This is a genomic window from uncultured Altererythrobacter sp. (assembly GCF_913057185.1).
Classification (GTDB): Bacteria; Pseudomonadota; Alphaproteobacteria; order Sphingomonadales; family Sphingomonadaceae; genus Erythrobacter; species Erythrobacter rubellus.
Genome location: NZ_CAJXNK010000002.1, coordinates 1 through 57,671, shown reverse-complemented (window position 1 = coordinate 57,671; position 57,671 = coordinate 1). Strand labels below are relative to the sequence as shown.

Here is a 57,671-nt window from a genome sequence, read left to right as displayed (position 1 = left end):
GTATCCGCTAAGCTGATCGAAGCCGACGAGGTTCGCCGTGCCTCCGCGACGCGCCTGCAAGAAGCGCAGAACCGCCGAAACGAAGCATCAAAGCTGATCGGTCAGGCCATGGGCAAAGGCGACAAAGAAACCGCCGACGCGCTTAAAGCCGAAGTATCCGAGCTGAAGGAGACGCTGCCCGCCCTTGAAGAAACTTCACGCGCCGCAGAAAAGCAGTTGGAGGATATGCTTGCAGTCATTCCAAACCTGCCGGCTGACGATGTGCCCGATGGCGCTGACGAGAGCGACAACGTCGAAGTATCGACCTGGGGCGAAAAGCGCAGCTTTGACTTCGAGTCGAAGGAGCATGCGGATATCGGCCCCAATCTCGGCATGGAGTTCGACACCGGCGCAAAGATTTCCGGCGCGCGGTTCACATTCCTGCGTGGCGACATGGCACGGCTGCACCGCGCACTGGGCCAGTTCATGCTCGACCGGCAAACCCGTGAATATGGCTATACCGAATGCAATCCTCCCGTACTCGTCAAAGACGATGCCATGTACGGCACCGACAAACTGCCAAAGTTTGCAGAAGATAGCTTTCGCACAACGGATGATCGCTGGCTGATCCCCACGTCCGAAGTCAGCCTGACAGCTTCGGTAATGGGCGAGATTCTCGACGATAGCGCCCTGCCCATGCGACTAACTGGCCTGACGCTTTGCTTCCGCAGCGAAGCCGGTGCGGCTGGCAAGGATACGCGCGGCTTCATCCGTCAGCATCAGTTCGAAAAATGCGAACTGGTCAGCATCGTTCGTCCGGAAGATAGCGAAGCCGAACATGAACGCATGACCGAAGCTGCCGAGGCCATCCTGCAAGCGCTTGACCTGCCATATCGCAAAGTTTTGCTGTGCACCGGCGACATGGGCTTTGGCGCGCGCAAGACTTACGATCTGGAGGTCTGGCTGCCCGGACAGGGCGCCTATCGCGAAATCAGCTCGTGCTCGAACACTGGCGATTTCCAGGCGCGGCGGATGAAAACCCGCTATCGCCCCGAAGGCGAAAAGAAGACCGAATTCGTACACACATTGAATGGATCGGGCTTGGCAGTCGGGCGGACGCTGGTCGCCGTGCTGGAGAATTACCAGAACGCCGATGGTAGCATAACAGTGCCCGACGCATTGCACCCCTACATGGGCGGCTTGACCAAGCTGGAGCCAGCGGCCTGATGCGCATATTAGTCACCAATGATGACGGGATCCATGCCCCCGGCCTCGTGGTGCTGGAAGAGATCGCGCGTCAATTCAGCGACGATGTATGGGTCTGCGCGCCTTCGGACAATCAGACGGGTGCGGGGCACTCTCTGACGCTGTCCATGCCGGTCCGCTTGCGCAAGCACAGCGCGCGACGCTGGTCAGTCACCGGCACGCCGACCGATGCGATCTCGATCGGCCTCAAGCAAGTACTCGACAGCCCACCCGATCTGATCCTGTCAGGCGTCAATGCGGGCGCCAATCTGGGCGATGACCTTACCTATTCAGGCACAGTGTCCGCTGCGATGGAAGGCGCGCTTGCTGGCATCAAGTCGATCGCGATGAGCCAGGTGATGAAGCAGGAACGTCCCGCTTGGGATGACCGCTTTGCCGCCGCGCGCCACTGGGGCCCGAGAGCGATTCAGCCGCTGCTTGATGCGCCGTTCGAACTGCGCACTCTGGTCAGCATCAACTTTCCCTGCCGCGCGCCGGAAGATGTCCAGGGAATGCGCGTGGTTCGCCAAGGCTTTCATGACTATGATCGCAGCAGTGTGATCGAAGCGCGTGATCCGCGCGGCCAGCGCTATTACTGGTTTGGGCTGGATGCGATTGAACATACTCCCGATCATGGCACAGATCTGGAAGCGATCGCCGATGATTGTATCTCCATCACTCCGCTACAGCTTGACCTGACCCATCATGCTTCGCTGGCAGGGCTGGCGCAGCGCTTCGAAGGGCATTAGATCTACGACAGGAATGAAAAAGCCGCTCGACAGAATTGTGCCATCTCACCCGCAACGGCGCGTTCGCGGCAAGGGATTTAAGCCCCTAAGGCGTGCGGTCAATGTGCCGGTGTGGGGCGACCTTAGCATCCGTCTGGGCCTTGCCCTTCTGCTGCTTTCGATTGTTGTCCTGATCCATTGGTGGGATCGCGGCGGACTTCAGGATGCAGTCGATGGCGATGTCAGCTTCCTCGATGTCGTCTATTTCACGATGATCTCTGTCACAACGACCGGTTTTGGCGATATCACACCGGTTACAGATCGTGCGCGCATGGTTGAAGCGATCATCGTGACACCGATCCGCTTTGCAGTGTTCTTCATTTTCGTTGGCACAGCCTATAATTTCATCATCAAGCGCAGCTGGGAGAAGTGGCGCATGGCCCGTATTCAGGAAAACCTCGAAGGTCACATCATCGTTCTGGGGTTCGGTATCTCCGGCTCTGAGAGCGTGAATGAACTGATTGAACGCGGCACGGACGCGCGCAATATCGTGGTTGTGGACCCAAGCGAAGAACGGCTGAAAGAGGCGGAAAAGCTCGGCTGCAACGTCATTGCGGCAGACGCAACCCGCGATTCCACTTTGGAAGCTGTACGTATCCACCAGGCGCAGAACGTCCTGGTTTCGGCAGGCCGCGATGACACTTCGATCCTGATCGTGCTGACGGTGCGCCATCTTGCGCCGGACGTGCCGATCAGCGTTGTCGTACGTGCGGACGATAACGAGATACTCGCGCGGCAAGCCGGCGCGAACAATGTGATCAATCCGGTGCGCTTTACCGGGTTGCTGCTGGCCGGAAGCGCCAAGGGCGCGCATATCGCGGATTATCTGGCAGACCTCGCCTCAGTCACCGGCCGCGTCCAATTGGTCGAACGCAAGGTCACATCCGAAGAAGCCGGCAAATCCATCAGCGAACTCAGCTCGGGCGGGCGCGGTTTGCGGGTCTATCGCGGCGGCAAAGTTCTCGGCTTCTGGGAAGACGAGTGCCAGCAACTTGAGGCAGGCGATGTCGTGGTCGAGATTGTCCCGACCACGAATGGCGAAACAAACGGTGATGGCGCCTGAAGCCCTAGGGCAGATAAGCGTGCACCGTTCCCATCGCGATATAGAACAATAGCCAATAGCTCGCGTCGATAAAGAACAGCCCTTTGCTTTTCTGGCTGAAGAGATAATTCGTGCCGATAGCCGGGACAATGAACCCCAGCGCCGCACCGAATGCTGTCATGATCTTTGCGACAACTGACAAATCAGCGCCGACATCAGCATAGCTATGAAAAGTGTGTGCCAACGTCCAGCTGGCGAGCAGCGAGAACAGTAACGCACCGCCATAGATCAGCGGCATATTGCCTTCCTTGATCTTTTCTTCGGTCAGGCCAACCGCGCCCATCCACTTTTTGCCCATGACCGGGCCATACCATATCCCGCCAACAACAAACCCTGCGAAGGCAGCGAGAAAAACACCAATCCAATTGACGGCAAACAGATCCATAACATCCTCCCCGAAATCCGGTCCGATAGAGACTGGCTAGCGCGTTTGCGCGCGCTCGTGTAGTGGGCGCGCCAACTATGAACAAAACTGCCACGCAATTACCCGAAGCCAAGAAAGTTGGCATGGTTTCACTCGGCTGCCCAAAGGCGCTGGTCGATTCCGAACGTATTCTCACGCGCCTGCGCGCCGATGGTTATGCGATGAGCCCGGATTATACCGGGGCTGACGTGGTGCTGGTCAACACTTGCGGCTTTCTCGATTCCGCCAAGGAAGAAAGCCTGGCCGCGATTGGCGAAGCGATCGCTGAAAATGGCCGTGTGATTGTGACAGGATGTATGGGCGAAAAAGCTGACGCGATCCGCGCTGCTCACCCGCAAGTTCTGGCCGTAACTGGCGCGCATCAATACGAACAGGTCGTGGAAGCAGTGCATAAGCATGCGCCACCAAGCCAAGGCCCATTTGTAGACCTCATCCCGCAGCCGGATGTAAAACTCACTCCGCGTCACTATAGCTATCTGAAGATCAGCGAAGGCTGCAATCACTCCTGTGCATTCTGCATTATCCCGGACCTGCGCGGAAAACTCGCTAGTCGGCGGGTCGATGCTGTCCTGCGCGAAGCAGAAAAACTGGTGGCGGCGGGCACGAAAGAACTGCTGGTGATCAGCCAGGATACGTCTGCCTACGGTGTCGATACACGACATGAGGCCCGGACGTGGAAGGGCCGCGAAGTGCGCGCGCATATGACCGATCTGGCGCGTGAACTGGGGCAACTCAAAGCACCGGATGGCGAACAGCCGTGGGTGCGCCTCCACTATGTCTATCCATACCCGCATGTCGATGCGGTGATCCCGCTGATGGCGGAAGGCTTGCTTACGCCATACCTCGACATCCCTTTCCAGCACGCTTCGCCCAAAGTGCTCAAGGCAATGAAGCGCCCCGCGAACGAAGCAAAGGTGCTTGAGCGGCTGAAGGGTTGGCGCCAAATCTGCCCCGATATCGCCGTGCGTTCGAGCTTCGTCGTCGGCTTTCCGGGCGAGACCGAAGAAGATTTCCAGTATCTGCTCGATTGGCTGGAGGAGGCTCAGCTCGACCGCGTTGGCGCGTTCCGTTTCGAGCCGGTCGAAGGTGCGCAGGCCAATGCGCTGCCCGATCACGTGCCTGAGGAGGTCAAAGAAGAGCGCTATGCCCGCGTGATGGAAGTGACCGAGCAGATCAGCGCGGCTAAACTTGAGGCAAAGATCGGCAAGACCTTGCTCGTGATCATCGATGAGGTGGGCGAGCCAGACGAAGATGGCGACATCGGCGCAACCGGCAGATCACAGGCCGATGCGCCAGAAATCGATGGTGCGGTTTATCTCCGCAATGTCGCGGCGACGCTCAAGTCAGGTGACATTGTACAGGTCGAAATCGAAGATGCCGACGCGCACGATCTGTTCGGGGTGATTGCCTAGCCTAAAAGGGCCGCCCTAACTACTTGCCCGCTCCAGCAAGCGCACCCGTACACGCCGTATGCTGGGATGTTCTACCTCTTCACCAGCTGTCACCGCTTCAACCAGCAAGCGACCCGCCTGATCAAGATCGGGCTCAATGGTCGAAAGAGGCGGATTTGAGAGCTCGCCAGCAGGGATCCCGTCGAAACCGACGACTTTGACCTTGCCCGGCATTTCGATTCCTGCGGCCTGAAATGCTTCCAGAACTCCAAACGCAATGGCGTCACACACGGCGAACACGCCGTTAAACGCCTTGCCACTGTCGATCAGCGCTTTGGCCGCAAGGCGCCCCTGTTCGCGGCGTTCCCGACCGTGTTCGATTTCAATCAGTTCCGCAGATTTGCCGAGCTTCCTGGCTTGATCGAGAAAACTGTCCGTGCGTTCGGCAAACTGGCGCTGAACCGAATCGTGCGACCCGATGCACACGAGATTCTTGCACCCGCGCTGCACAAGGTGGTCAGCTGCCAGCCGCGCACCAGCATCATTGTCCGAACTGACCCAGTCGAGATCACCCAAGGGCGAGCCCCAATAGGCGATCGGCTGGCTCGTCTCGCCCACTTTGCGGAAATAGTCCCAAGCTGCGCGATTTGCGGTGGTGCCGATCACGATCAGCCCTTCTGCCTGCCCGCGTTCGACATAGTGGCCGAACAGCTTGTCTTCGTCGGCTTGCAGAGAGACCAGGACTTCCAGCCCGCGATCCGCGGCAGCTGCGCAGATGCCCCCCAGCAAGGCGTAGGAGAACGGATTGACATCGCGCGCACCGCCGCCCGGCTTTGATATCACAACTGTCGCCAACGTGCCTGTATGCCCGCGCCGCAGTCGCGCTGCGCGTTCGTCAACGAAATAGCCCAGTTCGCTTGCGGCTTCGAGAACGCGGGTTCGCGTTGCCTCTGTAATAACAGCGGAACCAGACAATGCGCGCGAAACTGTCGACTGGCTGACGCCAGCCTTTTCAGCCACGTCAAAACTTGTGACGCGCATAGGCTTGCGGGTCGCGTCCATTTCTCTCCCTTTCATGGCCGAAATTCTTGTTACGGTCCGTGCATAGCTATGCGATGCTATGGCCGAGAATTGTGCGGTGCGCTAGATGGTGGTGAGACCATCCTTGGGAGAAGCGTTTAGATGGAAGTGTCTTCGACAGGCAGCGAACAGTTTACCGCTGACCGAATCTTGCTGTTCGGGGCCACAGGTGACCTCGCGCAGCGTATGCTTTTGCCTTCGCTCAGCGCGCTGCATGCTGACGGCCTGATCGCTCCTGATTTGAAGATCATTGGCACAGCTCGGTCTGAAATGTCCGATGCGGAATTCCGCAACTTCGCCCGCGAAGCTTTGGAAAAGTATATGCCCGCCGAGCGACGCGGCGGAATGGCAGAATTCCTGAACCGACTCAGCTATCAACCGCTTGATGCAACTTCGCTGGATGGGTTCAAGGAACTGGCGGAAAAGGTCGGTGAGCCCAAGCAAGGCCTGGCAATCTTCCTGTCGACAGCACCCAGTCTGTTTGAACCGACCATAAAAGGCTTGCAGCATGCCGGGCTCGACGGCGCAAACGTGCGCATGTGCCTGGAAAAACCGCTTGGCACCGACCTTAGTTCAAGCTGCGAGATCAATGATGCAGTCGCGACCGCATTTCCGGAGGACCGGATTTTCCGGATCGACCACTATTTAGGCAAGGAGACGGTCCAGAACCTGCTCGCGCTGAGGTTTGCGAACCTCATGTTCGAACCGATCTGGAATGCAGCGCATATTGACCACGTCCAGATCACTGTCGCTGAGACTATCGGTCTGGAATCGCGCGTCAGCTATTATGACGACAGTGGCGCACTGCGCGACATGGTACAGAACCACATGCTGCAATTGCTTGCATTGGTAGCCATGGAGCCGCCCAGCGACTTTGACGCAACTGCCGTGCGCGACGAGAAGGTCAAAGTCCTGCGTGCCCTTCGAAAAGTTGCAGTCGGAGATACTGTAATCGGACAATATCGCGCTGGCGCAATCAGTGGCGAAGCCGTGCCAGGCTATGATGACGAACTCGGCAAGGATTCCGGCACCGAGACGTTCGTTGCGATAAAGGGCCATGTCGACAATTGGCGCTGGAAAGGCGTGCCGTTTTACCTGCGTACCGGCAAACGCCTGCCTGAGCGTGTGACCGAAATCGTAGTTCAATTTCGCTGCGTGCCGCATTCGATCTTTGCTGGCAAAGGCGCGACGATGCAGCCCAACCGGCTGGTGATCGGAATCCAGCCGGAAGAGAATGTCACTTTGTCACTTATGACCAAAGTGCCCGGGCTTGACCGCGAAGGCATTCGACTTCGCCAGGTTCCTTTGGATATTGCCATGCCTGATGCCTTTGTAGGGCAACACCGCCGGATCGCCTACGAACGGCTGCTGCTGGATCTGATCGAAGGTGATCAGACGCTATTCGTTCGTCGTGACGAGGTAGAGGCGCAGTGGCAGTGGATCGATGCCATTCGCGAGGTTTGGCAATCGAGCGGGCAAACACCGAAAACCTATACAGCGGGCAGTTGGGGCCCAAGCGCCGCCATAGCGCTGACAGAACGTGACGGAGTAAGCTGGCATGAGTGAATTGAACTCAACTATTGCCAAAGTGACCGCGCGCGTGATCGAAAAGTCGCGCGATAGCCGTCAGTCCTACCTGGATCTGATGGATCGCGAAGCGGACCGCATGCCCGATATGAATGCGGTATCCTGTTCGAATCTCGCGCACGCTTTTGCCGGTGCGGTCGAAGATCAGGAGACGCTCCGCCAAGGTACGAGCCCCAATATCGGCATCGTGAGCGCTTACAACGATATGCTGTCCGCGCATCAGCCCTATGGCCGCTACCCTGAACGACTGAAGGTCTACGCCCGTGAAGTTGGCGCTACCGCGCAAGTGGCTGGCGGCACGCCTGCCATGTGTGACGGTGTGACACAGGGCGAGGACGGGATGGAACTCTCGCTCTTCAGCCGAGATGTGATCGCGCTGTCGACCGGTGTCGCGTTGAGCCATCAAATGTATTCGGGCGTGGCGCTGCTGGGCATTTGCGACAAGATCGTGCCCGGCCTGATGATAGGTGCGCTGCGTTTCGGCCATTTGCCCGCCGTTTTCGTGCCATCTGGCCCGATGCCCAGCGGGATTGCCAACAAGGAAAAACAGCGAGTCCGCCAGCTTTATGCAGAAGGCAAGGCGACCCGCGCCGAACTGCTCGAAAGCGAAAGCGCCAGCTATCATTCGCCCGGTACTTGTACCTTCTTCGGCACCGCTAATTCGAACCAGATGATGATGGAGATGATGGGGATGCACATCCCCGGCAGCGCCTTCATCCAGCCCGGCACAAAATTGCGCCAAGCGCTGGATCGCGCCGCGGTGCATCGCTTGGTCGAGCTAGCCGGGACGCGTGAACGCAAGATGGCAAAGATGGTTGACGAAAAAGCGATCATCAACGCTGCCGTCGGCCTGCTCGCCACCGGCGGATCAACCAACCACGCGATCCATATCCCCGCAATGGCTCGTGCAGCGGGCGTTCAATTCGATTGGAATGATCTCAGCGAGCTTTCCAGCGTCGTGCCGCTGATCGCGCGCGTCTATCCCAATGGCGAAGGCGATGTGAATCATTTCCATGCCGCAGGCGGGATGGGATATGTGATCCGCGAATTGCTCGACGCAGGTCTGGCGCACCGCGACATCCTGACCGTGTGGGATGGCGATCTTTCGGCATACGGTAAAGAACCAGGCCTCGACGAGAATGACGAGCTCGTCTGGCGCGAGGTCGGGTCAAGCGGCGATGAAACCATGCTCAAACCCGCCAGCGATCCGTTTCAGGCCGATGGCGGCATGCGGCTGGTACAAGGCAATCTGGGCCGCGGCTGTTTCAAGTCCTCCGCAGTTGCCAAAGAACGCTACACTGTCGAGGCACCATGCCGCGTATTCGAAGATCAGCCTTCTGTCGCAGCGGCGTTCAAAGCGGGCGAGCTGGACAAGGATGTTGTGGTCGTGGTCCGTTTCCAGGGACCGCGCGCCAATGGCATGCCCGAATTGCACAGCCTGACGCCGCCGCTCGGCGTCTTGCAGGATCGCGGGTACCGCGTTGCGCTGGTGACTGATGGCCGCATGTCGGGCGCATCGGGCAAGGTCCCCGCCGCGATTCATGTCACACCCGAAGCGCTCGGCGGCGGACCGCTGGCCAAACTGCGCGATGGAGACATTGTGCGTGTATGCGCAACGACCGGCGAGCTTTCGACCACCGCCGATCTCGACAGCCGGGCACCCGTGCCCGATCCAGCGGCGGATGTGGGCGTAGGGCGTGAGCTTTTCGCCATGTTCCGCAATCTGGCAGACGGCGCGGAGCAAGGCGGCAGCGCGATGCTGAAAACAGCGGGGCTTTGATGAGCGGCGGCGTAACCGAGATCGTTACCGTCGATATCGGCGGCACACACGCGCGCTTTGCCTTGGCTCAGATCGCCGCCGATGGCGCGATTACGCTGGACGAGCCCGAAACACTAAACACCAGTGATCATGCGAGCTTTCAGACTGCATGGGAGGATTTCCGCAAACGCAAGGGCGGCTCGCTTCCGTCTGCTGTCACTATGGCTGTCGCCGGGCCGGTAAAGCACGATCTGATCCGCTTCACCAACAACCCGTGGATCATCCGCCCGCCATTGATCGAGGAAAAGCTGGGCTGCACGCATTTCACGATCGTGAATGATTTTGCTGCTGTTGCGCACGCTGCAGCACGCGCACCGAACGAACAATTCCTGCATCTGGCGGGACCCGAAGAGGATCTGCCTGCTTCCGGAACCATTAGCGTTGTCGGCCCTGGCACCGGGCTTGGCGTGGCGCACTTCTACCGCGATGAAGACGGAAGCTACCGCGTCCAAGCCACCGAAGGTGGGCACGGCGACTATGCCCCGCTCGACAGCATTGAAGACGCCATCCTCGCGCGGCTGCGCAAGCGGCACAATCGCGTGTCTGACGAACGCGTCGTATCGGGCCCTGCAATTGTCGACATTTATCAGACGCTTGCCGCCTTGGAGCACCGCTCGATCGATCCCGACCTTGATGACCGCGCGATCTGGACACGTGGCACGACAAACAAAGACAGCTTAGCATCGGCGGCTGTGGATCGCTTCTGCCTGGCTTTGGGCTCGGTCGCAGGTGACATCGCATTGGCCCAAGGCGCCAGTGGCGTCGTGATCGCGGGCGGCCTCGGCTATCGCATCCGCGACACACTGCTCGCGTCGGGCTTTGCTGACCGTTTTGCCGCCAAAGGGCGCTTTGCCGGAATGATGGCGAACATGCCTGTTAAACTGATTGTGCACCCGCAACCCGGCCTGTTCGGCGCGGCAGCGGCATTTGCAAGGGAACATTCGAAATGATGGACGTGGAAAGCGTCATGCGCTTGGCACCTGTTGTGCCCGTGATCGTGATCGACGAGCTAGAACATGCTGTGCCGTTGGCCGAAGCACTGGTCGCAGGCGGACTGCGCGCGCTTGAAGTCACATTGCGTACCCCTGTGGCACTCGATGCGATCAAGGCAATGAAGCAAGTGCCGGGTGCGGTAGTGGGCGCGGGTACTGTGACGAATGCAGACGAATTGGAAGACGCGCTGGAAGCAGGCGCGGAATTCATCGTCTCGCCCGGACTCACAGAACCACTTGCACGCGCAGCAATCGCTTCGCAAGTCGCCTTCCTGCCCGGAACAGCGGACGCCAGCGATATCATGCGCGGGCTGGATTTGGGCCTGAGGCATTTTAAATTCTTTCCCGCTATGGCGGCGGGTGGCTTGCCCGCGTTAAAGGCGCTGTCCGCGCCATTCGGCCATGTAAAATTCTGCCCAACAGGCGGGATCGGGCCAGACAATGCGGCAGAATGGCTTGCCCATGACGCTGTGCTGTGTGTGGGCGGCAGCTGGGTTTCGCCGCGGGGCGTGCCGGACAAGGCCATGATTGAAACGCTCGCCCTCGATGCGGCGCAGCTTGGTTCATGAAGAACGTCAGCGATCTTCTTGAACATCTGAGCGGCCTCCATGCGCGTACGCGAGAGACGCCACTGTTCAATCCTGTCTTTCAGCTGGGCCTTGATCTCTCTCGCAAACTTGAATCGAGCGAGATCAATCTTGACGCGATCGAGGCGCTGGTCGCGGAACTGGAATGCCAGAGCATGCAAAGCCGCGCCAAGCGCTTGCGGCGATTGGTCGCACCGGTTTCGCCAGCAAAGAACCATGCCGCGCTGGCGGCCGCGCTGACGGAAGAAGATTTCGACGCCTTCCGTGCGCGCTGGGAACGCCCGCAACTGCACGCGGTGTTCACCGCCCATCCAACCTTTCTTCTAACGCCGGCGCAATCGGCAGCGGTTGCCGATGCTGCGAGCAGCGAAGAAGATATCGGCGCGAACGCCTGTGTCGCCAATGCCGACCGCCCAGCAGTGACACTGGAATACGAACATGGTCGCGCCATGCGCGCGATTGCCAATGCGCAGGATGCGCGCGATGCCATTGTTGGTGAAGTGCTAGAGCAAGCCGCAGACAGGTTTCCCGACCAGTGGCACGACTTTGCGCCGCTGCCTTTCCGTTTTGCAAGCTGGGTCGGTTACGACATGGACGGACGAACCGACATCAAATGGTTCGATTCGATCGGCTTCCGCTTTTCTGAAAAAGTTGCCCGATTACAGCGCTATACAGCATCTCTTGAAGCTATCGACGAGCAACACGCGCTACTTGAGACACTGCGCCCTGCCCGCGCCTATGCTGAAGCGAGAGCTGCCGATTTCGCGGAAGACTTGAGCGAGCCCGAGGCATTGTCGAAAGCGGCAAACACGCTGACAGCGGATCATCCGCACAAACTGCTCAGCCTAGCGCCGATCATCACATCGCTGGAAGAAGAAGCGGCCGGTGCTGACGTGGCGCGCGCAGTGCAGCTCAAAACGCTTGCTGCAGGGATGCGTGCCGACGGACTTGGCATGGGCTGGATCCATTTCCGGGTAAATTCAAGCCAGCTCCACAATGCGATCCGTCGCCGGATTGACCCGAACAACACGCTCGACCTGGCCAGCAAAGGCGCCATGGTGGCGCTGCGCGACATTCTTGCCCGGGTTAAGCCGCTGCGGACCAACTTTGCCGCACTGGCGATCGAGAGCTCGACCGCGATCCGCCAATTCATCGCGATGGCGCAGATCATCGAGCATATCGATGGGGACGCACCGATCCGCATGCTGATTGCGGAATGCGAGCAGCCCTCCACGATTCTGGCGGCGCTCTATTTCGCCAAGCTGTTCGGGATCGAGGACAAGGTTGATGTCTCCCCCTTGTTCGAGACAGAGGGCGCGCTTGAGCACGGTGGGCGTTTCCTGGATGCCCTGTGCCGCGAAGAAATCTATCAAGACTACGTGCGCAAACGTGGCCGGCTGGCAATCCAAACGGGCTTCTCCGATGCGGGACGGTTTGTCGGGCAATTGCCCGCCAGTCTGGCGATCGAGCGGCTGCAGGGTCGCCTGAGCGAAGCGATGGACAAGAATGGTCTGAACGATGTTGCAGCGCTGATCTTCAACACTCACGGCGAGAGCATGGGCCGCGGAGCGCATCCGGACAGTTTCGAAGACCGTCTGACCTGGCCGCTAAGCCCGTGGGCCAAGCGACGTTTCGCGCGCGCAGGAATCAAGCTTGAGCCTGAAGTCAGCTTCCAGGGCGGCGACGGCTATATGTTCTTCGCAACGCCAGAGCTGGCGCGCGCCACACTGACCCGGATTGCCGAGTTGCAACCTGCCCATACTGATCCAGATGCGCCGGCTGATCCGTTTTATCGGCGCACTGATCTCAGCTTGGACTTTTATCGCGCAATTCGCCGCCATCAGCACGAGCATCTGGAAAGCCAGACCTATTCGCGCGCGCTGACGGCCTTTGGCCTTGGGCTACTGAATTCCACCGGCAGCCGCGTTTCCCGCCGCCAAAGCGATATTCGCGCTGACCGCGAGATGAGCCTGCGCCAGATCCGCGCCATTCCGCACAACGCGATCCTGCAGCAGCTGGGCTATCCGGTGAATATCATTTCCGGCATCGGCAGCGCGGCAGATGGCAATTATGAAGAGCTTGCAGCGCTGATCATGGAAAGCGAGCGCGGGCGCCAGCTGATCCGGCTGGCGCGAAGCTCCAACGCGCTGGCAAGCATCAAGACGGTTGCTGCGCATGGCGAGCTGTTCAACAGCGCTTATTGGGCCAGCCGCCCTTATCGCGGCATAGAAGGCCACCTGTCCGATGCCTGTGAGGCGCTGGCAGAGTATCTGACCAAGGATGACCGTGCGGGCGTGTATCGCCGGCTGGCATCGCGGCTGAGGGTTGATGCGCTGAAGCTGCATCGCCTGCTCGATCTGATCCCGGACGAGAATCCGTTAGAGGATCGTGAGAATATCCGCCGCACGATCGGCGCTGCACAAGCGCTGCGTTTGGCGTTGCTGCAGCATATGTTCCTGCGCGCTGTATCGGTGCCGGTTTTCAGCCGGGCAAACGATATCAGCCGCGATGATGTGTTGGAGATGGTATTCTCGCTGCGCGTCGACGATGCTTTGGTGCAAATGCGCCGGGCCTTCCCAACGCACTTCCCGCAGATGACCGATTTCGCGGTCGATGCCCCCAGCGACTATCCCGACAGCACCGGCGAAAGCTACGCCAATATCGCGCGCGACTATATCGATCCGATCGAGCGCGCATACGGGCTCTGTTTGAGGCTATCTACCGCTATTGCAAACGTGTTCGGCGCGCACGGCTGAGTCTAGGATCGACGCGGCGGCTCGGGTGAAAAGTTGAGGAACTGTCCGTCATCCTCAGACCGCAACTCGACCATCACGCCCGCCACATTGCCCTTGCGTTGATTGGAGAATTTGTCGTCGAGACTGGCAATGTCGCTACCCCGTGGGTCACCGCCCAGCTCCTTGATGGCGCGGGTCATCAGACGCAGTCTCGTCTCACGCATCGGGTGTAATGGTAGCCGGATAGCATTGCGTGTGCGCTGTGCATTCTGTTCCCAGAACCGCTGAACCTCATAATCCAGAGCTTCATCCGCATCGGCCAGATGTTGCGCGGATTGCGCAATCGCCAACGGGTCAAGCCAGTCGGCGTCAGCCAGCGCCTGCCGGATCCGCACTCTGTCGAAACGATCATTCTGGTTTGATGGATCTTCTACCGCGTCCAGCCCGGCTGCCGAGACCACGCTTTCCAGCTCTGCTCGACGAAAGCCAAGCAAGGGCCGGACAATGCGCAGCCCTCCTGCTTCGGTCTCATTAACCCGGCGCACGCCTGCCAAACCGGCAACGCCGCTTCCACGGTTCAACCGCATCAGCAGGGTTTCGGCCTGATCGTCCGCATGATGTGCCGTCATGATAGCCGCCAGACCGCGATCACTCACCCAGTGCTCAAGCGCTGCGTATCGTGCTTCACGCGCTTGAGCCTGCAAGTTGCCCTCGGGCACCTGAACGGTCAGCACAGTGCACGCAATATCCCGCTCAGAGCACACCTGCTCGACGAAGGCGCATTCGCTTTTCGCTTCTGCCCGCAGGCCATGATCGACGGTAGCCACCTCGAATTGCTCCGCATACACAGCATGGGCCATAAGCAGCATCGCCAAGCTGTCTGGACCGCCAGACACAGCCAAGCCGAAGCGTTGATCACCCAGACCCGCGCGTTCGACCTCGGCGCGAAACCGCCGGGTCAATTCCGGATCGAACGCCGTATCAATTACAGGTCACTTTCTGGCGGCTTGCTTCATATTGATCTTGAAGCCGCCCGCTCGCCAGCGCCGGATAGGTGTCGCCGAATTCGGCGAGCGCGATGCACGCGCGATTGGTATCTTCCAGAGCAATCATCGCGTCTGCGAGAAACAGCAAGCTGTCACCGGCCCGTGCTGCCTGCTTGTCCACCTGGTAATTGCGCAAGAACCAAGGCGCGGCCTCGCGTGCCTTGCCATCATCCAGATAGACGCGACCAAGCAGGTTGCGGCCATATGTAGCGCGCCAGTGATCGGGATGCTGATCTACGAACAAGCGCAATTGCTGCTGCGCTTCCGGATAGAAGCCCGCGTTCCATAAACGGAATCCATAGGTATATTCATCATCTCCCGCATCGTCGGTTTGCGGCTTCATGATTTCTTGAACACCGGCGAGCCGTTCCTCGCTTGGTCCCGCGGTCTGCGCCGGCGCAGGCTCTGCTGTTTGTGCTGGCCGCGCTGGTTCGACGGTCGATGCGCCGCCGGTCATGGCTGACAGATTGCTCTGCGTCGCCGGAGCTTCCTCGGCTGCCGGTTCCACAACTGGTGCCGGATTGTTGGCAGCTTCCAGCGCTTCCAAACGTTCCTCAAGCAGCATCACGGCATTTCGGTTCTCTTCACCGGCTGCTGTCAATCGCTGCATTTGCGCTTCGATTGCATCAAGCCGCGCGAGAATGTCTGTCACAGCGGTGGTCGAAGTCGCGCTGGATGGATTCGATGGAGTGCCTTGCTGCGTGTTGATCTCTGGTTCGAAAAACCGTGCATCCCCGCCCGGAAACACCTGGCGTTGCAAAGCCCGGATCTCTGCTTCGATCTTGCGCACACGCGCTTCTGATACATCGTCCTGCGCCAGCGCAGGTACCGGCGTGGTCGCAATAACAGCACCGGCCAGAGCCAAACCAGCTAAATTCTTCAATTGGGGCAATTTCACTTCGAGAGCTCCTCGATCTTCAATGTTCTGCAAATAATGGTTTGCAGATGAACCTCAGGCGAAACTTGCATCACCCGGACGACAATTGTCGACCCGACAGCATGCCAAAATGGTGGGAATCCTTGCGTAAGCTCTTATTCGGGAGCCTCTGATGCGGCCCCGCTATCTATCGCATCCGGTTCCGGCGCTTCCGTCATTCGATCACGAAGGGCGTTCGCTGTAATCGGTATGTCGCGAATGGTGACCTGTTCTTCCGCCAGTGGTTCAACATCTTGCCCGCCGATTGTGACGGCAAAAGCATCAGGCCGGCCAGTCCATATTCGCGGGTCTCGCGCGTCAGCGGGAACAGCAAAGCTCTCGCCCATTGCCATCAGCTTTTGCTGAAGCCTGCGTCCGCCCGCCTCGTAAAAGCTAACCCATATGCCGTCTTCCAAGGCTGTAAACACCACCTGATCGGGCGCCGTACCATCAACCGAAGCGCCAGATGTCGTTTGCGCATCCGACAGCGTCGCGACGTCGGCACCGGTGACACTGTCTTCTTCAGCGACCAGAGGTGCGGGATCAGCGCCCGGCGCCATAAACCGGGCGTAAAAGGCGTAACTACCTGCTGCCAGCAGCAGCACCGCGATAGCCGATGCCCATACTAAACCGCTGGGCGGAGCTTTGGCTGGGTCACCAGGCTCAAACGCAGGCGTGTAACGAGGGCGTTGCTCGGTTTGATTGTCCAGCTCAGCGCGGAGCGAAGCGACTATTTCGGCTTCGTCCAAGCCCAGTGCGCGTGCGTAAGTCCGTGAAAAGCCAAAAACATAAGTACGTGCCGGTAACTCAGAAAACTGATCTTGCTCAATCAGTTGCAAGTGCCGTTCAGAGATGCGCGTGCTTGCGGCAACCTGAGCAAGCGAAAGACCCTTTTCCTCGCGCGCTCGGCGCAATCGGCGTCCGACGCCCTCTAATGGGAGTTCGTTATCCGGCTCGATATTTATTTCCTCAACCATTAGGTACGACCCGATTTTCGTGTTGGCTACATGACTGTCATGGCTCTTTCGTGTCAAGCAGCCCGCCATACAGACAGACCTAAATCAGATGAAGCGAGCGAGATGTCAGAGCGACTGCTGTTTGCAGCCTCGTAGGCAGCGCTTAATCGGTCTCGATACCGCGCTCAGCCACCCATTCCTGAAGATTTTTCCGCAAGTCGGTTTGCGGGTCGGACAGCCAGCCGGTCATTGCTTCGGTAATCTCTCCAAGATCCACCCTGCGCACCAATTCTTTGATTGGACCTACAGCCGCAGGCGTAATCGACAAACGCCGGTATCCGAGGCCGAGCAAGGCGAGTGCTTCCAAACGCCGTCCACCCATCTCGCCGCAAACGCCCAAGTCAACCTGATGCCCCACCATGCTCGACGAAATCCGGCGCAGAAAACGCAGGATCGATGGGCTTAGCCAGTCATAACGCTCTGCCAATTTTGGATTGGCGCGGTCTGCTGCAAACAGGAATTGTGTCAGATCATTGGTTCCAACCGACAGGAAATCGACCCGTGGAAGCATCAAATCCAGGACCTCTGCCAGTGCGGGCACTTCCAACATCGCCCCGTAGCGGATCGTATCCGGCAAATGCTTCTTCTGCTTCCGCATATGCTGGATTTGCGCTTCGAAAACCTCCTTGGCCGCATCGAATTCCCACGGCTCGGAGACCATCGGGAACATCACATGCAATTCTCGCCCGGCGGCCGCTTCAAGCAGCGAGCGCGCTTGCACTTTCATCAGCCCGCCGCGCTCGAGCGCGAGCCGCAATGCCCGCCACCCCATCGCCGGGTTTTCATCATGTTCGGACTGTTCGGACTCAAGGTAAGGCACGGCTTTGTCACCGCCGATATCGACAGTGCGAAAAACTACAGGCTTGTCGCCTGCTGCTTCTAGAACATCGCGGTACAAACGGGTTTGTCGTTCGCGCTGAGGCAAAGTAGCCGAAACCAGAAACTGGAACTCAGTTCGGAACAGCCCCACGCCATCAGCGCCAGTCATCGCGAGTGCAGAGATATCGTCGCGAAGACCAGCATTTATCATGACCTGAATGCGCGTACCGCAACGGGTGAAGGGCTCTACATCGCGCAGCTTGGCGTACGCTGCCTGTTTCTCACGCGATTTCTCGAACCGCGTATCGAATGCGTCTGCAACCTGCTGTGATGGCCGGATCGTGGCTGTCGCCTGGTTCGCATCGAGCAGAATTTGATCTCCGTCGCGCACAATTCCCCGAATACCGCGCGCACGACCCAACACCGGCAGCCCCATCGCACGCGCGACAATCACCACATGCGATGTGAGCGAGCCTTCCTCCAGGATCACGCCCTTCAAGCGGCGCCGATCATATTCGAGCAATTCGGCCGGGCCCAGATTTCGCGCGATCAGGATAGTGTCTTTGCGCAGACCTTGCGATGCTGCGGTGCCCAGCTGGCCAGACACGGTCCGAAGCAGCCGATTGGAAAGATCCTCAAGATCATGCATCCGGTCCGCGAGCAAGGGATCATCAATTTCCCGCATGCGCATACGCGTGCGTTGCTGCACGCGTTCGATCGCAGCTTCCGCAGTCAGGCCGGAATCGATCGCTTCGTTGATGCGACGCCCCCACCCTTCATCATAAGCGAACATCTTGTATGTTTCGAGCACCTCGTCGTGCTCTCCGCCCACGCCGAACTCGGCCTGGCTTGCCATATTGTCAATCTGCTCGCGCATCTTGTCAAAGGCGCGATAGACACGCTGCCGCTCTGCTTCGATGTCGTCTGCAACAATATGATCGATTGTGATGCGGGGTTGGTGATAAACGGCGAAACCGCCGGCCAACCCTTTGACCAAAGCTAGGCCGGTAATGTTCTGCGTGCCTGTCTGCGCTCCGCTAAGGCCGCGTGCGTCTTCCTCGTCGACCAGTTCTGCATTCGAGATCAGCTCTGATAGAACCATGGCCGTGGTTTGCAGCGCTTCAATTTCGACGTCTTCGTATTTGCGGGGATCAACATGTTGCACGCACAATGTGCCCACTACACGTTCATGGTACACGATTGGCACCCCGGCAAAGGAATGGAATTTCTCCTCACCGGTTTCCGGGCGATATTGAAAGTCGGGATGTGCCTTTGCCTCGGCCAGGTTCAGCGTTTCATTGTTTGCGGCAATGGTCCCGGTAAGCCCTTCTCCAATCGCCATGCGTGTGACGTGGACAGCGCTTTTGTTCAAACCGCGGGTCGCGAACAGCTCCAGCATGCCTTCGCGCAGCAAGTAGATCGAGCAGACCTCGCTATCCAGGCTTTTGCCAACAATCTCGACCACACGGTCAAGCTTGGCTTGCGCATGCAAACGCGAAGCCATGACCTCGTGTAAACGAGTCAGGATCTGACGGGCCGAAGCTGCTGCTGTCATATGAAAACCGCTATAGCAGGTTGGTAGCGAAGCGAAATCCCGCCCAACAACAATTTTATCTCAGTTCGGCGACTATCCGTTCCAAAACGGCAGTGGAGCGATAATGCTCAGGCTTCGGCGAGCTCTTGCTTGATTTGCAGCTTTTGTTTCTTGAGCATCTGGATCGTACTTGTGTCCGGAGCTGGTCGGTTCATTTCCTCGCGCAATTGCGCTTCGAGACCTGCGTGCTTGTTCTGTAAAGCTTGGACATGTGTCGATACCATCAAGGCTCTCCTCTTCGCGTGATTACCGCAAAGCGACTCGCCTACGCGCGGACGAGCCGCGAAAGAGTATGAAACCATAGAATCGCTATCTTGAAAAGGCTGTGGCGTTACGTATGCGTTGCGCAACAATGTAAAAACGCCGAACCGATAACGAAGGAGTGGGGCAAGTGAACGAGCAAGAGCTTAGAAAACGGCTTGAATTGCTTCGTTCGGAGCACCGCGATCTGGATGCTGCGATTACCGCGCTGACGGAATCCGGTTCGCAAGACCAACTTCAGATTGCACGCTTGAAGAAACGAAAATTGCGCCTGAAGGACCAGATCGCAATCTTCGAAGATCAATTGCTGCCTGACATTATCGCCTGATTTTTCATCAACCTAAGTGTTTATCCTGGATAATTTGCCTCAATCCGTTCCGGTTTGGGACACGCATAGGCAAAGGCGCGGAAAACATGGTTGCCAGACTGGACGCAGGACGAAACTCCATCTTAACCCAGTTTCATGATGCGCCCTTCAAACCTTTCCCGCCCGATTATTGAATCGCTCTACAGCGAGGCATTGCTGCTGGCTGATGAAACGCGCGCCGTGTTCGCGATGGGGATGGGGGATGCCGCACCCGACGCAAGCGACCGCTTGCGACTGGCGCTTTCGAGCGAAGGGCTGAAAGCCACGACACGCATGATGCATGTGCTGGCGTGGCTGCTGAACCAGCGTGCTTTCTTTTCCGGCGAGTTGAGCGAGAATCAACTTCGCCATCACGGGCGCCTGCCCGATGACAGGCCAAGCAATGCAGACGATCTTGAACTGCTCGAGACTGAGACCCGCGCGTTGATCGAAGAAACGATTAAACTGCACCGCCGCATTGCACGTTTGGATCAAGCGTGGGCTGACGAGTTCGAAACGCAGCCGGTCGTACACGCGCTGCGCGCGAGGCTCGACCGCGCCATCAATATGCGCTGACCCGTCCTAGGCTGCGATCAAAGCCTTCTTCCAGGCTGCCAATCGACCTTCGCGCACGTCGCTATCCATTGCGGGGGTAAAGCTTTGCAGATTGCCGCGCAGCGCCGTTGCCGCTTCGTTCAAGTCGGCGTAAATGCCAGCGCCAGCTGCTGCGAGCATGGCTGTACCCAGAGCTGTCGTTTCCACGAATTCAGGGCGCTCGACAGTCAAATCGAGCATGTCGGCCAAATCTTGCGCCATCCAGTTGTTCGCGCTCATCCCGCCATCGATACGCAACGTTTCCCAAGGTGCGCCATCGGCGGCAAAAGCCATTGCCAGATCGTGGGTCTGATGGGCCATCGCCTCCAGTGCCGCACGCGCCAGCTCAGCCTTGCCAGTTGAAAAACTCAGACCGTTTATCACGCCGCGCGCCTCTGCCTGCCAATGCGGCGCACCAAGGCCGCTCAGCGCTGGCACAATCGTAACCCCGCCACTGTCGGGAATAGACCGCGCAAGCTCTTCTGTCTGACTCGCGACCTCAACGATGCCAAGCGAATCGCGCAGCCATTGGATCAGGCTGCCCGCCACGAATACGGAGCCTTCCAGCGCGTAGGTACGCTGGTCATTGATCTGATACAGGACAGTGCCCAGCAAGCGGTTGGTCGAGCGCGGAATCTCGCCGCCTTTGTTGGTCAGCACGAAAGCGCCAGTGCCATAAGTTGACTTGGTCTCGCCCGGCGAGAGGCAAGCCTGGCCAATGGTGGCCGACTGCTGGTCACCTGCAAGGCCAGTGATAGGGATCTCGCGCCCTAGCCATTCGGCGCTTGCGACCGCGACCTCCCCCGCATTGTCGACAACTTCAGGCAAGGCCGCATGCGGAACGCCGAACAATTCGCAAAGTGCCGGATCGAACAACGCGCCGCCTAGCTCCAGCAACAAGGTTCGGCTGGCGTTGCTCGCATCCGAGATGTGCGCTCCGCCTGAAAGTTTGAAGATCAACCAGCTTTCGATAGTGCCAAATGCCAAAGTGCCCATTTCCGCAGCTGCGCGAACCGCGGGTTCATTTTCGAGCATCCAGCGCATTTTCGTGCCAGAGAAATAGGGGTCAAGCAGCAATCCTGTTCGTGCCTGAACATCACCTTCGTGCCCCGCTTGGCGCAATTCCTGACATGATGGTTCCGTTCTGCGGTCCTGCCATACGATCGCCTTGCAGAGCGGTTCGCCCGTGGTCTTATCCCATGCGACCACCGTTTCACGCTGGTTGGTGATCCCGATGCACGAAATGCGATCAGCTCCGCCCGCCTGCTCAGTAACGTCGCGCACACAAGCGAGCGTCTTGTCCCATATTTCCGATGCGTCATGCTCAACCCAGCCAGGCCTTGGATAATGCTGTTCCAGCTCGCGCTGCGCCACATGATGCAGCTTGCCCGCGGAATCGAACAGCATCGCGCGCGTCGAAGTGGTCCCTTCGTCCAGCACCAGAATGAAGTCTGACATAATTCTCCCCAAATTCGCTGGCGTGACATGTGCACGACCATCCTTCATATGCAAGTCATGGCTTTACCACCCGAACCATGGCCCACGGGCATCGCCGAACAATGCGAACCGCTGGTGCGGCGCGTCCTCGCCCCTAACCCGTCACCTTACACCTATACCGGCACGCAGACCTATATAGTGGGCAGTGCTGGCGATGTGGCGGTGATTGATCCGGGGCCAAACGAACCTGACCATATTGACGCGATAATGGCTGCGATTGGTGATGCCAAAGTCGCCGCGATCATGTGCACGCACACACACCGCGATCACTCGCCTGCGGCCGCCCCCTTGGCAGAGCGCACCGGCGCGCCGATTGTGGGCTGTGCTCCGCTTGTGATCGACAGCGATCTGCCGCGCAGTGACGAAGCTTTCGATACTACCTATGCGCCAGACCGCGTGTTGGAAGATGGCGAAGCGATGACCGGCGAAGGTTGGACTTTGCGCGCGGTGCATACGCCGGGGCACACATCAAACCACCTCTGCTTCGCGCTGGAAGAGAGCGGCGCGCTGTTCACTGGAGATCATGTGATGGGCTGGTCAACCAGCGTGGTGATCCCGCCTGATGGCGATATGGGCGACTATATGGCGAGCCTTGAACGGCTGCAGGCACGCGAGGACAGGGTGTATTATTCGGCGCACGGGGCGCCGATCGAAAAGCCGCGCCAGCTGGTACGCGGGATGATGGGGCATCGCCGCCAGCGCGAGAACCAGATTCTGCGGCTATTGGGCGAACAAGCTCGCACGATCCCGGACTTCATTCCGGTGATGTATAAGGGCTTGGACGAGCGCCTGCATAAGGCCGCGCAAATGAGCGTGATGGCGCATCTGCTCGATCTGGAGAAACGCGGGCTCGTTGCTCAGGGTGAGAACGAAGTCTGGCAGACAAACTAGCGAGATTTAACTGCGAGCCGGAAAGTCCGAAACTGGGGTGGAAAGCGGACAATATCTGTTCGACCGCGCGCTGATCACAAAAACGGGTAACGACGAAGCCAGCGCTCCTTCCTACAACGGTCTCTGCAAAAACGGGGGTCGGAAATTGGTCACGACACTTCGTAAGTCCGAGGCTGCCGCGTAGGCTGCTGGGACAACCAGCAGAGTCAGGAAAGTGGAAGTGGTCAGCCCGCCGATGATGATGAAGCCCATAGCATTGCGCCACTCTGCTGCATCTGACTGCGCCAGCGCTACCGGCAGCATGCCGAATACGGCAGCAAGCGCGGTCATGAGGACGGGTCGTAAGCGTTTTGGCGCGGCGTTGCGCATTGCAGAAGCCGCATCCTTATCAGCTTCGCAATACCGGTTGGCGAGATCGACAAGCAAGATACCGTTTTTCATCACGATCCCCATCAAAGCGATCATGCCGATTTGCGCGAACAGGCTCATTTCCTGGCCCGCCGCCCACATCAGGAAGTAGGCGCCGGAGAACGACAGTGGTGCCGTAAGCATAATGATGATGGGTTGCCCAAAGCTATTGAACTGGCTGGCGAGCACGATGTAGAGCGCGACGATTGCGAGCGCGAATGCAAAGATAATCGCCTCGCTGGTTTCGGCGAGGAGACGGGCAGTGCCTTCCATTCGCGTCGCCAAGCCGGCAGGTGGCGGATTGGCGGCAAGCAACTCTTCCACATCAGCCACGGCAACGCTCAGCGCCACACCGGGAGCCGTATTGGCGAGCACTGAAATCTGGCGCGATCGATCGATGCGCTCAATTTCCGCAGCGCTCAATGCAACGTCAACATCGGCAATCGCAGCAAGATCGACCAGGGTGCCCTGTCCGGTCCTGAGCGGAAGTGCCTCGACGTCGCCAAGCCCCTTTCGTCCACTTTCCTCGAGGCGCACGCGAATGTCATAGCGACGTCCATCAGCCTCGAATGTGCCTGCATCGCTTCCGCCGACCAGCGTTCGCGATGCGGCGGCCAGGTTGCGCGCCGAAATCCCGAGATCGGCGGCCCGGTCGCGGTCGAAGGCGATCTGCAGTTCCGGCCTGCCACCTTCGTAGGACGAGCGCACGTCGACAAATTCGGATCGTGCGGCCAGCTCGCCCTCCAGCCACCGCGCGTAGTCGTTGATGGCTGCGGTGTCCGGTCCGGTTATTATCAGTTCAATTGCAGTCTGTCCGACCCCGGCACCCGATACCCACGGAACCTCCTCCACGGACACCTCCTGTGCTGCCGGAACATCTCCCATTATCTCGTTCCGTGCGAAGGTCATCACGTCGTCCTGCGTCGCCTCGCGCGACCGCTTGGGCCTCAACCCGATATAGACTTCCAGCTCATTGATCTTGGGATTGGTTCCGCTGCCCGCACTCACGAAAACGAGTTCGACTTCCGGATTCTGGCGCAGTGAGGAATCGACCTGCTCTGCCGCCTTCTTCGCTTCGGAAACCCCTGTCCCAAGAGGAAGCTTGATCGTCGCAAGGAATTCGGATCGATCCGTTGTGGACATGAAGGTGCTTGGAACGAGCGCTGCAAAAAATCCGCCGATCAGGACGCTTGCGAGCGCGCCGCCAAGCACGAGATAACGGCGGTTGATCGCCCAAGACACGAGCCTTTCGTAGAGTTGACGCATCTCGATATGGAACCGTTCAATGCGTCCGAACCAGCCACTTTCCGCGTGTTCGGGGCGAAGCAACCTCGCCGATAGTGCAGGTGCAAGCGTGAAGGCGACCAGCATCGACACGCTGACCGAAAAGACGATTGCCAGACCGTATTGAAAGAAGAAACGACCAACAATTCCTTCCATGAAGGCGATCGGCACAAACACCGCCAGCGTTGCGAATGTGCCTGCCAGCACGGCCAAGGCCACTCGTCTGGTTGCGGTGTGGGCGGCTTCGGTCGCATTTTTCCCTTCATCAACGTCGTTCTGGACCGCCTCAACCACAACGATGGCATCGTCGACCAACAGGCCGATAGCGACTGTCAGCGCCAGCAACGTGACCATGTTAACGGTAAAATCGAAAGCCGCGAAGGCAACAAAAGTTGCGACAATCGAGGTCGGAATAGCAAGCAGCACGATGACCGTCGCGCGCCAGCTAAGGAGAAACAGGAAGGTCACCGCCACCACCAGCACCACGGCAATGAATAGGTCGAACAGCACGTCGCCGATGGCCTGCTCAATAAAGCGAGACGTGTCGCGAGCGATGATGAAATTGATACCCTTGGGAGCGGTGGTCCGGATGCTTTCGATTTCTGCGCGGATCTGTTCTGCCACCGCGACCGTGTTCTCTCCGCTTTGCTTGCGGACTTCGAGAACAACGCCCGGTTCCCCATCGAGCTGGGCATAGCTCTCCTCGTCCTCAATGGAGTCCTCGACCCGCCCTACATCGCCGATCCGAACAGTCTGTCCATTGGGCCGGTAAAGGATCGGTATTGCGGCAAATTCCGCCGCCGTTCGTGCTTCGGCAAGGATGCGGATGCCGAACTGGCGCGTACGCCCCTCGGTAACCAGGCGCCCGCCCGGCAGCTCAGCATTCTCGCGTTGGATTGCGCCGAGCACATCCTCTGCCGTTACTCCGCGCGCGCGCATCGCAGCCGCATCGAGCCATATGCGCATTTCGCGTTCTCGCCCGCCAACCAGCTCGACCGAACCGACGCCGGGCACTCGCTGCAATCGCTCTTTCACCTCCTCATCTGCAAAAGTGGTCAGGTCGCGGATGGGCATGTCGCCTGACAACAGAACCGACAGGATCGGCGCGGCATCGGGATCGACTTTCTCGATGACCGGCGGTTCGGAATCGTCCGGCAGATCGGCCGCGAGCCGCGACATCTTGTCGCGTACTTCCTGCGCCTTGAGATCGGCGTCCTCCTCCAGCTCGAACTCGAGATTGACGATGCTTACACCCTCGGCGCTAATCGATCGCATCTGGCGCAAGCCGGAGATCGTGTTGAGCTGTTCCTCTATGACGTCGGTGACTTCGGTTTCCATGGTGCCCGGCGAAGCGCCGGGCAGAGCTGTCGTTACAGATACGTATGGAAACTCTACCTCAGGAAAGAGGTCGACCCCGAGCCGGTTGAACGAGACCAAGCCAAGTACGACGAGCGAAGCGATTAGCATCGTCGCGAATACCGGTCGCCGGATCGAAACGTCTGCAAGCCACATATCAGCTTGCGCCGCGGGTTCGGCGTGATTTGAGCGGCTCGTCATTCCGCAATGTGGCCGGAGGATCGAGAATAACCTCGTCGCCCGGTTCCAGCCCTGAACGGATACGCACCTGATCGAGATCGATACTCTCAAACGCCACTTCCCGGCGCTGTGCCTTTCCGTTTACGACCACGAAGACGTAGGCCGCAGCACTGTCGCCGAGTATTGCTGGGCGGGGCAAAACGATCGCTTGCACTGGCGGCACCGAGATCTCGGCTCTGACTGCCAGCCCTGAACTGATGCGGTAATCGGGATTGGCGATCGGCAGCCGCAGTTCGACCATCCGGCTTTCAGGATCGACCCGGTCGTTGATGATGTACACGGTACTGTCGAATGGCTGCTCGAATCCTTCGATGAAGACCCGCGCTGGCATGTTGCGTCGAAACGCGTCGACATATTCCTGCGGCGCGTTGACGATGGCGGCAACGATCCCGAGCTCTTGCAATTCCAGCGCGGCTGATTGCCGTCCCATCGAAAAGCGATTGTTCAGGTATACACCTTCATCGACCATCCGCGCGGTTACAACCCCATCGTATGGCGCGCGCGTGATTGTGTCGGCCAATGCCTGCTGTGCGGTGCCAAGGGCCGCCTGAGCCTGTGCCTTCTGCGCCCGCGCTACAGCCAGCTCCGTCTCAGCCGCGTCAACCTGTGCTTTCGAAACGAAACCTCTTGGGGCAAGGGCCATAACGCGATCGTAACGCCTTTCAGCCTCAATCGCTTGCGCGCTTGTCAGATCGACTGCTGCCTGCGCTTCAACTACGCGTCGCTGATAGTCGGCCTGGCGGATACGAAAAAGCGGTTGTCCGCGAGAAACCCTGTCGCCGACCTTGACGAAAATTCGTTCTACCGGCCCTTCGGTAAGCGCACCAATTGCACTGCGCTGTTTGGCTGCAATCGTGCCGAATGCCTTAACTGGTTCAGCGAACGGTTGGGGTTCGACGATTGTCGTCGTAACTTCGCGCGGCTCTGTCTGAGCTTCTGGCGCAGCCTCATCCCCTTCAGTTTCACCCGAACAGCCAGCCAGGGTCAGCGCAAACACAGCCACCCCACCAAGAGCAAGACGCGCTAGCATATGTAGGCACCTCTACCGCTGGCGAGCAGGACGGGCAACGCGCTGTCGTCACCGACCATTTCTGCGGCAAGGGAGAGTCCTCCCGATCCCTCGTTTCTAGTGGTCACGTTCTCCATATCGCGACCCACTATATTGTAAGTTGCTTTACAGTAAATAGCTTTATCTAAATCGATGCTGTGTTAAGGTGCTCCGCATGGCAACCAAGCTCGAAAATGATGCCGACGAAAAGGCAGCAGCCTTCCTAACCGATCAAGACCGATTGGTTTTTCTCTTGGAAGAGCTGACAAGACGATTGCGTCGCACCTTCGACACCTCACTAGAACAGTTTGGCCTCACTCGTACCCAGTGGCGTGCATTGGCCTATCTCTACCGCACACCCGGCATGACCCAGACCGAACTGGCTGGGCAACTGGAACTGGAGCGGGCAAGCATCGGGCAAGCAATCGACCGGCTGGAAAATCTGGGCTTGGTCGAGCGGCGCAGCGCCGAAGACGACCGGCGCGTGTGGCAGGTGCACCTCCAGCCCGCTGCAATCGACTTGCTTCCAAAAATGCGGGTCGAGGCGGATCAGGTCTATGAGCGCTTGCTTGAGGGAATAAAGGACGAGGACTTGGAAGCATTCAAGTCTACCTTGGCCACAATGCAGCGCAATTTGGGCGATGCCTAACGGGAGGGATGGTCGCCCGAACAGAACGCTACATGGCCAGCTGGATTTGGCCCCATCCCCGAGAAGCGGTGGCAATTTTGCTACTTGGCCATTTGTTTCCGCCATTGGGTCGTGAGCGGACTTAGGCGTATTCCCCCTTCGCAAAGGCTTCGGCCATTGCGAACTTCTGGATCTTGCCTGATCCGGTGAGAGGAAATTCCTTGACCCATACCCAATGCGCAGGCGTCTTTTGAGGTGACAATCGCGCGCGAATAAAGCTGCGCAACTCGCTATCATCGGGTCGCTGAGCGCCCTCTGCCAGTCGCAAGAACGCGGCAACAATCTCGCCCCATTTTTCGTCCGGCACACCTACCACCGCGACTTCGGCGATCACCGGATGTTCCAACAAGGCGGCTTCGATTTCGGCGGGAAACAGATTTTCGCCGCCACGAATAATCATCTCTTTCACACGGCCCGTGATCTTCACATAGCCACGTGAATCCATGCTGCCCAAGTCACCGGTATGCAGCCAGCCGTCCGCGTCGATCGTCTCCGCGGTGGCCTGAGGATTGTCATTATAGCCCGCCATCACGTTGAATCCGCGCATGCAAATCTCGCCTTGTTCGTTCGGTGCGCAGATTGAATTGTCCGACGGATTGCGGATCGCGACTTCCATATGGCTGCATGGTTGGCCAATGGTCTCCGTCAAATCAGGCCCGGTATCGGTTGGCCATGCAGCTGTGATCGCCGGCGAAGTCTCGGTCTGGCCGTAAACGATCAGGATCGGCACCCCGAAAATCTCTTGCGCGGCGCGATTCAGCTCAGGTTGGACCATGGCTCCGCCGCTGACGATTGTCTCTACGCATTTCACATCCGTTCCGGTTGCTCTGGCAGCTTCGATAAGCGCAAAGATCATAGTCGAGACGCCGCCGATAACCTCGGGTTTCTCGCGCGCAATTCCACTCACCACCGCCGCGGGATCGAAAACGGTGACCAATAGAATTGTCGCTCCATGGCTGAGCGCGCCCAGTACACATACGGCGCTTCCGGCCGTGTGGAACAGCGGGAAAGGGCATAGCACCTGCTTGCCCGGCGCCAGATTCCAGCGCACGAACACGTCGTGATTGCTCTGCAATAGCCCGTGCTGATGCAGCAAAACGCCTTTCGGGAAACCCGTGGTTCCAGAGGTGTACTGAATCATGCAGATATCATGCGGTATGGTTTCGCGTAGTTCGCCATCACCTGCACCCGCGAACAGGTCAGCGTGATCCTCTATATCGATGACATAATCCGCCGCGGGCAACCCGGCGGCACCTTCATCCACGATCGGCCTCAAGGCTGAGCCGCGGACATGCGGCTGGTAGTAAACCGCAGCCGAACCTGACTGCTCCAATACATAATGCACTTCGCGCGGTGTGAACGACGGGTTTACAGTGACGATGGTGAGACCCGCCAATGCCGCGCCAAGCTGCACAATAATCCACTCGGGACAATTACCCGCCATGATCGCGATACGCGTGCCGGCTGGGTGGCGCGCCGCCAAAGCTCGCCCGCAACGCTCGGCATCGCTCAACAGCTCGGCATAGGTCCATTCGCGCCCCACAGTGCCATCGGCCAACATCTCGCGCAGTGCCAATCCATCACCGTGCGTTTCCACCTGTTCGCGCAGCATTTCTTCGATTGTGCGTTCGCGCATCGGCGTGTCGGCTTGCGCCGGACAGTATGCTTCAGTGAGGTTGAGCTTGTACATCGCAATCATCTCCCGCCAATCTGGCTACCATAGCTGCGACCTAAAGCACTCGCAAAATGCCATATTCTGCCTATATGGGAAGCGAATTCTCTGATCTTACCGGATATGATTGATGAGCGTAGAAACCAAAGTCCCTACTGGCACAGACTTACTCGCGGAGATTGACCGCCTGCGTAAAGAGCGGAATGCGGTAATTCTGGCGCATTATTACCAGACGCCGGACATTCAGGATATCGCGGAGTTTGTTGGAGATTCGCTGCAACTGTCGCAAATGGCGGCGGAAACGGATGCAGATGTCATCGCATTCTGCGGCGTGAAATTCATGGCGGACACCGCCAAGATACTGTCCCCTGAAAAGATCGTCGTGCTGCCCGATATGGATGCCGGTTGTTCGCTTGAAGACAGCTGCCCGCCGGAAAAGTTCAAGGCTTTCCGCGAGGCACACCCCGATCATATCGCGCTGACCTACATCAATTGCAGCACCGAGGTGAAGGCGCTGTCGGACGTGATCGTCACCAGTTCCAGCGCGGAAACGATCCTGCAAAAGATCCCGCGCGACCAGAAGATCATCTTCGGGCCTGACCGGCATCTGGGCGGCTATCTCAGCCGCAAGTTTGATCGCGAAATGCTGTTGTGGCCAGGCGTTTGCATTGTGCACGAGGCGTTTAGCGAGACAGAGCTGCTCAAGCTGAAAGAGCAATATCCCGGCGCACCGGTTGCCGCGCACCCCGAATGCCCGCCGACGATTATCGATCACGCAGACTATGTCGGATCAACCAGCGGCATCCTGAAATTCGCGCAGGAATTTGAAGGTGACACACTGATCGTGGCGACCGAGCCGCACATCATCCACCAGATGGAAAAGGCGCTGCCGGAAAAGAATTTTATCGGCGCACCGGGCGCAGACGGTAACTGCAGCTGCAACATCTGCCCATATATGGCGCTCAATACGATGGAGAAGCTCTACGTCGCGCTGCGCGATCTGGAGCCTCGCATCGAGATTGAGGAAGAACTGCGACTGAAGGCCAAGGCGAGCTTGGACAAGATGTTGGAAATGGCCAGCGGAGCAGTCGGCAAGGGCGATTTGGGGAAGGTTTAACTTCTCACCCTTGCGACACCGCGAGCCAGGACCAGCGCGCTGCCGAGCAGCACCATGCCAGCAATATCGAGCAGTGTGAGCACTTCGCCGAAGACTTGATAGCCGATCAATGCGGCAACGGCTGGCTGTGTCAAAAGCGCCAACCCGATCACCAATGGCGGAAAATGGCGCAGGCTGAACACCAGCAATCCCTGTCCGACAAGCTGGCTGGATATGAACAGAATCAGGATCGGGGTCCAATCGTTTGGCCAAACCGGCTCCCCGTTGATCAAGGCAATTGCCAGCAGAAGGGGGCAAGCGAAAATGCTGACCCAGACCAGCAAACTCCACCCGCCAATCGTTTGCCGCGCACCTTGAAGATTGATGAGATACACCGCGTACAGGAGACCTGCGGTCAAACAGAACAGGTCCCCGATCAGCGTAGTGGTCGAAATATCCGCACTACGCCCCATCAGAATTGCCGCGCCTGCAAGCGCAAAGACAATCGCGGTCCATTCCGTGCCGCGCGGCAGGCTGCGCGAAAGGATAAAGCCCCATAATAACAACACGATACTTCCGGCATTGCCGAACAGCGTGGCGTTGCCTAGTCGGGTCATCTCAATCCCGACATGCCAGCTTGCCAGATCAAGCCCGAATGCCACCGCGCCCAACGCCACGAACATCAAAGTTCGGCGCGGGATTCCAGTTAGAGCTTGGCCGCTAAACCGCGCAAACACGGCCAGGAAGGGCAAAGCCAAGAGCAACCGCCAGAAGCCTGCGCTGACCGGACCGGTGTCGGCCAAGCGCACGAACCACGGCCCCATCGCCAATGCGACATTGCCCGCAAGCAAGGCAAGCAAAAGCAACCAGCCACGCGGACGGGAAAGTTCTGCTGGCATACCCCCATCATTTTCCATGGTTGCGCACTAGCTGCTTCGCCCCCAAGTGCCTATTACAAAGAGACAAAGACGAAGGAAATTCAATTGCACGACACGCTGTTCCAGCCGCTCAAAATGGGTGCACTCGAAGCGAAGAACCGGATTTTCATGGCGCCGCTAACGCGTGGACGCGCTGCAGAGCCGATGTTCGTTCCGAACGAACTGATGGCGCAATATTATGGTCAGCGCGCAGGCGCGGGCATGATCCTGACCGAGGCGACAGGCATCAGTGTAGAGGGACTTGGATGGCCTTCCGCCCCTGGTATCTGGAGCAACGAGCAGACCGAGGCGTGGAAAGCCTCGACCAAGGCCTTGCATGATCGCGGCGGCCTGATCGTGATGCAATTGTGGCACATGGGCCGGATTGTTCACCCATACTTCCTCGGCGGCGAGCCTCCCTTCTCTGCCAGCGCGACCAAGGCGCCCGGTGAGGCACATACGCCCGGAGGCAAGAGCGAATATGCGACCGCGCGGGAAATGACCCATGAGGACATCAAGCGCACGATTGCTGACTATCGCCGTGCCGCGGAAAACGCCAAGGCTGCAGGCTTTGATGGCGTGCAATTGCACGGCGCGAACGGATATCTGGTTGACCAGTTCCTGAGGGACAAGACCAATCTGCGGACCGATGAATATGGTGGATCGCCGGAGAACCGCACCCGCTTCATGCGCGAAGTGCTGGAGCAATTGATCGACGTGTGGGGTGCGGACCGCGTGGGTATCCGCTTGTCGCCCAATGGCGATAGCCAAGGCACTGACGACAGCAATCCAGCGGCAACTTTCGGTGCGGCGGCCAAGGTTTGCGAAGATCTGGGCCTTGCTTTTGTCGAGCTGCGGGAACCGGGACCGGACGGCACTTTCGGACAAACCGATGTGCCCAAGCAAAGCCCGTTGATCCGCGAAATCTACTCGGGCGCGCTCATCCTCAACAGCGACTACACCGCGGAAGAAGCAGAGGCAGATGTCAGTTCAGGCAAATGCGATGCGGTGAGCTTTGGTCGGCCCTATATTTCCAATCCCGATCTGGAAGATCGCATTCGCCAGGGCGCGCATTGGAACCCTAATAAGGATGTACCCAAAAGCTGGTACTTCCCCATCCCAGAGGGATATGTCGACTATCCCACGCTGGCTGAAGAGCAAGCGGCCTAGCCTTCTGGCGGTTGTGGCGGCGCGGGCTGATTGTCCGCACCGTCACCACTAGTCACAGTGACACTCGTCTCGACGCTGGACGAACCATCTTCATTCTCAGTCACCGTTACCGTGCGTTCTTCGCGGATCGGCGGAGACTGGGATTGCAATTGATCTAGCGGCAACATGTCGTCGCTGATCGATCCTCCCAGAACCTCGCCTTCGGCCTCGCGCGCATCATCGGCTCTATCGGGCACATCTCCGCTGCAAGCTGACGTAAAGACCAGCGCTGGCAAAAGTGCAATTGTCAAACCTCGCATGATCGTCTCCGGGCGACACGCGCCAAATGTTCAAAGAATTCAGGGGCAGTTGTCATCAGGGCTTCGTCCCATTGCGCAGGGCTGATGTCCAGTCCCAAGCGTTTGAGGCTGGTCACGCCAAATCCCTCAATCCCGCACGGCACGATACCGGTGAAGTGCGAGAGATCAGGGTCCAGATTGACGGAGAAGCCGTGCATCGTCACCCACCGGCGCACACGCACGCCGATCGCACCGATTTTGGCTTCGCGCCCATCAATGTCCCTGGTCCATATACCCACGCGGCCATCCACCGCCCAGCTTTCAACACCGAATGTCTTGAGCGTTTCGATCACCCACTGTTCGATGCCATGCACAAAACAGCGTACATCCTTGCCGCGCTCTGTCAGGTTGAGCAGCACATAACCCACACGTTGTCCCGGACCGTGATAAGTGTAGCGTCCGCCCCGCCCGGCCTCGACCACTTCGAAACGTGGGTCGAGCAACTCGTCGCGCGCGGCGCTGGTCCCAGCGGTGTAAACCGGCGGATGTTCCAGCAGCCAGATCAGTTCGCGCGCATTTCCAGCCGCAATCGCGGCGTTGCGTTGCTCCATCGCTGCCAGCGCTTCACGATACGGAACCTGCCGTTCGTCTCGCTGCCATTCAATCGCGTCTGTGGTTTCACTGCTCATTGCCAATTGCGTGGGGACTATCAACGCGCTTATCAAGAGAAAAGGCGATCAAGCCGCGCGGGAGAATTGGCAATGAAGTTCGATATGGGGCGGGCCTGGTCAGACGCGATGACGTTGCTGTCCAACAATAGCAGACTGATCGTGATATTGGCGGGCGTGTTTCTGTTCTTGCCTTCTCTGGTCTTGGGCGTGTTTGCGCCTAGCACAGAACTTGAGGCCGCAGCAGCGGGCAGCTCCGAACAGATGCAAGCGGCGATGGCGGCTTATTTGAGCACAAGCTGGCCGATAATCGTAATCTATGCGTTAGCGAGCACCATCGGGACGCTGGCATTGCTCGCCTTGCTCGGCCGAGATCAAAAACCCACCGTTGGTGAAGCAATCAAGATCGGCGCTATTGCCCTGCTGCCCTATCTGGCCGCATCGCTGATTATCGGTGCAGGCATTGGCCTTGTAGCTGGTGTCGTTGTTGCGATCGGCGCGGCGGCTGGCCCTGCGGTGGCCGCTTTGCTTGGATTTGTGGTGCTGATCGGCATCCTGCTGGTTGCCTTCAGGTTGATTCTGGTTGGCCCGGTTATGGCGATTGAAGGGACGCTCAACCCGATTGAAGCTCTGCGCCGCTCGTGGACATTGGTAAAAGGCAACACCCGCTATGTGGCTGCGTTCATGATCCTGCTGGTCATTGCACTGCTTGTCCTGTCGCTTGTAATCGGGATGGTATTCGGCGTGATCGGCGCGCTGGTGCCCAGCGGGACCGTTACGATCTGGGTAAACGCCATTTTCGAAGGATTGATCGGGGCAGTTGGTTCAGCAGTATTCCTGGCTGTCTATGCAGCGATGCACAGGCAACTGGCCGGTGAAAGCCCACAAAGCCTTAGCCAGACCTTTGACTAGGCGTTAGCCCTCGCCATCTGCCTTCCAGCCCCAGAACAGCTTGCACGGCAAGATGTTCAGCCATTCGAAGCCCTTGTCGATGCGCGCATAGTGCGGGCGCATATAATCAAGGCATGCAGCCGTGAACTGATAAACCAGAAACGCGCCGCCGGGACGCAGAGCCTTGTGCGTTGCTTCGCCAATTGCCGGAGCAACACCAGCCGGCAGTGTCGAGAACGGCAGTCCTGACAGGATATAGCCAGCATTCTCAAATCCATGCTCGGCGATGATCTGTTCCACATCAGCAGCAGAGCCGTGGACCGCAATGAAACGTTTATCGCGGATCGTCTTGCGCAGATAGTCAATGTAGAGCGGGTTGGTGTCGATAACGATCAATGTCGCATCGCCGCGCAACCGCTCCAGCATAGAACGGCAAAACGTGCCGATCCCGAGACCATATTCGACAAACAGATTGCAATTGCCCAATCGACCGGTGCCAGCATCTTGCGCACGGTGAAACGTAAGGAGGGAATGATCGAACCGACCATCTGTGGATACTCCACAAACCCGCGAAAAAACACCGCGCACTGCGCGGCATATTGGGAGAAGCGCTCGGTTAAGCGCCGTTTGATTTCAATGGCTTTGGTAGTCATGAGGTGGGAATCGCGCTCCGCGTCAACTCGCTGGGGGGATGGCTAGCAGGTCGAATCGCAGATGCGCGATTGCATTGCAAGCACAGCTCGCCTCGCCTAGCGGTCAGTTTGTCATGGCTGATCGCGATCCACTCCTTGAGAACACTGCCCCGCCCGCTGCTAGCGGCAACGGCATTTCGCGTGGCCGAATGGCGTTGCTGTTTTCCGTTATGCTGGTCACTGCGGCGGGCAATACAGCCATGCAATCCGTGATGCCATCGATCGGCACAGAGCTTGGTGTGGCCGATGTATGGATCAGTCTCGCCTACACATGGTCAGCACTGCTGTGGGTCACCTGCGCACCATTCTGGGCGCGGCGATCTGACAAGCGCGGACGCAAGTCGATGATGGCGCTGGGCATGACCGGCTTTATCACCAGCATGGGCTTTTGTGGTCTGGTCCTGTGGTTTGGCCTCGCCGGTTTGCTGCCCGCCGTTTGGACGTTGCTGTTGTTTGCAGCTGCGCGCAGCCTTTACGGCGGTTTTGGATCGGCCGCGCCGCCTGCGGTGCAAGCCTATGTTGCATCGCGCACAGCACGATCAGAGCGGACCAATGCGCTTTCTCTTATCGCGTCGAGCTTCGGGCTAGGTACGGTGTTGGGCCCGGCGCTCGCACCATTGCTTATTCTCCCGGGACTTGATTTGGTTGGACCTTTCCTCGCCTTTGCAGCAATCGGCGTTGTCGCGCTTGTCGCTTTGCGCTGGCGGCTGCCAGATGACGAACCTCGGTATGCGGCGCGCGGCAAGACTTTCAGCGAGCCATTCAGCGCCAGTTCCCAATCAAACCATGACGCCGAAGACGATGAAGACGTTGGCGTGGATGGGCCAAGCGAAAGCGAACCGAAGCGACTGACATGGTGGGAGCCGCGGGTGCGCCCTTGGGTGATTGCCGCTTTGCTTGGCGGCCATGCGCAAGCAATGATCCTCGGGATTGTCGGTTTTCTGGTGCTTGATCGGCTGGGGCTACGGGCTGACCCGCTCGCGGGCGCCGGTCCGGTGGGTCTAGTCCTGATGGCCGGCGCGCTGGCTTCGTTGGTGGCGCAATGGGGGGTAATTCCGCGCTTCAATCTAGGCCCGAGAGCCGCGACATTGAGCGGGATCGTCCTGGCGGGTTTTGGCGTATTCGTCTTCGCATTGGGAGACGCGATCCACACCATTGCGCTTGGTTATGCCATTGCCAGCCTCGGTTTCGGGCTGTTCCGGCCCGGCACGACCTCAGGCACATCGCTCGCCGTGACCCGTGCTGAACAAGGCGAGGCCTCAGGTATCGTGGCATCCGTTGCGGGTGCTGCGTTCGTGTTTGCACCGGCGCTGGGCGTGCTGCTCTACAATCTGTCAGAGCCACTTGCCTTCGGGCTGGTGATCGGTTTTTGCTCGGTCGTGTTCGCTGTGGGCTGGAAGCAGCTCTCCCTAGACGAGGTGCTGACGCGGGACAGGCGCTAAGCCGCTGCTTCGCAGCCGGTCGGCAGCTACAAAATTTCGTGAACCACATCCTGCGGACGGCACAGGCGCACGCCCTTGTCCGTTTCAACCAACGGGCGTTCGATCAGGATCGGCTCGGCTGCCATCGCGTTGAGGACCGTGTCCGCGTCTGCGTCTGGCAACCCGCGCTTCGCCGCGTCTGTGCCGCGAATACGCAAGCCCTTTTGCGGGGTGATGCCGGCATCGCGATATAGCTGCGCCAGCTTATCCCGCAATGGCGCGTCCTTAAGATATTCCACAACGGTCACGTCTGCACCGCTTTCTTCAAGAATAGCCAGCGTCTTGCGCGATGTGCCGCATTTCGGATTGTGCCAGATGGTCGCTTTCACGCCGTGAACTCCTTTACCGCCAAGGCTGTATGACGTGCGATGCGCCCTAACCAAACGTCTTTTTCGCGACAAGTAGATTTGCTTCTTGCTTTTGAGAATAATTCTCAATAGCGACTACGGCACGGATCACGACTCGACAAAAGATTGGACCCTTGAATGAAGCTTCTCGGCAAAGCCCTCCTGCTTGCTGGCACAGCCACTTTCGCTCCTGCTACCGCTGCTTTGGCAGAGACAGCAGAAAGCGCGGAGAGCCAGGCGTTGGCGCCTGACCCTGACGAGGGCACAATCATTGTTACCGGCACGGTGCTGCAATCCAACCAGATCAATTCCGTCAAGACACCCACCCCGATCATCGATGTCCCGCAAAGCCTCAGCATCACGACCGAGGAAGCGATTCTTGATCGCGGTTTTACCAGCATCGGCCAGATCATTGATTACACACCCGGCGTCAACACATCGCAGGGCGAAGGGCACCGTGATTCGATCGTCTTCCGCGGCGTGCGCTCAACCGCAGATTTCTTCATCGATGGCATGCGCGATGACGTGCAATATTACCGCAGTCTCTACAATCTGGACCAGATCGAGATATTGCGCGGGCCCAACGCGCTGCTGTTTGGACGGGGCGGCGCTGGCGGTGTTCTCAACCGCGTCACCAAGAAGGGCGTCATTGGCGACACATTCGGCGGCGGCCAGATCGCCATTGATACCTTTGGTGCATACAGCGTGCAGGCCGATATCAATCTCTCAAATGGCGATGCATCGGCGTTCCGCATCAATGCGATGTACGAAAACCTCAACAATCACCGCGATTTCTACGATGGCGAGCGCATAGGCATCAATCCGACCGTGCGTTTTGCATTGAGCGAAGATACAACGCTGGATCTGTCCTACGAATATGCCGATCACGATCGCTTCATTGATCGCGGCATTCCAACCGGCACGGATGGCCGCCCGATCGAGGAATTCAAAAACATCACCTTTGGCGATCCGGAATTGAACTTCAACGATCTGGAAGCGCATCTGCTGCGCGCCAACCTTCAGCACACATTCTCGGACAGCTGGAAAGGCGTGTTCAGCGCATTCTACGGCAATTACGACAAGGTCTATTCGAACTTCTATGCTTCGGGCTATGACCAAGCCAACTCGCCAGATGTCGTGACCACCGATGGCTACATCGACGCGACCCAGCGTGAAAACCTGATCCTGTCTGCGAATATGGTCGGCGAGTTCAACACGGGCGCGGTCGCGCATACGCTGCTGTTTGGCGCAGAATACATCAACACGTCGTCTGATCAGGACCGATTCAATCCGGTTTGGGATCAGACCAATAATGACAACGAGATCTTCGCAATTACCCGCCTGCTGAACTTGCGCGGGGGCGTAGGTTTGAACGCATCAGGCGACATTACCTCAGTCACATTCGGCGATCTGAATGACTTCACGCAGGTGGAGATCGATGTCGTCTCGCTCTACATTCAGGATGAGATCAAGCTGACCGATTGGCTTAATGTCGTGGTGGGCGGGCGTTTCGACAGCTTCGATATCGAAGTACTCGACGTCCCCAGCGACGAACTACGCACGCGCAAGGATGAGGAATTCTCTCCACGTGGAGGCGTGATCTTCAAGCCGCGGGAAAACATCTCGATCTACGCAAGCTATTCGGAGAGTTTCCTGCCGCGTTCGGGTGAGCAATTCGCCAATATCAACGGCAGCAACAACGCACTGGACCCGGACAAGTTCACCAATCTCGAAGCCGGCATAAAGTGGGATTTTGCAGACCACCTCAGCTTCACCGCGGCGATATTCGAGATCGAGCAAAGCTCCCCTCAACCCAATGACAATGACCCGTCGACGCTGGATGTGATCGATTCCAAGATCGACGGCTTTGAACTGCAACTGCAAGGTGAAGTGATGCCAGCCTGGACCGTTTCAGCGGGCTACAGCTTCCTGGACGGAGAACAGCAGAGCCGCACGGGCCCGACAGGTCTGCGCCCACGCGAACTGCCAGAGAATATGTTCTCGATCTGGAACCAGTTTGAAGTCACCGATCGACTGGGACTTGGCATCGGCATGACGCACCAGGATGAAAGCTTCATCGACAATGGCAACACCGCTGTGCTGCCATCCTTCACGCGATTTGATGCATCAGCCTATTACGACGTGTCGGAGAATCTTCGGGTGCAGGTCAATATCGAGAACCTGACCGACGAGCTTTACTTCCCCAACAGCCACGCCAGGCACGAAGCTTCGGTCGGCGCGCCGCTCAATGCGCGCTTTGCCATCACAGGCCGGTTCTAAAGGCAGCTAGCCTTCGGGCTCTTCGGAGCTCGAAGGTGGCCGGATCGCAGGCACTTCGCGCGCTGCATCTTCGCTGCTTATGCCCGGAGCAGGTGCAGCGCTGATCGTTTCCAATCGCCGCGCTACGCGCCCCGCCCGCTGGATCGCGCGCACCAGCCGGGGATAGACGCCGCAGCGGCACAAGTTCGGGATCGCCGCCTTGATTTCCGCTTCGCTGGGATCGGCATTCCGCTCAAGCAACGCCGCCGCGGCCATCACGATGCCCGGCGTACAGAAACCGCATTGGATTGCTTGTTCGGCGACCATGGCTTGCTGCACCGGATGGGACCGATCACGCGACAAGCCTTCGATAGTGGTGATGAATCGCCCTTCCGCCTCTGCGATCGTCACCAGACATGACCGTAAGGCTGCGCCATCAACGATAACCATGCACGATCCGCAATCGCCATTGCCGCAGCCATACTTGGTGCCGGTCAGGTTTGCCGCATCGCGCAGCGCCCACAGCAAGGGGGTGTCCGGATCCATATCGAACTCGAGCGGACGTTCATTTACGGTCATGCGCGGCATGCGACAACTTATCGCATGCACTATGTTGGCTAACAAGACGCTCTGTGTGGATGCAAACACAAATTGCGCTTGTTATGTGTTGATCCTGCGTTAGTCGGTTGGCCATGAGCGAGAATGCCAAACTGACGCGCGGTTCGATACGTGGCCATCTCGTTTCTCAAACTTTGCCAGCCATTGTCGGTGTTGCTGCAGTCATGTCGATCGGCTTGGTCGATGCCTATTTCATCGGGCAGCTGGGCGCGGACGCTTTGGGGGCAATTGCGGCTTCTTCGACTTCCCACGGCTGGAAAAGCTTAGCCATGCTGCCGAAGATACACTGGCCGACGTACGCAACGATAGGCGCGAGGCAGATAGCCAGCCGTTCTGGCAATCGTTGACCGAATATCTGACATGATCACCGCAATCGAAGGCGGCCAGGATCTCGCGCGCAGCATCGAGCTTGCGGCACAAGCGACGGACGCAGTGTCCAGCCATATCGACGACGTGCGAGAGCTCTCCCTGTCGACAGGCGCGGCGGCTAGCCAGGTCCTTTCGTCTTCGACTGATCTGGAAAAGCAAGCCTCGACACTGCGCACGCAAATGCAGGCATTCTTGAGCAAGATCAGGGCGGCGTAGATACGGCATCGGCCGGTTTAAGGCTGAGCTTTACGCCAATCGCGCTTGATCTTCTTGGCTAAGCTCCATTTGTGGACTTCAGTCGGCCCGTCGTAGATACGAAACGCTCTGATTTCACGAAAGAATTGTTCGACAATCGTATCGCCTGTTACTCCCGTGCCGCCCATCACCTGTACGCACCGGTCGGCAATCTGAAACAACGTTTCAGCCACAAAGGTCTTGGCCATTGAGCTCTCGGTTGTTCCGATTTCACCGGTGTCCAGCACGCTGGCGCACCAGTCGATCATCAACTCGCACGCCTTCAGATCAATCTTGTTCTGAGCCAGCATGAAGCCCACTCCCTCATGATCGACCAGCGGCTTTCCGAACGCCGTTCGCTTGCAAGCATAGTCGGTTGCAATCTCTTGAGCCCGATCCGCAACGCCAAGCCAACGCATGCAATGCGTGAGACGTGCAGGCGCCAGACGGACCTGTGCGTATTTGAAGCCCTCACCCGCTTCGCCAAGCATCTGGTTCGCCGGTACACGCAGATCGTTTATGGTAATAACAGCGTGACCGCCCGGCATGGAACTATCAATCGTCTCGAGCACGCGTTCAATCTGGATAGATGGATCGGGTAGATCGACAAGGAACATACAAGCTCCGCCTTCGGAATCAGCCTCAACCGATTTGGCCATGATGATCCCTACCTTTGCGCCGTCTGCACCGGTGATGAAAGCCTTTCGCCCATTGATCACCCAGTGGTTGCCATCGCGTTGGCAGGTTGTTTGCATCAATGACGGGTCAGACCCTGCGCCGTTGTCTTCGGCCGGTTCGGTCATGAAAAAGGCTGAACGAGCATCCCCTGACTCCAAGGGGGCCAGGAAACGTTGCTTGATCTCGTCGCTGCCAACCTTTCTGAGCAGGTACATATTGCCTTCATCGGGAGCCATCACATGACAGGCAATCGGACCAAGCGGCGAAATGCCGCTCTTGCGCAGGATCAATGCGGTATCAGCATGGCTGAAATGCGATCCGTCCTTTCGAATATGCGGGACTAGCAGGCCTACCGCCTTGGCCTTGCCCCGCAGTTCCGCTCCAAGTTCATCGGAAGGCCCATGACTGCCGCAACGTGGGTCTGCCTCGTATGGAGCGACGACCGTGCGAACAAACTCTTCAACTCTAGCCGCGATCTGTTCGGCTTCAGACGTATAGTGGGCCATTCAAACTCATCCTGTTTTGGTATTGGTGCGGACCTAATCGACCACGAGCCAGCTTCCACCTCCCCAATTGGTCAGCGAGTTCGAATGCACCTCAAGGAGTTGGTCCTATTGAACCGAGATCGTTGATGAGAACTTGCTCAGCAAGTTCAGGAATGGACCATGGCTTGAATAACTCTGGTCCGTCAGATCATCCAAGAAGCCGGAAAGTGAGTCGCCGACACCAACTTTCATATTGTTGTTCACGCGCCGGTTCGAGAATCCCAATCTTTCAGAATTGTGACGGTGTGTGCCTATCGATTGCTATCACTTGGCTTATCGCATCTATTCCGCTCACGATGAACAAGAACGATTCGCGATCCGTATTAGCGGAAGCCCTCAAGCTTGCGCTTGCTGGAGATCATGACCCCGCGCGATTGGGAAACGCCATCGCCAACCCGCAACGATTAACCGCAATCGAGAAAAGCGCGTGGGTGCAGCTTCACAACTGGTCGGCCGATGCGAACCTGCGGGCGCAGTATCCGCAGATTGCAGATTTCAGCCGCCGCCGGATAACCGAGTTGCTGGTGCAGCTCGAAGACTAGGGCTTTAACGGGCTGCCATCTGTTCGGCCCGGAACTCTCCACGGTCGAGCATCTGCAGAGCCAATCGTGCCAGATGACGCGATTCCTTCCATTCGCCCTCGGCAGTCTCCAGAACAACACGGTCAGAACCACGCATCGCCGCTTCGAACATGGCGCGCGCTTCCTCAGTGCGACCCTGACGTGCGTATGCGATGCCAAGATTGATCAGTTTGGCAGGATCATCTGCGGCAAGTTCGGTGTTTGCCTCAATCACTTCAACCGCGATTGCGTCATGACCATCCAGCAAGGGTTCGTAGCCGATATCGCTCGGTGCACCACTAACAAGCATCATCAAAGCTGCAGTACCGGTTAGAAACATATGCCATCTCCCAAAAGAGCTTGCATAGTGTGGAAAAGTATTTCGGGCTGCAACAAAAATGAAACATTGTCATAAAACAGCAGCATTTAGACATGTTCTATATATAAAACAGCTGGTTAGAGGCTGTAACAATAGCTAGCTGGAGAGCCTCTGGTATGTCATATTTGTCATATACCTGACATTTTTTGTCATGTGACAATTTTGCGATATTTTGGCTGTTTCCGACCACAAAGAGTCACTGCCCGTCCTTAATAGCACTGGAGCGCGCTTGATGCGTGACTAACTTTTACTCCGGATTTTTAAGAGGACCGCTCGCTGTGAAAACTCTCAATCGCTCGCTTATAATGGGCGCAAGCCTGATCGCACTCGCTGGTTGCGGCGCGGATGAAATCGCCTCGCCCGGCACGGGGGGCAATGTCATTATCAATGGTGGCGGTGGTGGCACCCCGACGCCGTCACCAACGCCAACGCCAACCACGACCACTACAGCGGCGGCCGACTGTCCGTTTATTGAGGATCCGCAGGGTCTAACAAGCCGCGGTACAATCTCTGGCCCGACTGGCTCTTATCGCCTTTGCCAGCTTCCGGCTCGCTTCAATCGTTCAACCACGCTTCCGTTTACGGCGTCTGATTCTGCGGTCATCTATTTGATCGACGGTCAGGTTGACGTCGGCACTGATGGCGGACCGACTGCTGATAACTCTGACGGCCTCGATGACACCAATATTGTCCTGACTATTGAGCCAGGTGTGATCCTGGCAGGTCTTGATGCGTCTTACTTGAACGTCAATCGCGGCAACCAGATACAGGCAAACGGGACAACCGACCGCCCGATTATCTTTACCAGCCAGCAGAATATTCGCGGCGAGAACACTGATAGTTCTTCGGGCGATTGGGGTGGACTCATTCTCAATGGCCGCGCTCCGATTACGGACTGCCTTTCGAATACAGCTACGCCAGGCACAGCCCAATGCGAACGCGAAGTCGAAGGTACAACCACGCCGCCGCGCTATGGCGGCGACGATGCTTCGGACAGCTCGGGTTCCGTTCGCAATGTCCAGCTGCGCTTTTCGGGTACTGTGCTTGCAAATGGTGACGAGCTTCAGGCTCTGACGACAGGCGGCGTTGGCTCAGGCACCACCTTCGAAAACATCCAGTCGTTCAACAGCGCGGATGACGGCGTCGAATTCTTTGGTGGCGTGGTGAATATGAAGGGTCTCGTGGTTGTCGGCGCAGAAGACGACTCGATCGACACCGACACAGGCGTGAAGGCTACACTGCAGTATGTTGTCGCAGTGCAGCGTTCCGATGTCGGTGACACGATCATTGAAGCCGACAGCAACAACGCTCTGGTTGATGATACGCCTCGCCAGAACACATTGATTTCGAACGCTACTTTCATTCAGCGCAAGAACGATGACCAGGTCATCCGTATCCGCGGGGGAACAGATTATTCGCTGTTCAACACCATCATCTTCGACAATTCTTCAAATGGTACGCCGTGCTTGCGTATTGACCTGCCGGAAACAGTTCGTGCCGCGAATGCTGGACTTGATGATGTCGGTCCGCCGCGCTTCGAGTCCGTGGCAATGGATTGTGCGACACCTTTCCGTGATGGCAGCAGCGGCGTAACTGCCGCTGATACACAGGCAATTTTCGAGAGCGGCTCGAACAACACCACTGCGCTGACCAACACTCTGACGATGACCTATATCAACGGTTCGAACGAGGACGCACTGGTGGCCTTCGACGCGACGGGCATCTCCAGCTTCTTCGACAATGCTGGTTACGTTGGTGCAGCACAATCGGGTGATACGCGCTTCGAAGGCTGGACTTGCGACTCAGCGACCATCTCTTTCGGAAACAACTCGGGCGCCTGCACCTCGCTGCCGGTTTACTGATGATCCATTTGCTCCTGGGCGGTCAGCACCTCTCTCGCTGATCGCCCAGGAGCTTCGCTGCATGAATCAAACTCAGGCCTCTATGAAAGGGTCTTCGAAAATGAACACTGGCAAGCAGTTGACGGGGCTGCTCCTCCTCACAACCGCTCTCACATATCCTGCAGTTGCACATGCCCAGGATAGTCAAACCACCGATGCAGTTGCACAGTCGGAGGATCAGGTCGATCCGGAGGATGATGCCTTCGAGGAGCCCGAAATCTCAGTTCCAGGCGGTTCCATCATCGTCACCGGGCGACGCAATCGCGATGTTACACGCAGCTCGAGCCAGGTCATCTCTGTTCTGTCGCAGGAAGAGATTGCCCGAACCGGCGAAGGTGACATTGCGGGCGCGCTTGGGCGCACAACCGGACTGGCTGTTGTGGGCAATGGCAACGTGTTTGTCCGCGGCCTTGGTGACCGTTACTCGCTGGCATTGCTCAACGGTCTCCCACTGCCATCTCCACAACCGCTCAGCCGCGTCGTTCCGCTGGATATTTTTCCGACCAACATCGTAGCCTCCTCGCTGGTCCAGAAAAGCTACTCGGCAAACTTCCCAGGCGAATTCGGCGGCGGTGTGATCAACCTAACCACTCGCGCTGTGCCAGATGAGAGCTTTCTCGATATCAGCCTGAGCATAAGCGGCGATACTGAAACCACTTTCAGCAATGGCCTCGACTATTACGGGTCAGACTATGACTGGTCTGGCTTTGACGACGGCACACGTGATGTGCCGCCAGCGCTCCAGGATTTCTTCAATAGCGGCCGCCGCATCGGTGACCTGACAACTGCAGAACAAGGCGCAATCGTTAAGCAGTTGGGCAACCCCAATCTGGTGGTGCTGCAGGAAGTGGGCGACGTGAGGCCGAACTTCTCTAGCGGGATCACGGCTGGCACCGCGTTTGATGTTGGTTCAGACGGCCGGCTTGGCTTGATCGCGACTGCGTCGCTCAGCAACAAGTTGCGCACGAAGGTAATTACGTCGCAGAACCCGTTCACGACTGATCTTCAGCTCGATCGTGACTCGCGAAATTTTGTCACCGACAACCGCATTCTGGCCAACGCCATGTTGGGTGTCGGTCTCGAGATTGGCGAACATCAGTTCCGTTGGACAAATCTGTTCATCCGGGACACGCTGAAGCAGTCAGGGCTGGGGTTTGGTGAGCTGCTGCTCGACGGAGACAGCCTGATTACCCAGAACACAGGCTGGTATGAGCGGCAGCTGATCGATACGCAGCTGGTTAGCGAACTTGAGTTCGGCGATCTTTCTGTCGATGTGCGCCTTGGATACGCGCAAACCCAGCGCGAAGCGCCATACGAATATGAGTTTGTCTATGTCCGCACCAATCAGGACAACCAGGACACGGGCGATATCTTCATCAACGTTCTGGACCGCCAACGCGGCAGCGCATCAGTTGCATTTTCCGAACTGAAGGAAGATCTCCTCTACGGCGGTCTCGACTTGAGCTATCCGCTGACCGAGTGGCTGACGGCTACAGTTGGCTATGCCTACACAGACACCAGCCGTGATTCCGAGCGTCGCGAATTCTTGATCGACGGTGATAATATTCCACCAGGCGTTGGGGCACTTCGCCCCGATCTTTTGCTCGGCGATGCAATCATCGATTACTTCGGCATTGGTTTGAGTGAACCAACCCAGACTGATCCTGCGTTTGCTGCTGATCTGGAGATTCAGGCCGGATATGCGAAGGTTAACATTGTTCCGGCCTTCGGTGTAAGTTTGGATCTTGGTGTCCGATATGAAGATGCTTCACAGTCGGTTGGCACGGTAAGCCGGTTCGAGAATCCGTTCGTTTCGCTTGCGACGACAGCGCTCAACAACGACTACTTCTTACCCGGCGCAACGATTACGTGGGAAGCGACGGATTCGCTGCAATTCCGGGCGAGTGCATCCAAAACGATCGCACGTCCGCAGTTCCGCGAACTGATCTTCCAGCCCTACACTGACCCTGAAAATCAGCGTCAGTACATCGGCAACCCGGCTTTGATAGATTCAGAGCTGTTCAACGCAGAAGTTCGCGCCGAATATTACTTCGGTCGAGGCAATCGTGTTTCTGCAGCTGGTTTCTACAAGGAAATCGAAAACCCGATCGAGCCCTATGTTTCGATTGGCGCGGATACGAGCTTCACTACGCGTTTTGCCAATGCGCCAACAGCCGAACTGTTCGGCGGTGAGTTCGAGTTCCAGTTGACCAAGCCATTGTTCGATTGGGGCGCGACCGGTTGGCTTGAAACGAAACAGATCATTTTCGCGACAAACTACACCTACACCCAATCCGAGTTGAAAGTAGGCGAAGGCGATACCACCAGCCTCTTCACCGCCGGTGTTGGTGCGATTGAGAGCGATGCAGCACTGTTCTTCAACGATGGTGACCCGCTCACCGGTCAGTCGGATCATTTGGTCAATGTTCAGCTCGGCATCGAAGATCAGGACAAGCTGCAACAGCTGACTTTCCTGCTTAGCTATGCCAGCGAACGCGTTACGCGCCGTGGTACGGCTGGCTTGCCTGACATTGTTGAAGATCCCGGTCTGACATTCGACTTGGTGATGCGCCAGGAGTTAAAGCTGTTCTCAGTTCCGCTGGAACTCAAGGCTGAAGCGCGCAACATTTTTGGGCGGGGGAACTTTGAATTTCAGAAGGTTGGCGACAACCGCATTGAAATCAACAGCTACGATGTCGGCACATCATTCTCGCTGGGCCTTACTGCCAAATTCTAGATATCGGCACGCCCCGTCTTCGGGCGGGGCGGCCGCCTAGGCTATCGCCGAAGCTCAAGGTCGAAGACGTAGCCGATTGAACGCACGGTTCGCAGGGGGTTACCGCCCCCCGCAGCCTTTATAGCTTTCCGCAATCGGCCAATCCATACATCGACCGTTCGTTCGTCAATCATCTCTTCCTTCTTGCCCAGTCCGGACATTATTTCCGGGCGTGACAAAGTGCGGTTGGCATTCTCGGCTAGAAACCGGAGCAGCCTGAATTCGTTCGGGCTGACATCGATTGGCTCATCGCGCCAGTAAGCGCGGTAGGCAGGCAAATTGATGGTCAACGCCCCATAGTCGAGTTTCTCGGTAGTGTAGTTCGCCGCCATGGGCTTTAACGCAAAAATACGATCCAGCACCGCGCGCCGGTCGATTGGCCCCGACATATAGTCATCCGCCCCGGCATCGAGTGCACGCTTGCGCGCTGCGAAATCGTCATCGTTCAAGACCATTGTAATGTGCGCGCCTGCTGTCTGGGGATCCGCCCTCAACCGGCGGCAAAGCTCCAGGCCGGCAAGGTCATCGAGCACCCAGTCGATGAATATCCAAATCGGACCTTCGAATATCTGCGAAGGAGCGCGCGAAGTGATCTTCGAGAATTCATACTGCGCGTCATCATGAGCGAATGGCTCGAACTCATCAGCGTCTGGATGTGTGAGCAGAATCTTGACAACCGACATACAACTTGGCCCCTGGTTCGAACCCAGTTTGCCCTCAATTTATGACGTGTCCGTGACGAAGCAGGCGCTTTGAGCATTTGCAGCTGTAGCGTCAACTATCCGCAATTGGCTCATTAGCCGCCAGTCCGGTTTTCGTGCTTAGTTTGAAAGCAGACAGGCCGCTAACAGCCCAAGATTAGCCGAGAACCCAATTCGACCGGATGTCCGCCTTCTACCCCATAAACGGCCTTCAGCGACGGCGCTATGTTGGCCGATTGCGGAAAGTCCAATTTCGGTGCCATTGAGAAGCTGAGCAGACATTCGGCTTTTCGCGCAGTTGCAAGCATTGAACGGCCGCAACGACCAACGATTTGCATTGTGCGGCCCGCGCCCTATGCTTTGAGCTCATCCCACGCAAAGAGACGCACTCTCGCTCGTTGAGCGAGCATGCGAACATTTCCCTGAAAATACATGGACGCAGCAGCTTCAGACATGCAATCAAGCAACAACCTACCAATTGATCCACCCATAATTGACCTACCCATCGAAACCCATGACCGGGGATTCTATGATGGCTTCAGCCGTGAAGTGACGATCCCGGGCAAGATCATAGTCTCACTGCTGATCATGTGGGCGATCTTCTTCCCGGTGCGTGCCAATGAGACTTTGAGTGCCGCGAATGAGAATATCATCTCGAGTTTTAGCGGGTGGTATGTCTATCTGGTAGCGCTGCTGATGGTAATCGCATTAGTCCTTGCTGCGCTGCCACAATCGGGGCGTTTGCGGATCGGGGCGCCCGATGACAAGCCCGAATTCTCTCGATTTTCATGGTTTGCCATGTTGTTTGGCGCGGGGATCGGGATCGGCATGCTGACCTACTCGACGGGCGAGCCCCTGGCTCATTTCTCTAACAATCCGGAGATCATCCGTGGCGCGATCGAAGCGAGTTCTGCAGAAGCCGTTCGGCCGGCCTATGTCTACACCTTCCTGCACTGGGGCTTTGCGGCTTGGGCAACCTATGCACTGGTCGGGCTGGCGATTGGTTATGTCTCCTATCGCCGGGGATTGCCCCTAACAATCCGTTCTGCACTGGTGCCGCTGTTCGGAGAGCGGATGTCCGGTACTGCAGGCCACGTGGTTGACGTGGTTGCAGTAGTCGCCACGATATTGGGTGTCGCCGTGACCATGGGTCTGGGCGTAGAGCAATTTGTGGCAGGTCTTTATCGGGTCGGAATGGGCGATTGGCTTGTCAATTCGGAGGGGACGGCGAGCACAATCGCGATTATTGCCGCGCTGCTGGTGCTGGTGGGTGCGTCAACAATCAGCGCCTTGTCGGGCGTTGGGCGAGGCATCAAGTGGCTTTCGAACCTCAATATGGGTTTGTCGTTCCTATTGATCGCATTGTTCGTGATCGTTGGTTCCGGTCTGTACGGGTTGGAGCTGATGTGGACTGGACTGACCGACTACCTTGTTGCCCTCCCTGCCAAGACACTGACGCTGTTTACCAGCGACGGAAGCCAAGTGTCGGAAGAGCTGATGCAGTGGCAACTCGACTGGACCATCTTCTATTGGGCGTGGTGGATCGCTTTTGCGCCTTTCGTCGGCATGTTCATCGCCCGGGTCTCACGCGGCCGTACAGTGCGCGAATATGTGTTTGGCGTGATCCTTGTTCCCTCGCTGATGTGCTTCTTCTGGATGGCGATTGTTGGCGGCACCGCGATCGATCTGGAGTTGAGCGGTGCCGCGCAAGGCGCGATTGCCGAAGCGGGCATTTCTGACCAGCTATACGCAACGCTCGCAGTGGTGCTTGATCCGGCCGCAGCCCAGATCGTCTCGATCCTAGTCGTGGTATTGCTTATGACTTACCTCGTAACATCTGCGGACAGCGCGATACTGATCGTCAACACAATCAATGGTGCTGGCGAGGATGAAGGGCAGCGCCGCTATCACATTTTGTTTTGGGGTGTAGCGTTGGCGTTCATGGTCGGCAGCATGCTCGTGCTGGGTGGAATTGATGCGATCCGGATAACCATGATGATCGGAGCATTGCCATTCTCATTCGTGCTCGCATTAATGGCTATCGCGATCATCAAGGCGATCATCTTCGACCTTATCCGCAAGAAGCACGGTGTTCCGACAACCGCAGAGGCTTGCGAGGAATGGGAAGCAGCCAAGTAGAGGTAAATGATTAAAATCACTCGGACTTAGCGATGCCATAGTATTGATTTCTCAATATTTTAGTATTCTTGATTATACTATAAAATATACACTGACTTAGATAGTGTATAATAAGTCTATATTACCTATACTTGATATAATTTTTTAAATATTTGAGTTATATTTGAATCTAAGATTCAATGTTGCTTTAGGGCAACATTGGAATTATTTTAAAAAAAATCCCTGTCGCTGCTGTGGTGGACTCCTCCGAGCATTGGTACTGCCCGCATCTAGAGGCATGACTTCATTCTATTTCCTTCCGTTTTGATCGCGAATATTGGCGATGTGCGTTTCCGCGCATCCCTTTCGTGCGTCCAATCGGGTAAAACAAAGGGGCAGCAATAATGAGAAAATTCGCAAGAGGTGTATCGCTTGGCGCGGTCGCAGTGGCCATGGCCACGCCAGCCATGGGGCAAGATCAGACACAGCCAGAACAACAAAAAGTAGAGCAGCGCACCGGCGGTGTTCCGGTAATCGTGGTTACCGCGCAGCGCCGCAGTGAAGACCTCCAGGACGTTCCTGTCTCTGTCCAGGCGCTTGGACAGGAAGGTCTTGAGCAGCTCAATATCGATACGTTTGAAGACTATCTTGAGCAACTGCCGACTGTGACCGCCGGCGGTTCCGGGCCGGGTCAGAGCACGATCTACATCCGCGGCTTGGCTTCAACGACACCAAACCTCACCACCGCTGGCGTTGCCGGCCTTGCACCAAACGTCGCTCTCTATCTCGATGAGCAGCCGCTGTCTCAGCCAGGACGCAACCTGGACGTATATGCGGCCGATATGGAACGGATCGAAGTTTTGTCCGGTCCGCAAGGCACGCTGTTCGGCGCAAGTTCGCAAGCCGGTGTTGTGCGCCTGATCACCAACAAGCCAAGCCTGTCGGGTTTTGATGCCAGCGCCTCCGCTGGCGTCTCGTTCACTAAAGGCGGTGAGACCAGCTACAAGGCCGAAGCCATGGTCAACGTGCCGGTCACTGACACGATCGCGCTGCGCGGCGTAGTCTATCTCGACGATCAGGGCGGCTATATCGACAATGTGGCTGGCACTCGCAATGCCGGCGAGAGCGGACGTTTCCGTACCGCGGGCACCGTGCGCGACAATGGCGTGCCGGTCAGCGCAGGTCGCGCCGGTTTCCAAGCCGGGGCGGATCTTTCAGCAGTCAATCTGATCAATGCCGACAATGCGTCGCTTGTTGAAGAGGATTTCAACGACACGCAGTACTCCGGCTTCCGCGCCACTGCACTTTGGGAAGTGACGCCTGATTGGAAAGTTACTGTAGCGCACTCACGTCAAAGCGTTGAGAGCGACGGCGTATTCTTCGCCGATCCGGAGCTTGATGGTCTTGATGATCTGGAAATCCAGCGCTTCGAAGACGATCGTATCGAAGATGATTTCTCCAACACCAGTTGGACCGTCGAAGGTCGCTTGGGCGCGCTCGATATTGTTTATAGCGGCGCATACACTGACCGGGAAACGCAGCAGAAGGTCGACTACTCGGACTATCTGTTTGTCGGCCAATACCTGCCATACTACATCTGTGACACAGCCGTGGTCTATTCCGGCTATGTGACCAATGCTCCGGCTGATCCGACCTGCCAGGCACCAAATCTGTTCGTGGCATCGAATACCGATACCACCGTGTTCACGCAGGAATTCCGCGTCAGCACGCCGCAAGATGCGCGCATCCGCGCAACCGCAGGCGCGTTCTATAGCGATCTGGAGCTCAAGGAACTCAATGACTTCGCCTATCCCGGCTCGCAGTTTGTGCGTGGTTCGGATGGCGTGACGACCGGCTTCCTGCCTAACTTCCCGCTGACCAACGCAAGCGCGGCCGGCGGCGGCAATTCGTCGACTGGCTATTTCCAGGAAGCCGGACCATTCCCGACTGTTGTGATTTTCCGCAACGATATCCGCCGCACGGACGAGCAGCTGGGCATCTTCGGTGAAGTTGCTTTCGATATCATTCCGGATACGCTCACGCTCGCAGGTGGCGCGCGATATTATGATACCGAGGTTGACCTGGAAGGCAGCGCGAACTCGTCCTTCTTCAACCTTAATTCGGCTATTTTCGGCCCCAATGCGGGTGCGGCACCTGGCACAGGGGCAGATGCCCAGCTTGCTGGTACCAACATCAGCGCTCAATTTGCGCCAGACAATGCGGTGGGTGCGCCCGACACCGCTTCGACTGATGGCTTCATCTTCAAAGGCACACTCACGTACACGCCAAATAGCGACCTGATGTTCTATGCGACCTATTCGGAAGGCTTCCGCCCGGGTTTGCTCAACCGTCCAGGTGGTGCAAGCAACGGCGCAGGCTTTACCGTGCCTTATGCGCTCGATACCGATGAGGTGAAGAACTATGAAATCGGTTGGAAAACCGATCTGGCTGACGGCCAGTTGCGATTGAACGGCAGTGCTTTCTTCGTCGATATCAGCCGCCTGCAGACCACTATCTTCGATCCGAGCATCACTAACCTGTTCTTCTCGGACAATGCGGCCGATGCCGAGATTATGGGTGTGGAAGCAGACTTCACCTTCGCACCTTATGCGGTGCCGGGCTTGACCGTAGCCGGTGCATTTTCCGTTCTCGACACAGAGATCACGGATGTGCTTACGCCAACCAATGACGTTGTTGTCGGTGAAGAGCTCGCATTTGCACCGTCATTCCAGGGCAACATGCGTGCGCGCTATGAATGGGATCTGAGCAACACGCTGGAGGCCTTTATACAGCCGCAAGTGTCGCATTCGGCATCGAAGTTCACGGACATTATCGAGATCAACAAGCTCGAACTGGAAAGCTACACGGTGTTCGATCTTTCGGCTGGCGTTAAGAGCGGCCCTTGGAAGTTCGACGTCTACGGAGAGAACCTGTTCGACACACGGGCACAGATCTCTGGCAACTTCGTGTTCGACCGTGCACGCATTTCCACCAACCGTCCGTTGACAATCGGCATGCGCGTCAGCTTCGACTACTGATCCAGCAGTTTGGCAAAACGAGCGGTGGGGGTGAGTCTGGACGGGTTCACCTCCACCGTTTTGCTATGTAGGGACAAGCAATGGCAACACGCGAAGAACAGCTCAAGGCAGCCCAAACGGCATTGCAAGCCAGCGAGTTCGCAAAAGGGCTGGCTCTAGCGGAAAATCTGCTGGCAGAGCGGCGAAGCGATCCAGAAGCGCTGTATCTTGCCGCTGTCGCAAGTCGCTATCTCGGTAAACATAGTGATGCCGAGAAGCATCTTGGCGCTCTCCATCAGGCAATGCCCGAATATGGGCGCGCGTGGCAGGAAGAGGGGCACCTGGCACTCGCTCTTGGGGACAAGACCAAAGCGCTGGAGGCTTTTGCCAGAGCAACGCGCTTCAATCCGGCGCTAACTGCCAGTTGGCGCAAACAGGCCAAGCTGCTGAGTGCGACAGGTCGCAATGCCGAGGCGGCCGCAGCCAATGCGCAGCTGGAACGGCTTTCTTCGCTCCCGCGCGAGCTGATCGCGGTGACCAACCATCTTCACGAAGGGCGGCTGCTAAGGGCAGAAGAAATCTGCCGCCATTTCCTGCGCAGCAATCCCAAGAATGTCGAAGGGATGCGACTGCTCGCTAAGATCGGAATTGAACTTGGCATTCTCGATGATGCCGAATTCCTGCTGGAAAGCGCAGTCGCGTTCGAGCCTGACAACATTCAGCTCAAGCTCGACTACACCGATGTGCTGCGCCGCCGCCAGAAGTTCGGCAAGGCGCGGGCACAAGCTCAGGCGCTGCACGATAGCGATCCCTGCAATCCCATGTTCCAATCACAACTTGCAATCGAAAGCATGCAGACCGGTGATTACGATCGCGCATTCGAACTGTTTGACGCGGTACTTGTGAAGCTGCCGCGAGATCCGGCAACGCTGACGAGCAAAGGGCATGCGCTCAAAACATTGGGCCAGACAGACGAGGCGATCACGAGTTACCAAGCGGCAGTCAGTGCGAAGCCTGATCACGGTGACGCCTATTATGCGCTCGCCAATCTCAAGACCTACAAGTTCGAGAATTCAGAGATTGACGCGATGCGCGCGCAAGCTGCGCGGCCTGATCTTGCCTTTATGGACCGGGTCCACCTGTCCTTTGCGCTTGGCAAGGCGCTGGAAGATCGCGAAGACTACGAAGCGAGCTTCAAGCACTATGATGAAGGGAATGCCTTGAAGCGCGCGCAAACCCGCTACAGCGCCGATGCGATGAGTCGCGAGCTGGCGGCACAGAAATCGGCATGCACAGCAGACCTGTTCGCAAAGCATGAAGGCACGGGATATGATGCGCCTGATCCGATATTTATACTTGGCCTGCCGCGCGCAGGCTCGACATTGCTCGAGCAAATCCTTGCCAGTCACTCGCAGATCGATGGGACGCTCGAGCTTCCCAATATCCTCGCGCTCGCGCACCGGTTGCGCGGGCGCAAGGCAGGCCAGTCACGGTACCCGGAAATCTTGCATGAACTCACGGCTGAGCAACTGACGACTTTCGGTGAGCAATTCATCGAGCAAACGCGTATCCACCGCCAAGGCGCGCAATTCTTCATCGACAAGATGCCCAACAATTTCCGGCATATCGGGCTGATCAATCTGATTCTGCCGAATGCGAAGATTATCGACGCGCGCCGTGATCCGATGGATTGCTGTTTCTCGGGCTTCAAGCAGCTTTTTGCCGAGGGGCAGGAGTTCACTTACGGCTTGGAAGAAGTTGGCCGGTACTATGCCGACTATGTCGATTTGATGGACCATTGGGATGCGGCGCTGCCAGGCAAGGTCTTGCGCGTACAACATGAAGATGTGCTCGACGATGTCGAAGCGCAGACGCGCCGAATGCTCGATTTTATCGGTGTCCCGTTCGAGGATGCCTGTCTTGAATTCCACAAGACTGACCGCGCTGTTCGCACCGCGAGCAGCGAACAAGTGCGTCAGCCGATCAATCGCAAGGGGCAGGATGCCTGGAAGCCGTTCGAGCCTTGGCTTAAGCCACTCAAACAGGCTTTGGCCGGAACGCATTGACCACACTCGATCACTCACGCGCATCAAGGAATATTTTGATGCTGGCCGATAAGGGCGTTATCTGGCTGGAATGATTGCATCTGCTCTTTCAGTGCGCGCATTGCTCAGCGCGATCTTCATCCTGATGGCGGGCAGCGGGTTTCTTTCAACGCTTATTGCAGTTCGTCTTGAGAGCGCGGGCGTCCCTTCGCTCATCATTGGCCTTGCAGCGACGAGCTATTTCACCGGACTAACTCTCGGATCACTTAGGGTTGAGCCGCTGATCGCACGCATCGGGCATATTCGCGCCTTCGCTGCATTTGTGACGATCTTTTCTGCCAGCAGTCTGACCTACGCCATCATTGAACAGCCAACCGTCTGGGTCGTGCTGCGCTTCATCGATGGCTTTGCCATGGCCGGCGTGTTTGTTTGTCTTGAAAGTTGGCTCAATCGGCAAGCCACACCTGCCAACCGGAGCATGGTGCTCGCCTCCTATATGATCGCGTTATATTGCGGGCAGGCTGCTGGTCAGTTCTTGCTCAATTTGGGCGAGAATGCACCAGACCTTCCCTTCATGATCTCGGCAGTTTTGCTCTCTGTCGCATTGCTGCCAGTGCTGCTCACTCGCATGGAGCAACCGCAGGTGGAGGCGTTCACGCCATTTTCCATCCGCAAGCTCTATACAGCTTCTCCGCTCGGGATCGTTGGAACGCTTGCCACCGGCGCAATGTTGGGCGCATTCTACGCCATGGGCGCGGTCTACGTTCAGCGGATTGGAATGGATCTGTCACAGGTCGCGCTGTTTACATCATTTTTGATTGCAGGCGGAGTAGCGCTACAATATCCTCTTGGTAGACTTTCTGACAGGTTTGACCGGCGGCGCGTGATCATCGCCTGTTTTGCAATAGCCGCGGGTGTCAGCGCTGCGATCGCAGCATTAAAGCTGCCAACCGTTGGAATGATCGCAATGGGCAGCATTTTTGGCGGCTTCGCTTTTGCGCTCTATCCGCTCTGTGTCGCGCATTCGAACGACCATCTTGAAGAGGAAGAACGCGTGGGTGCGAGCAGCGGCCTGGTGCTGACGTACTCCGCCGGCGCGATGGCTGGGCCGATGATTGGGTCAAGCGCCATGAGCGCGTTCGGTCCGGCCGGTTTATTTGCGATGATCGGAGTCCTTGCGGCTGGCGCAGCGATTTTCGGTATCTGGCGCACCGTAGTGCGTTCGGCTGTTCCAGCAAGCGAACAGCAGGTCTTCCAAAGCCTGCCGCGAACAACGCCCATGGCCGCCGTGCTGGAGACAGAGGACAGCATCGAGGGCTGGAAATCTGACTAACTGACATGAGCGCGGGAAGGTTCGCCACCAATCTCAGAGGTTTTAGCGATTGAGTTCGGCTCCTGAAGGCGGTCAGTCGGCTTTCAGACTATTCAGAGCCGAGCCGGAATTTCCGCATTTGGGGCGCACTGCAGACGTGGGCAACCCCAACCGTAGTTTGTGCATCCTAAATGCTTTCAGTCACAAACAGAAAGAGCCCCACTGGTAACAGTGAGGCGGAATATATCATATATGTCAGAGAGATGGTGGTTGCGGGGGTTGGATTTGAACCAACGACCTTCAGGTTATGAGCCTGACGAGCTACCGGACTGCTCCACCCCGCGGCACCTAGTTATTGACGCCCAAGATTACCTATTGCGAACTATTCAATCCGCCTGGCATTCGGCCAAACCGGCCGTTGGGCTATCCCCATGCAAAACTCTGCGAGCTTCGTTCAGGGTATTGGCAACTTCCCGAAAATATCCCGGAAAGCGAACCTCTAGCGGAGGCTAGAGACGCCAAAAGGGCCGCCCTGGTGGGTCAGCCCTTCGACTTGTGAATGGGTTTTATTACCGCGCAATCGCTGGCTTCAATGCCTGGCGACGACCTACTCTTCCAACGCTTAAACGTTAGTACCATCGGCGCTACCTGGTTTCACGGCCGAGTTCGAGATGGGATCGAGTGGGTCACAGGCGCTATGGCCACCAAGCAATGGAGCCAGCGAATACGGGTCTAAATCGATGTAGTGTGCTCGAAATATTCGAGCGGGCGACGATCTGGCCGAAGAGTCTTCCTCCTCAACACACAGTCGCAGGACTGTCGTTGATAGTGCGAACTCTCAAGCGTGATCAGAACTATTAGGACTGGTTAGCTTCACGCATTACTGCGCTTCCACACCCAGCCTATCAACGTCATGGTCTATGACGGTTCGAAGATACCTAATCTCAAGGGAGGCTTCCCGCTTAGATGCTTTCAGCGGTTATCCCGTCCATACATAGCTACCCAGCGGCACGCCTGGCGGCATGACTGGTACACCAGAGGTATGTTCACCCCGGTCCTCTCGTACTAGGGGCAACTCCTTTCAAGTATCGACGCCCACGGCAGATAGGGACCAAACTGTCTCGCGACGTTCTGAACCCAGCTCACGTACCACTTTAATTGGCGAACAGCCAAACCCTTGGGACCTGCTCCAGCCCCAGGATGTGATGAGCCGA

Annotated in this window: 46 protein-coding genes, 1 tRNA gene, 2 rRNA genes and 1 pseudogene (1 of these 50 running past the window's edge); 27 read left to right on the top strand and 23 right to left on the bottom strand. The window is 57.5% G+C overall.

From position 1 onward, the window contains the following. The 3 genes in view from serS to QZ487_RS08070 are tightly spaced (at most 13 nt apart) and all read left to right on the top strand, a layout consistent with a single transcriptional unit that may run on beyond the window. Positions 1–1,206, top strand: the 3' portion of a protein-coding gene (gene serS / locus QZ487_RS08080) for a serine--tRNA ligase (RefSeq protein ID WP_296024175.1). 75 nt of this gene lie to the left of the window's left edge; the window shows 1,206 of its 1,281 coding nt (coding positions 76–1,281); its start codon lies beyond the left edge, outside the window; its stop codon occupies positions 1,204–1,206. Beyond that, entirely contained in the window at positions 1,206–1,973 is a 768-nt protein-coding gene (gene surE / locus QZ487_RS08075) for a 5'/3'-nucleotidase SurE (RefSeq protein WP_285975706.1), read from the top strand. Before serS ends, surE begins: the two co-directional genes overlap by 1 nt. Before the next feature lie 13 nt (positions 1,974–1,986). Then, positions 1,987–3,075, top strand: a complete 1,089-nt coding sequence (locus tag QZ487_RS08070) for a TrkA family potassium uptake protein (protein WP_296024174.1) — start codon at positions 1,987–1,989, stop codon at positions 3,073–3,075. Positions 3,076–3,079: 4 nt separating this feature from the next. On the opposite strand, the gene QZ487_RS08065 is transcribed toward QZ487_RS08070, so the two are convergent. Then, positions 3,080–3,499, bottom strand: a complete 420-nt coding sequence (locus QZ487_RS08065; RefSeq protein WP_296024173.1) for a DUF1761 domain-containing protein — start codon at positions 3,497–3,499, stop codon at positions 3,080–3,082. A 77-nt stretch (positions 3,500–3,576) separates the two neighbouring features. Between QZ487_RS08065 and rimO the strand changes: the two genes are divergently transcribed. Further along, positions 3,577–4,950: a 30S ribosomal protein S12 methylthiotransferase RimO gene (gene rimO, locus QZ487_RS08060; protein WP_296024172.1), complete on the top strand. Its 1,374-nt coding sequence runs from the start codon at positions 3,577–3,579 to the stop codon at positions 4,948–4,950. A 15-nt stretch (positions 4,951–4,965) separates the two neighbouring features. On the opposite strand, the gene QZ487_RS08055 is transcribed toward rimO, so the two are convergent. Further along, positions 4,966–6,006: a LacI family DNA-binding transcriptional regulator gene (locus QZ487_RS08055; RefSeq protein ID WP_285975710.1), complete on the bottom strand. Its 1,041-nt coding sequence runs from the start codon at positions 6,004–6,006 to the stop codon at positions 4,966–4,968. Between the two features lie 105 nt (positions 6,007–6,111). Between QZ487_RS08055 and zwf the strand changes: the two genes are divergently transcribed. From zwf to QZ487_RS08030, 5 genes are read left to right on the top strand one after another with little or no spacing between them, the layout of a single operon-like run. Next, positions 6,112–7,575 carry a glucose-6-phosphate dehydrogenase gene (gene zwf / locus QZ487_RS08050; protein ID WP_296024170.1) on the top strand — a complete coding sequence of 488 codons (1,464 nt, stop codon included), beginning with the start codon at positions 6,112–6,114 and terminating at the stop codon, positions 7,573–7,575. Beyond that, positions 7,568–9,376 carry a phosphogluconate dehydratase gene (edd, locus tag QZ487_RS08045; RefSeq protein WP_296024169.1) on the top strand — a complete coding sequence of 603 codons (1,809 nt, stop codon included), beginning with the start codon at positions 7,568–7,570 and terminating at the stop codon, positions 9,374–9,376. Before zwf ends, edd begins: the two co-directional genes overlap by 8 nt. After that, on the top strand, positions 9,376–10,365 hold the full coding sequence (glk, locus tag QZ487_RS08040; RefSeq protein WP_296024168.1) for a glucokinase: 990 nt from the start codon (positions 9,376–9,378) through the stop codon (positions 10,363–10,365). Before edd ends, glk begins: the two co-directional genes overlap by 1 nt. After that, positions 10,362–10,976 carry a bifunctional 4-hydroxy-2-oxoglutarate aldolase/2-dehydro-3-deoxy-phosphogluconate aldolase gene (gene eda, locus QZ487_RS08035; protein WP_296024167.1) on the top strand — a complete coding sequence of 205 codons (615 nt, stop codon included), beginning with the start codon at positions 10,362–10,364 and terminating at the stop codon, positions 10,974–10,976. The genes glk and eda overlap by 4 nt, the downstream gene beginning before the upstream one ends. Continuing rightward, positions 10,973–13,750 carry a phosphoenolpyruvate carboxylase gene (locus QZ487_RS08030; RefSeq protein ID WP_296024165.1) on the top strand — a complete coding sequence of 926 codons (2,778 nt, stop codon included), beginning with the start codon at positions 10,973–10,975 and terminating at the stop codon, positions 13,748–13,750. The genes eda and QZ487_RS08030 overlap by 4 nt, the downstream gene beginning before the upstream one ends. A gap of 2 nt (positions 13,751–13,752) precedes the next feature. Here QZ487_RS08030 and tilS read toward each other — a convergent pair whose 3' ends face one another. From tilS to QZ487_RS08005, 5 genes are all read right to left on the bottom strand, one after another. After that, positions 13,753–14,691 (bottom strand): tRNA lysidine(34) synthetase TilS, encoded by a 939-nt coding sequence (gene tilS / locus QZ487_RS08025; protein WP_296024164.1) that lies wholly within the window; start codon positions 14,689–14,691, stop codon positions 13,753–13,755. Between the two features lie 19 nt (positions 14,692–14,710). Beyond that, on the bottom strand, positions 14,711–15,658 hold the full coding sequence (locus QZ487_RS08020; protein ID WP_296024163.1) for a hypothetical protein: 948 nt from the start codon (positions 15,656–15,658) through the stop codon (positions 14,711–14,713). Between the two features lie 149 nt (positions 15,659–15,807). Further along, positions 15,808–16,668 (bottom strand): helix-turn-helix domain-containing protein, encoded by an 861-nt coding sequence (locus tag QZ487_RS08015; RefSeq protein ID WP_296024162.1) that lies wholly within the window; start codon positions 16,666–16,668, stop codon positions 15,808–15,810. Between the two features lie 142 nt (positions 16,669–16,810). Beyond that, positions 16,811–19,081, bottom strand: coding sequence for a phosphoenolpyruvate--protein phosphotransferase (gene ptsP / locus QZ487_RS08010; RefSeq protein ID WP_296024161.1), 2,271 nt, complete (start codon positions 19,079–19,081; stop codon positions 16,811–16,813). Positions 19,082–19,188: 107 nt separating this feature from the next. Next, positions 19,189–19,344 (bottom strand): YdcH family protein, encoded by a 156-nt coding sequence (locus tag QZ487_RS08005; RefSeq protein ID WP_285975719.1) that lies wholly within the window; start codon positions 19,342–19,344, stop codon positions 19,189–19,191. Positions 19,345–19,511: 167 nt separating this feature from the next. Between QZ487_RS08005 and QZ487_RS08000 the strand changes: the two genes are divergently transcribed. Both QZ487_RS08000 and QZ487_RS07995 read left to right on the top strand, forming a co-directional pair. Then, on the top strand, positions 19,512–19,709 hold the full coding sequence (locus QZ487_RS08000; RefSeq protein ID WP_285975720.1) for a DUF465 domain-containing protein: 198 nt from the start codon (positions 19,512–19,514) through the stop codon (positions 19,707–19,709). A gap of 135 nt (positions 19,710–19,844) precedes the next feature. Beyond that, positions 19,845–20,303 (top strand): DUF1465 family protein, encoded by a 459-nt coding sequence (locus QZ487_RS07995; protein WP_296024160.1) that lies wholly within the window; start codon positions 19,845–19,847, stop codon positions 20,301–20,303. Between the two features lie 6 nt (positions 20,304–20,309). Here the strand turns inward: QZ487_RS07995 and glpK are convergent, their stop codons facing one another. Continuing rightward, entirely contained in the window at positions 20,310–21,779 is a 1,470-nt protein-coding gene (gene glpK, locus QZ487_RS07990; RefSeq protein ID WP_296024159.1) for a glycerol kinase GlpK, read from the bottom strand. Between the two features lie 57 nt (positions 21,780–21,836). On the opposite strand from glpK, the gene QZ487_RS07985 reads away from it, so the two are divergent. Further along, entirely contained in the window at positions 21,837–22,709 is an 873-nt protein-coding gene (locus tag QZ487_RS07985; protein ID WP_285975723.1) for an MBL fold metallo-hydrolase, read from the top strand. Positions 22,710–22,820: 111 nt separating this feature from the next. Here the strand turns inward: QZ487_RS07985 and QZ487_RS07980 are convergent, their stop codons facing one another. Together QZ487_RS07980 and QZ487_RS07975 are read right to left on the bottom strand one after the other, a co-directional pair. Beyond that, on the bottom strand, positions 22,821–25,958 hold the full coding sequence (locus tag QZ487_RS07980; RefSeq protein WP_296024158.1) for an efflux RND transporter permease subunit: 3,138 nt from the start codon (positions 25,956–25,958) through the stop codon (positions 22,821–22,823). Then, positions 25,915–27,027 carry an efflux RND transporter periplasmic adaptor subunit gene (locus QZ487_RS07975; protein WP_296024157.1) on the bottom strand — a complete coding sequence of 371 codons (1,113 nt, stop codon included), beginning with the start codon at positions 27,025–27,027 and terminating at the stop codon, positions 25,915–25,917. Before QZ487_RS07975 ends, QZ487_RS07980 begins: the two co-directional genes overlap by 44 nt. Before the next feature lie 193 nt (positions 27,028–27,220). On the opposite strand from QZ487_RS07975, the gene QZ487_RS07970 reads away from it, so the two are divergent. Next, positions 27,221–27,694 (top strand): MarR family winged helix-turn-helix transcriptional regulator, encoded by a 474-nt coding sequence (locus QZ487_RS07970; RefSeq protein ID WP_296024156.1) that lies wholly within the window; start codon positions 27,221–27,223, stop codon positions 27,692–27,694. Between the two features lie 121 nt (positions 27,695–27,815). On the opposite strand, the gene QZ487_RS07965 is transcribed toward QZ487_RS07970, so the two are convergent. Then, positions 27,816–29,423, bottom strand: a complete 1,608-nt coding sequence (locus tag QZ487_RS07965) for a class I adenylate-forming enzyme family protein (RefSeq protein WP_296024155.1) — start codon at positions 29,421–29,423, stop codon at positions 27,816–27,818. Positions 29,424–29,535: 112 nt separating this feature from the next. Here QZ487_RS07965 and nadA point away from each other — a divergent pair, with 112 nt between their 5' ends. Beyond that, positions 29,536–30,522 (top strand): quinolinate synthase NadA, encoded by a 987-nt coding sequence (gene nadA, locus QZ487_RS07960; RefSeq protein ID WP_296024153.1) that lies wholly within the window; start codon positions 29,536–29,538, stop codon positions 30,520–30,522. Here the strand turns inward: nadA and QZ487_RS07955 are convergent. Next, on the bottom strand, positions 30,519–31,418 hold the full coding sequence (locus QZ487_RS07955; RefSeq protein WP_296024152.1) for a DMT family transporter: 900 nt from the start codon (positions 31,416–31,418) through the stop codon (positions 30,519–30,521). The genes nadA and QZ487_RS07955 overlap by 4 nt on opposite strands. 66 nt (positions 31,419–31,484) lie before the next feature. Between QZ487_RS07955 and QZ487_RS07950 the strand changes: the two genes are divergently transcribed. Next, entirely contained in the window at positions 31,485–32,588 is a 1,104-nt protein-coding gene (locus tag QZ487_RS07950; RefSeq protein ID WP_285975730.1) for an alkene reductase, read from the top strand. On the opposite strand, the gene QZ487_RS07945 is transcribed toward QZ487_RS07950, so the two are convergent. Together QZ487_RS07945 and lipB are read right to left on the bottom strand one after the other, a co-directional pair. Beyond that, complete coding sequence (locus QZ487_RS07945; RefSeq protein WP_296024151.1) at positions 32,585–32,887, bottom strand: hypothetical protein; 303 nt, start codon at positions 32,885–32,887, stop codon at positions 32,585–32,587. The two genes, QZ487_RS07950 and QZ487_RS07945, sit on opposite strands and share 4 nt — an antisense overlap. Continuing rightward, on the bottom strand, positions 32,875–33,555 hold the full coding sequence (gene lipB / locus QZ487_RS07940) for a lipoyl(octanoyl) transferase LipB (protein ID WP_285975732.1): 681 nt from the start codon (positions 33,553–33,555) through the stop codon (positions 32,875–32,877). The genes QZ487_RS07945 and lipB overlap by 13 nt, the downstream gene beginning before the upstream one ends. Before the next feature lie 72 nt (positions 33,556–33,627). Between lipB and QZ487_RS07935 the strand changes: the two genes are divergently transcribed. Then, positions 33,628–34,446, top strand: coding sequence for a hypothetical protein (locus tag QZ487_RS07935; protein WP_296024149.1), 819 nt, complete (start codon positions 33,628–33,630; stop codon positions 34,444–34,446). Between the two features lie 3 nt (positions 34,447–34,449). Here QZ487_RS07935 and QZ487_RS07930 read toward each other — a convergent pair. After that, positions 34,450–35,078, bottom strand: a pseudogene (locus QZ487_RS07930) (class I SAM-dependent methyltransferase). A 113-nt stretch (positions 35,079–35,191) separates the two neighbouring features. On the opposite strand from QZ487_RS07930, the gene QZ487_RS07925 reads away from it, so the two are divergent. Next, positions 35,192–36,559: an MFS transporter gene (locus tag QZ487_RS07925; RefSeq protein WP_285975734.1), complete on the top strand. Its 1,368-nt coding sequence runs from the start codon at positions 35,192–35,194 to the stop codon at positions 36,557–36,559. Between the two features lie 26 nt (positions 36,560–36,585). Here the strand turns inward: QZ487_RS07925 and QZ487_RS07920 are convergent, their stop codons facing one another. Continuing rightward, positions 36,586–36,927, bottom strand: a complete 342-nt coding sequence (locus tag QZ487_RS07920; RefSeq protein WP_285975735.1) for an arsenate reductase family protein — start codon at positions 36,925–36,927, stop codon at positions 36,586–36,588. A gap of 156 nt (positions 36,928–37,083) precedes the next feature. On the opposite strand from QZ487_RS07920, the gene QZ487_RS07915 reads away from it, so the two are divergent. Next, complete coding sequence (locus tag QZ487_RS07915; protein WP_296024148.1) at positions 37,084–39,225, top strand: TonB-dependent siderophore receptor; 2,142 nt, start codon at positions 37,084–37,086, stop codon at positions 39,223–39,225. 6 nt (positions 39,226–39,231) lie between these two features. Here the strand turns inward: QZ487_RS07915 and QZ487_RS07910 are convergent, their stop codons facing one another. Further along, a complete protein-coding gene (locus QZ487_RS07910) occupies positions 39,232–39,792 on the bottom strand; it encodes a (2Fe-2S)-binding protein (protein ID WP_296024147.1) in 561 nt (186 codons plus the stop codon). A gap of 104 nt (positions 39,793–39,896) precedes the next feature. On the opposite strand from QZ487_RS07910, the gene QZ487_RS11485 reads away from it, so the two are divergent. Together QZ487_RS11485 and QZ487_RS07900 are read left to right on the top strand one after the other, a co-directional pair. Further along, positions 39,897–40,169, top strand: coding sequence for a hypothetical protein (locus tag QZ487_RS11485; RefSeq protein ID WP_367114443.1), 273 nt, complete (start codon positions 39,897–39,899; stop codon positions 40,167–40,169). A 13-nt stretch (positions 40,170–40,182) separates the two neighbouring features. Further along, a complete protein-coding gene (locus QZ487_RS07900) occupies positions 40,183–40,407 on the top strand; it encodes a hypothetical protein (protein WP_296024145.1) in 225 nt (74 codons plus the stop codon). A 17-nt stretch (positions 40,408–40,424) separates the two neighbouring features. On the opposite strand, the gene QZ487_RS07895 is transcribed toward QZ487_RS07900, so the two are convergent. After that, entirely contained in the window at positions 40,425–41,609 is a 1,185-nt protein-coding gene (locus QZ487_RS07895; protein WP_296024144.1) for an acyl-CoA dehydrogenase, read from the bottom strand. Between the two features lie 335 nt (positions 41,610–41,944). Here QZ487_RS07895 and QZ487_RS07890 point away from each other — a divergent pair, with 335 nt between their 5' ends. Next, a complete protein-coding gene (locus QZ487_RS07890; RefSeq protein WP_296024143.1) occupies positions 41,945–42,190 on the top strand; it encodes a hypothetical protein in 246 nt (81 codons plus the stop codon). A 4-nt stretch (positions 42,191–42,194) separates the two neighbouring features. Here the strand turns inward: QZ487_RS07890 and QZ487_RS07885 are convergent, their stop codons facing one another. Then, entirely contained in the window at positions 42,195–42,548 is a 354-nt protein-coding gene (locus tag QZ487_RS07885; RefSeq protein ID WP_285975740.1) for a tetratricopeptide repeat protein, read from the bottom strand. Positions 42,549–42,865: 317 nt separating this feature from the next. On the opposite strand from QZ487_RS07885, the gene QZ487_RS07880 reads away from it, so the two are divergent. Together QZ487_RS07880 and QZ487_RS07875 are read left to right on the top strand one after the other, a co-directional pair. Continuing rightward, on the top strand, positions 42,866–44,449 hold the full coding sequence (locus tag QZ487_RS07880) for a hypothetical protein (RefSeq protein WP_296024142.1): 1,584 nt from the start codon (positions 42,866–42,868) through the stop codon (positions 44,447–44,449). Positions 44,450–44,549: 100 nt separating this feature from the next. Then, on the top strand, positions 44,550–47,225 hold the full coding sequence (locus QZ487_RS07875) for a TonB-dependent receptor (RefSeq protein WP_296024141.1): 2,676 nt from the start codon (positions 44,550–44,552) through the stop codon (positions 47,223–47,225). A gap of 41 nt (positions 47,226–47,266) precedes the next feature. On the opposite strand, the gene QZ487_RS07870 is transcribed toward QZ487_RS07875, so the two are convergent. Continuing rightward, entirely contained in the window at positions 47,267–47,947 is a 681-nt protein-coding gene (locus QZ487_RS07870; RefSeq protein ID WP_285975743.1) for a response regulator transcription factor, read from the bottom strand. Positions 47,948–48,397: 450 nt separating this feature from the next. On the opposite strand from QZ487_RS07870, the gene QZ487_RS07865 reads away from it, so the two are divergent. The 4 genes from QZ487_RS07865 (at position 48,398) to QZ487_RS07850 (ending at position 56,478) form a co-directional block, all read left to right on the top strand. Then, complete coding sequence (locus QZ487_RS07865; RefSeq protein WP_296024139.1) at positions 48,398–50,104, top strand: BCCT family transporter; 1,707 nt, start codon at positions 48,398–48,400, stop codon at positions 50,102–50,104. Between the two features lie 383 nt (positions 50,105–50,487). Continuing rightward, positions 50,488–53,121 carry a TonB-dependent receptor gene (locus tag QZ487_RS07860; RefSeq protein ID WP_296024138.1) on the top strand — a complete coding sequence of 878 codons (2,634 nt, stop codon included), beginning with the start codon at positions 50,488–50,490 and terminating at the stop codon, positions 53,119–53,121. Between the two features lie 80 nt (positions 53,122–53,201). After that, positions 53,202–55,166 carry a tetratricopeptide repeat-containing sulfotransferase family protein gene (locus QZ487_RS07855; protein WP_296024137.1) on the top strand — a complete coding sequence of 655 codons (1,965 nt, stop codon included), beginning with the start codon at positions 53,202–53,204 and terminating at the stop codon, positions 55,164–55,166. A gap of 70 nt (positions 55,167–55,236) precedes the next feature. Continuing rightward, complete coding sequence (locus QZ487_RS07850) at positions 55,237–56,478, top strand: MFS transporter (RefSeq protein ID WP_296024135.1); 1,242 nt, start codon at positions 55,237–55,239, stop codon at positions 56,476–56,478. Positions 56,479–56,724: 246 nt separating this feature from the next. On the opposite strand, the gene QZ487_RS07845 is transcribed toward QZ487_RS07850, so the two are convergent. From QZ487_RS07845 to QZ487_RS07835, 3 genes are all read right to left on the bottom strand, one after another. After that, positions 56,725–56,801: transfer RNA gene (locus QZ487_RS07845), tRNA-Met, on the bottom strand. A 250-nt stretch (positions 56,802–57,051) separates the two neighbouring features. After that, positions 57,052–57,166, bottom strand: a 5S ribosomal RNA gene (gene rrf, locus QZ487_RS07840). Positions 57,167–57,295: 129 nt separating this feature from the next. Further along, positions 57,296–57,671: ribosomal RNA gene (locus tag QZ487_RS07835) — 23S ribosomal RNA — on the bottom strand; the annotation flags it as partial.

Coding starts and splice junctions, on each gene's coding strand:
- QZ487_RS07955 (WP_296024152.1), bottom strand. CDS start 31,418: ATGGAAAATGATGGGGGTATGCCAGCAGAACTTTCCCGTCCGCGTGGC.
- QZ487_RS07915 (WP_296024148.1), top strand. CDS start 37,084: ATGAAGCTTCTCGGCAAAGCCCTCCTGCTTGCTGGCACAGCCACTTTC.
- QZ487_RS07975 (WP_296024157.1), bottom strand. CDS start 27,027: ATGCTAGCGCGTCTTGCTCTTGGTGGGGTGGCTGTGTTTGCGCTGACC.
- QZ487_RS08030 (WP_296024165.1), top strand. CDS start 10,973: ATGAAGAACGTCAGCGATCTTCTTGAACATCTGAGCGGCCTCCATGCG.
- edd (WP_296024169.1), top strand. CDS start 7,568: ATGAGTGAATTGAACTCAACTATTGCCAAAGTGACCGCGCGCGTGATC.
- glpK (WP_296024159.1), bottom strand. CDS start 21,779: ATGTCAGACTTCATTCTGGTGCTGGACGAAGGGACCACTTCGACGCGC.
- lipB (WP_285975732.1), bottom strand. CDS start 33,555: ATGAGCAGTGAAACCACAGACGCGATTGAATGGCAGCGAGACGAACGG.
- QZ487_RS07995 (WP_296024160.1), top strand. CDS start 19,845: ATGATGCGCCCTTCAAACCTTTCCCGCCCGATTATTGAATCGCTCTAC.
- QZ487_RS07865 (WP_296024139.1), top strand. CDS start 48,398: ATGGACGCAGCAGCTTCAGACATGCAATCAAGCAACAACCTACCAATT.
- QZ487_RS07870 (WP_285975743.1), bottom strand. CDS start 47,947: ATGTCGGTTGTCAAGATTCTGCTCACACATCCAGACGCTGATGAGTTC.
- QZ487_RS07970 (WP_296024156.1), top strand. CDS start 27,221: ATGGCAACCAAGCTCGAAAATGATGCCGACGAAAAGGCAGCAGCCTTC.
- QZ487_RS11485 (WP_367114443.1), top strand. CDS start 39,897: ATGAGCGAGAATGCCAAACTGACGCGCGGTTCGATACGTGGCCATCTC.
- QZ487_RS07875 (WP_296024141.1), top strand. CDS start 44,550: ATGAACACTGGCAAGCAGTTGACGGGGCTGCTCCTCCTCACAACCGCT.
- rimO (WP_296024172.1), top strand. CDS start 3,577: ATGAACAAAACTGCCACGCAATTACCCGAAGCCAAGAAAGTTGGCATG.
- QZ487_RS07860 (WP_296024138.1), top strand. CDS start 50,488: ATGAGAAAATTCGCAAGAGGTGTATCGCTTGGCGCGGTCGCAGTGGCC.
- QZ487_RS07980 (WP_296024158.1), bottom strand. CDS start 25,958: ATGACGAGCCGCTCAAATCACGCCGAACCCGCGGCGCAAGCTGATATG.
- QZ487_RS08070 (WP_296024174.1), top strand. CDS start 1,987: ATGAAAAAGCCGCTCGACAGAATTGTGCCATCTCACCCGCAACGGCGC.
- QZ487_RS08055 (WP_285975710.1), bottom strand. CDS start 6,006: ATGAAAGGGAGAGAAATGGACGCGACCCGCAAGCCTATGCGCGTCACA.
- QZ487_RS07965 (WP_296024155.1), bottom strand. CDS start 29,423: ATGTACAAGCTCAACCTCACTGAAGCATACTGTCCGGCGCAAGCCGAC.
- zwf (WP_296024170.1), top strand. CDS start 6,112: ATGGAAGTGTCTTCGACAGGCAGCGAACAGTTTACCGCTGACCGAATC.
- QZ487_RS07945 (WP_296024151.1), bottom strand. CDS start 32,887: ATGCGAGGTTTGACAATTGCACTTTTGCCAGCGCTGGTCTTTACGTCA.
- QZ487_RS07910 (WP_296024147.1), bottom strand. CDS start 39,792: ATGCCGCGCATGACCGTAAATGAACGTCCGCTCGAGTTCGATATGGAT.
- eda (WP_296024167.1), top strand. CDS start 10,362: ATGATGGACGTGGAAAGCGTCATGCGCTTGGCACCTGTTGTGCCCGTG.
- QZ487_RS08065 (WP_296024173.1), bottom strand. CDS start 3,499: ATGGATCTGTTTGCCGTCAATTGGATTGGTGTTTTTCTCGCTGCCTTC.
- QZ487_RS07890 (WP_296024143.1), top strand. CDS start 41,945: ATGAACAAGAACGATTCGCGATCCGTATTAGCGGAAGCCCTCAAGCTT.
- QZ487_RS07985 (WP_285975723.1), top strand. CDS start 21,837: ATGGCTTTACCACCCGAACCATGGCCCACGGGCATCGCCGAACAATGC.
- glk (WP_296024168.1), top strand. CDS start 9,376: ATGAGCGGCGGCGTAACCGAGATCGTTACCGTCGATATCGGCGGCACA.
- ptsP (WP_296024161.1), bottom strand. CDS start 19,081: ATGACAGCAGCAGCTTCGGCCCGTCAGATCCTGACTCGTTTACACGAG.
- QZ487_RS08015 (WP_296024162.1), bottom strand. CDS start 16,668: ATGGTTGAGGAAATAAATATCGAGCCGGATAACGAACTCCCATTAGAG.
- QZ487_RS07895 (WP_296024144.1), bottom strand. CDS start 41,609: ATGGCCCACTATACGTCTGAAGCCGAACAGATCGCGGCTAGAGTTGAA.
- QZ487_RS07925 (WP_285975734.1), top strand. CDS start 35,192: ATGGCTGATCGCGATCCACTCCTTGAGAACACTGCCCCGCCCGCTGCT.
- QZ487_RS07935 (WP_296024149.1), top strand. CDS start 33,628: ATGAAGTTCGATATGGGGCGGGCCTGGTCAGACGCGATGACGTTGCTG.
- QZ487_RS07900 (WP_296024145.1), top strand. CDS start 40,183: ATGATCACCGCAATCGAAGGCGGCCAGGATCTCGCGCGCAGCATCGAG.
- QZ487_RS07855 (WP_296024137.1), top strand. CDS start 53,202: ATGGCAACACGCGAAGAACAGCTCAAGGCAGCCCAAACGGCATTGCAA.
- QZ487_RS08005 (WP_285975719.1), bottom strand. CDS start 19,344: ATGGTATCGACACATGTCCAAGCTTTACAGAACAAGCACGCAGGTCTC.
- QZ487_RS07850 (WP_296024135.1), top strand. CDS start 55,237: ATGATTGCATCTGCTCTTTCAGTGCGCGCATTGCTCAGCGCGATCTTC.
- QZ487_RS07885 (WP_285975740.1), bottom strand. CDS start 42,548: ATGTTTCTAACCGGTACTGCAGCTTTGATGATGCTTGTTAGTGGTGCA.
- surE (WP_285975706.1), top strand. CDS start 1,206: ATGCGCATATTAGTCACCAATGATGACGGGATCCATGCCCCCGGCCTC.
- nadA (WP_296024153.1), top strand. CDS start 29,536: ATGAGCGTAGAAACCAAAGTCCCTACTGGCACAGACTTACTCGCGGAG.